Origin of the sequence: Paracoccus sp. N5 (genome assembly GCF_000371965.1) — a bacterium.
Lineage (GTDB): Bacteria > Pseudomonadota > Alphaproteobacteria > Rhodobacterales > Rhodobacteraceae > Paracoccus.
In genome coordinates this window covers 874,889-931,830 of record NZ_AQUO01000002.1, presented here as the reverse complement: position 1 = coordinate 931,830, position 56,942 = coordinate 874,889, and the positions used below count along the sequence as shown (strand labels likewise).

The window sequence follows — 56,942 nt, the reverse complement described above, 5'->3', positions numbered from 1 at the left end:
CTTCTGTCCTTCGCCCTGCTGGCGCTGGCCTTCCTGATGCGGCCGCTGGGCTCGGCGCTGTTCATGGCGCTGGACCGCCGCCATGGCCGCGTCACCAAGCTGACCGTGGCGCTGTTCCTGATGGGCACCGCCACCGTGGCCATGGGTCTGATCCCCAGCTACGAGACCGCGGGCGCCTGGGCCGTCGTCATCCTGGCGGTGCTGCGGATCGGGCAGGGGCTGGCGCTTGGCGGCGCCTGGGACGGCATGCCGTCGCTTCTGGCGCTGACCTCGCCGAAAAGCCGGCGCGGCTTCTACGCCATGATCCCGCAACTGGGCGCGCCGATCGGGCTGATCGTCGCCAGCCTGCTTTTCGCCTATCTCGCCTCGAACCTGTCCGAGGCGGATTTCCTGGACTGGGGCTGGCGCTATCCGTTCTTCGTCGCCTTCTCGGTCAATGTCGTGGCGCTGTTCGCCCGGCTGCGCATCGTCGCGACCGACGAGTTCACCCAGCTGTTCGAATCGCGCGAATTGCAGCCGACCCGGCTGGGCTCGACGCTGGCCGAGGACGGGCCGACGGTGCTTCTGGGCATCTTCGTGCCGCTGGCGAGCTTTGCCATGTTCCACATGGTCACGGTCTATCCGCTGTCCTGGATCTTTCTCTACACCAACGAAACCCTGGTCAGCTTCCTGGTGATCGAGGCCCTGGCCGCCTGCGCCGGCATCGCCGCGATCTTCCTGTCGGGCTTCCTGGCCGACCGCATCGGGCGCCAGCAACTCTTGCTGGTCGGCGCGCTGGCCATCGGCGTCTTTGCGATCATGGCGCCGCTGCTTCTGTCGGCCGGACAGACCGGCGAGACGGTCTACATGATCGTCGGTTTCTTCATCCTGGGGCTCAGCTTCGGGCAGAGCTCGGGCGCGGTCGGCTCGCTGTTCGAGGCGCGCAACCGCTATACCGGCTCGGCCATCGTCTCGGACCTGGCCTGGCTCTTCGGCGCCGGCTTCGCGCCGCTGACCGCGCTGCTGCTCTCGACCTGGCTCGGGCTGCCGGCGGCGGGGCTCTACCTGCTCTCGGGCGCGGTCTGCTCGACCGTGGCGGTGCTGCTGGCCGGCCGCATGGACTTCAAGGGCGACGCCTGATCGACCGGGCGCCCGGGCTCAGTCGCGGGCGCCTTCGTTTTCGGCAATGCGCTCCAGCCAATCGGCGAAGGCCGCCAGGGCCGCGCTGTCCTGGCCCTGCGGGCGGATCAGGCCATAGGGCCAGCGCCCGGGCAGCACCAGCGGGCTGACCTGGCGCAGGCTGCCGGTCCGCAGCGCGGCAGCGGCGAAGATGTCGGGCAGCAGCGCGATGCCCAAGCCCGCCTGCGCCGCCGCGATCACCATGTCGAAATGCTGCAGACGCGGCCCGCGGAGCCGGTCGAAGGCATCGACTCCGGCCAGCGCGAACCAGTCGCTCCACAGCTCCGGCCGCGTCGCCTGCTGGATCAGCGGCCAGCGCATCAGCGCCGCCGGCTCGGGGTCGGCCGGCCCGACCAGCCCGGGCGCCGCCACCACCACCAGGTTTTCCCGCACCAGCGGCATGACCCGCGCGCCGGGGCGGGCGAATTCGGTGCGTTGCAGGGCGGCATCAAAGGGGCTGTCCTCGAAATCCACCGGACCCAGCGCGGCGGTCAGGTCGATCGAGACCTGCGGATGGGCCCGCGCGAAATCCGGCAGGCGCGGGATCAGCCACATGGCGGCGAATGTCGGCAGCGCCGCCAGCCGCAGCACCTCGCCGCCGTCGCCGAAGGACATCACCATCCGGGCCGAGCGTTCCAGCCGGTCGAGGATCTCGCGCGAATCGCGCACCAGCGCCCGGCCGGCGTCCGACAGGATCAGCCGCTGGCGCACGCGGCGGAACAGCCGCACGCCCAGCCGCTCCTCCAGCGTCCGGATGGCGCGGCTGACGGCGCTTTGCGTCAGGTTGAGCGCCTCGGCCGCGCGCGAGGCCGAGCCGGTCTCGGCACAGAAGACCAGCGCGCGCAACTCCTGGACGCTGGGCGTATGGCCGGGGCGGGCGGGTCTGTTCATGCGCGAAACTCATGATGTGCGGACAAGACATCATTAGCACCCCGGCGCGATCCGCGGTAGCAATGTCGCAACATGAGGAGTGTGCCATGGCCGGAAAATCCGCCCCCTTCACCTGGAACGATCCCTTCCTGCTGGAGGACCAGCTCAGCGAGGAAGAGCGCATGATCCGGGACAGCGCCGCCGCCTTTGCGCGGGCGTCGCTGGCCCCGCGCGTCAAGGACGCCTATCTGAACGAGACCACCGACCCCGAGATCTTTCGCGAGATGGGCGCGGCCGGCCTGCTGGGCGTCACCGTGGACGAGGCCTATGGCGGCGTCGGCGCCTCTTACGTCGCCTATGGTCTGGTGGCGCGCGAGATCGAGCGCGTCGATTCGGGCTATCGCAGCATGGCCTCGGTGCAAAGCTCGCTGGTGATGTATCCGATCGAGGCTTACGGCAGCGAGGCGCAGAAGCGCAGATACCTGCCGAAACTGGCCTCGGGCGAATTCATCGGCTGCTTCGGCCTGACCGAGCCCGATGCCGGCTCGGACCCCGCCGGGATGAAGACCCGCGCGAAAAAGGTCGATGGCGGCTATGCGCTGTCGGGCGCCAAGATGTGGATCACCAACGCGCCCATCGCCGATGTCTTCGTGGTCTGGGCCAAGTCCGAGGCGCATGGCGGCAAGGTGCGCGGCTTCGTGCTGGAAAAGGGCATGAAGGGCCTCAGCGCACCCAAGATCGAGGGCAAGCTGTCCTTGCGCGCCTCGGTCACCGGCGAGATCGTCATGGAGGATGTCGAGGTCGGTGAGGACGCGCTGCTGCCCGGCACCGAGGGCATGGGCGGCCCCTTCGGCTGCCTGAACCGCGCCCGCTACGGCATCAGCTGGGGCGCCATGGGCGCGGCCGAGGATTGCTGGTTCCGCGCCCGCCAATACGGGCTCGACCGGCACCAGTTCAACCGGCCGCTGGCCGCGACGCAGCTTTACCAGAAGAAGCTTGCCGACATGCAGACCGAGATCGCGCTGGGATTGCAGGCGTCCTTGCGCGTCGGGCGGCTGTTCGACCAGGGCAGGATGGCGCCCGAGATGGTCTCCATCGTCAAGCGCAACAATTGCGGCAAGGCGCTGGACATCGCCCGCATGGCCCGCGACATGCATGGCGGCAACGGCATTTCCATCGAATATCACGTCATGCGCCATGCCCAGAACCTGGAAACCGTGAACACCTATGAGGGCGCGCATGACGTGCATGCGCTGATCCTCGGCCGCGCCCAGACCGGGATCCAGGCCTTTGGCTGAGGCGCCGCTGAAGGGGCTGCGGGTCGTCGAGCTGGCCCGCATCCTGGCCGGCCCCTGGATCGGCCAGACGCTGGCCGACCTGGGCGCCGAGGTCATCAAGGTCGAGGCGCCCGAGGGAGACGACACCCGCCGCTGGGGCCCGCCCTTCATCGAACGGCCGCGCGCCGACGGCAGTGTGGAAACCGTCGCCGCCTATTTCCACGCCGCGAACCGGGGCAAGACCTCGGTCACCTGCGATTTCAACGACCCGGCCGATCTCGACCGGCTGCGCGGGCTGATCGATCAGGCCGATGTCGTGGTCGAGAACTTCAAGCTGGGCGGCCTGCGCAAGTTCGGCCTCGACTATGCCAGCGTCTCGGCGCGCAATCCGCGGCTGGTCTATGCCTCGATCACCGGCTTCGGCCAGGACGGGCCGCGCGCAGCGCAGCCGGGCTATGACTTCCTGATTCAGGGCCTGTCGGGCATCATGGACCTGACCGGAGAGCCGGGCGGCGAGCCGCAGAAGGTCGGCGTGGCCTGGATCGACATCTTTACCGGGCTTTACGGCGTGATCGCCGTGCAGGCGGCGCTGGCGGAACGCGAACGTTCGGGGCAGGGGCAGCACCTGGACCTGTCGCTTCTGGATTGTGGCGTGGCGGTGCTGGCGAACCAGGCGACGAATTACCTGCTGGGCGGGGCGGTGCCGCATCGCCTGGGCAATGCGCATCCGAACATCGTGCCCTATCAGCTGTTTCCGGCCTCGGACGGGCATCTGATCGTGGCCTGCGGCAATGATCGGCAATTCGCGGCGCTGTGCCGGGTGCTGGATCTGCCCGCGCTGGCGGCGGAGCCGGATTTCGCCACCAACCCGGCCCGGGTCGCGCATCGCGACCGGCTGGTGCCCCTGCTTGCGGCGGCCACGCGCCGCTTTACCCGCGCGACCCTGATCGCGGCGCTGGAGGATGCGGGCGTGCCGGGCGGGCCGGTCAATGACGTGGCCGAGGCGCTGGCCGACCCCCAAGTCGCTGCGCGCGGCCTGCGCATCGCGCCCGAGGGCATCCCGGGGCTGCGCAGCCCGATGCGGTTTTCCCGCAGCCCGCTGGTCGCCGACCGCGCCGCCCCGGCCCTGGGCGAGGGCGAATGGCGCTTCGGCGCGGGCTAGGCTCAGCCCGCGATCCGTCGCGCCACGGCCGCGCCCGCCGCGCCCCAGCGCGCGACCAGCCCGGCCGACCCCTGCGCCTGCCAAAGCCGAAAGGCCTCGGCCGCCGGGATGGTGCCGAACCAGCCGATGCCCTGCGGCGCGGCGGCGGTGCGCAGCACCTCGCGCCGGGCCAGAACCCCGTTCTCGACCACCACTGCGGCGGCGATCTCGGGGCGGGGCGGGGCGTCGGAGGCCGGCAGGTCGTCCGGAAAGCCCAGGCGGGCGCGCCAGAACGGCTGGTCGCGGAAACGCGGCTCGGCGCGCAGGAAATCGCGGCCGATGCGGGCCTGGTGCAGGCTCGTTTCATGCGCGCGCTGCATCAGGAAGCGCCGGCACAACTCGCCATCGTCCGGCCGCGCCGCCAGCGTGCGGCGCACGGCGGCGACCGCCAGCGCGCTGGACACCGCCCAGAACTGGCCGTGGCCCGAGAGCGGATCCATCGCCGCCAGCGCATCCCCGACCGGCAGCAGGGACAGGTCGTCCGGCGGCCGGGGCAGGCGCGGCGCCGCCTCGCGCGCCAGCACCGGGCCGATCAGCGGGGCGCCGGCCAGCGCCGGCTCGGCGGCGGCCATGGCGTCCGACAGGCGTCGACCCGGCCCGCCCGCACCTGCCGCATCCATCAGCGTCTGCATCCAGACCCGGCCGTCGGGCAGCGCCACCCGCCACAGCCAGCCGCCGGCATGGGCGGCCAGCCGGATGCCGGGCGGCAGATCGGCCCGAACCCAACCGGACAGCGCCAGCGTCGCCGGTGCCTTGCCCGGTCCTGCCGGCGCCGCGCGGCCCCGGGCGTCGATGACCAGCGGCGCCCGCAGCCGCCCGTCGCTCAGCGCGACGCCGCCCGGCTCGGGGCGGCCGTTGCCCGCGACCAGCCGGGCGCCCGCCGCCTGGGCGCAGGCCCGCAGATGCGCATCGAGTCCCGCGCGCTCGACCAGCCGCTCGCTGTTGCTTTCGCTGATGCCCGCCCAGTCCACCTGTCGGCGCAGCGGTCCCAGGATGCCGTCGAACCCCGCGAGCAGCCCCCGGCCGTCCAGCCAGCGATGCAGGCGCGGGCTTAGCCCCTCGAGGCGGGGCCGGCTGCGGCCCGGATCGACCAGCAGCACGCTGAGCCCGTCGCGCGCGGCAAGCCAGGCCGAGATCGCCCCGGCCGGGCCGCCGCCCAGCACGATCAGATCGGCGTCATGCGCCATCCGCGCCCCCTTGCTGCCGGTGTTTTCGGCAGTCTGGCCCGCGGGAGCGGCGGCGAACCTGACATTTCCGGCCAAAGCCGGCCGGCGCGACGATCTGTCGCGATTCTGGCCGGGAATGACAAGAATCCGATCCGCCCCGGCGCTTTTCTGGACGCTATCGCAATCGGGGCCCGCGCCCTGACGAGCCAGAGGAGCCGACATGAAGCCACTCACCCGAATCGCGCTGGTCTCGGCCACAGCCCTTGCCGCCGCCGTGCCGGCGCTGGCGGCGACCGGCGAGGAGGTGTTGCAGAACGCCTGCGCCGCCTGCCACGTCAAGCACGAGGACGGAAGCTGGGAACGCATCGACGCCGCGCGCAAGACGCCCGAGGGCTGGGACATGACCGTGACCCGGATGATGCGCAACCACGGCGTCGCGCTGGAGCCCGAGGAGCGCAGTGCCATCGTGCGCTACCTCTCGGACACCCGCGGCCTGTCGCTGGCCGAGACCGAGGGCCGCCGCTATATCCTGGAACGCGAGCCGGTGGCCTTCGACGAGGGTCCGGACGTGCTGATGACCCAGACCTGCGGCCGCTGCCATTCCTATGCCCGCGTGGCGCTGCAACGCCGCACGGCCGAGGACTGGACGCATCTGGTGAACTTCCACCTGGGCCAGTTCCCGACCCTGGAATACCAGGCGCTGGCGCGGGACCGCGACTGGTGGGGCATCGCCCAGGCCGAGATCATGCCCTTCCTGGCCAAGACCTATCCCCTGGGCGAGCCGGTCGCGCCCTTCGCGGGCGACGCCTCGGGCCGCTATGTGCTGGCCGGGCGCCAGCCGGGGCGCGGCGATTATACCGGCGCGCTGGTGGTGACCAAGGCCGGCGAGGATTACGCGGTGACCATGCAGCTGGACTTCGCCGACGGCAGCGAAAGCTACAGCGGCAACGGCCGGATCCTGGGCGAGGGCGAATGGCGCGCGACGCTGAGCGACGGCAAGACCCAGATCCGCCAAGTGTTTTCCTTCCAGAACGGCCGCTTCGACGGGCGCTGGTATCATGCCGACAGCGATGTGATCGGCGGCCGGCTGGCGGCGGTTCGTCCGGATGCCGCGCCGCAGGTGCTGGCCGCCCAGCCCGCCCGGCTGAAGATCGGCGTCCCGACCGAGGTCCGGGTCGCGGGCGCGGGCCTGTCGGAGGCGCTGACCCTGCCCGAAGGCGTGACCGGCCGCGTGCAATCGCTCGAGGACGGCGTCGCGGTGCTGGAACTGACGGCGGCAGGCGCGGCCGGGCCGGTCTCGGTCCAGCTGGGCGGGCAGGCGGTCGCGCTGGTCGCCTATGACCGCCCCGACCGCATCAGCATCTCGCCCGAGATGGCGATGGCGCGCATCGGCGGCAATGGCGGGCCGATCCCCAAGGCGCCGGCGCAGTTCGAGGCCTTGGGCTGGCTTGACGGCGCCGATGGCAAGCCGGCGACCGAGGACGACGTTCCGCTGGGCGCCTTCCCGGCCGCCTGGGCGGTGGACAATTTCGACGAGGAGGCCATTGCGATGCAGGACGCGAAATATTCGGGCTCGATCGACGACACCGGGCTCTTCATGCCGGCCGATGCCGGCCCGAACCCCGAGCGCCCGCGCCAGACCAACAACGCGGGCAACCTCAAGGTGGTCGCCACCGTCACCGAGGGCGACCAGCCGCTGACTGCCGAGGCGCATCTCTACGCCACGGTCCAGCGCTTCGTCGACGCGCCGATCCGGTGACGCCATGGCAGCCCTGACCCTGATCCGCCACAATGCCCACCGTGTCGATGTCGACGGCCATGCCATGCTGATGCATGTGCCGACGACCAGCCTGTTCGAGCTCGACGGCGTGGCGCGCGACGTCTACGACCTGTTCCGCCGTGCGCCTGCCGTCGATCCCGATGTGATGCGCGCCGCACTGGGCGCGCATCACGCCCCGGGCACCCTGGCCGACTGCCTGCAAAGCTTCCTGGCGCTCGACATCCTGCGCGATGCCGATGCGGCGGACACCCCGCGCCCCATCGCGAAGGTCGAGGAGATCCCGCTGTCCACGATCATCCTGAACGTGAACACCGGCTGCAACCTGGCCTGCACCTATTGCTACAAGGAGGACTTGGCCACCCCGGCCAAGGGCCAGAAGATGGGCTTTCAGACGGCGCGCGCCAGTTTCGAGCTGCTGCTGAAACAGGCCCATGCCCGCGACCGGGTGAACGTGGTGTTCTTCGGCGGCGAGCCGCTCTCGAACATGGCGCTGATCCGCGAGGTGGTGGCCTATGCCCTGCCGCGCGCGGCCGAGCTGGGCAAGACGGTCGATTTCTCGCTAACCACCAATGCGACGCTGCTAACGCCGGAACTGGTCGACTGGTTCGACGCGCATCGCTTTGCGCTGACGGTCAGCATGGACGGGCCCAAGGCGCTGCATGACGCGAACCGCAAGACGGTGGGCGGCAAGGGCACCTATGACCTGGTGGCGCGCAATGTGCGCATGCTGCTCGCGCGCTATCGCTCGCGCCCGGTCGGCGTGCGGGTGACGCTGACGCGCGGCGTGACCGACGTCATCGGCATCCACGACCACCTGAAGACCGAGCTGGGCTTTCACGAGGTCGGCTTCGGCCCGGCGACCTCGGGGCCGATCGCGGTGTTCAACCTGGACCAGGAGGCGCTGAAGCGCGCCTTCGAGGACATGAAGACCCTCGGCCGGCGCTATGTCGAGGCCGCCTGCCGGGGCGAGAACATCGGCTTTTCCAACATGCACCAGCTCTTGACCGACATCGCCCAGGGCACAAAGAAGGCGGTGCCCTGCGGCGCGGGGCTGGGCATGCTTGCCGTGGACAAGGAGGGCGAGCTGCACCTCTGCCACCGCTTCGTCGGCTCGAACCAGCCGACCTATGGCAATGTCGAAACCGGCATCGACATCCCCAAGCTCGCCGGCTTCATCGAGACCGCGCAGGACCGCAGCGCCTTCGGCTGCAAGACCTGCCGCATCCGCAGTATCTGCGCCGGCGGCTGCTATCACGAAAGCTATGCCCGGCAAGGCGATCCCTTCGCGCCGGTCTGGCATTACTGCGACCTGATGCGGGACTGGGTGGATTTCGGCATCGAATCCTATGTCCGCATCATGCAGGCCAACCCGTCCTTCTTCCGCAGCCAGTTAGAGCCCCGGATCACCCGGTCCGGCCCAGCAAGGGAGCACCTCCAATGAAACATCTGATCCCCGCCAATGCCAAGGCAAAGGCCTTCGTCGAAGCCGAGGCCCTGGGCCGCGAGGAGGAGGTCGTGGCGATGAATTCGCTGGTCGGCTGCACCACCTCGTTCGATCCGGGCTGGGAGGTGGACGCTTTCGGCGCCGTCTCGAACCTGTGCCAGCCGATGGAGGCCGACCTTTACGGCTGCGCCGATCCCTGCTGGTGGCCGGCGCAGGTGGCCGACACGCTGAACACCTATCCGAACTGGAGCGCCGGCGCCGACGACGTCATGCAGGACTGGCGCAAGCTGCAATCGGTGTTCCCGGAAACGAAAGGCTCGTCCTGATGCGCAAATCCCTGATGCTTGCGGCCGCGCTGGCGCTGGCCGGCCCGGCCGCCGCGCATGACTATATCCTTGCCCCGGCGCGGCCCAACAAGCTGGTCGTGGTCGATACCCAGAAGATGGCGGTCGAGAAGGTGATCGAGATCGACGATGCCGGCCCCACGCCCATGGTGCCGGTGGTCGCGCCGGGCGGCAGGATCGCCTATGCCACGGTGAACAAGACCGAAAGCCTGGTCAAGGTCGACCTCGTGACCGGCGAAACGCTGGGCCGCATCGACCTGTCCACCGCCGAGGAGCGGGTGAAAAGCCTGTTCGGCGCCACGCTTTCCCCCGACGGCAAGACGCTGGCGATCTATGAAAGCCCGGTCAAGCTGGCGCCGACGCATTTCGAGGTCCAGCCCACCCGCATCGCGCTTTACGATGCCGAGACGCTGGCGCTGAAGACCCGCTTCGAGGCGCCGCGCCAGGTCACGCTGCTGGCCTATTCGCTGGACGGCACCAGGCTTTACGGCCTGGGACGCGCCATGCATGTCATCGACGCCGCCACCGGCAAGCCGATCGAGGACAAGCCGATCCAGAGCTGGCAGCCCGAGACCCATGCCCAGCCCGACGTGCTGGCGGTCTGGAGCCAGCACGAAAGCTCGGGCGTGATGGCGGTGCCGTTCTATACCGCGAGGAAGGACATGGATGCGGCCGATCCGCAGGCCTATCGCACCGGCATGCTGACCATGGACCTGGGCAGCGGCGACATGAACATGCGCGAGGTCCGGGTCATGGACGTGTTCTATTTCTCGACCGCGGTGAACCCGGCCAAGGACCGCGCCTTCGGCGCCTATAACGTGCTCGAAAGCTTCGACCTGGTGAACGACACATCGCTCAAGCGCGTGGACCTGCCGCACAGCTATTACTCGGTCAACGTCAGCTCGGACGGCAAGACGGTCTGGCTGGGCGGCGCGCTGGGCGATCTGGCGGCCTATGACGCCGAGACGCTGGAAAAGAAGGGCCAGGTCGATCTGCCGGCGAATGCCTCGATGTCGCTCGCCTCGGTGCGGCTGTTCCAGCGGGACGAATGACATGCTGCGGGTCGGCGTGATCGACAGCGGCCCCGGCCCCGACGATCCGCTGGAGCCGGCCCGCGCCTTCCTGGCAGATGGCTCGGTCGCGCCGGCGCGGCGCGACGGGCTGGGTCATGGCACCGCCGTCGCCGCGATCATCCGCCGCGCCTGCCCGGGCGCGGCGATCCTGCATGCGCAGGTCTTCGACGAACGGCCCGTGACCAGCGCGCTGCGCATCGCCGCCGCGCTGCGCTGGTTTCATGCCATGGGGGCCGAACGGCCCGATGTGATCTGCATGAGCCTGGGCCTGGCCGCCGACCGCGCGCCGCTGCGCGCGGCCTGCGCGGCGCTGCTGGGGCAGGGCGCCGTGCTGGTCGCGGCCCATCCGGCGCGTGGCGCGCCCTGTTTTCCCGCCGCCTATCCGGGCGTGATCGCCGCCACCGGCGACGCGCGCTGCGGCTGGCAGGAACTTTCGCAGCTTGGCCCGGCGCTGTTCGGCGCCTGGTGCAATTCGCCCGAGCATGGCGCCATCGGCATGGGCGGCGCCAGCATCGGCGCGGCCCGCATCGCCGGGCACCTGGCGGCGATCATGGCCGGGGCGGGGCCGCTGGACGGCCCTGCCGCGATGGCGGCGCTTGCGGCCCGCGCCTGCCATCGCGGCCCGGAAAGGAAGCGCGCCGATGGCTAGGCTTGCCGCCAAGGCCGCGCCCCGGCTGGCGCGTCTGATCTTTGGCCCCGAGGCCGGGCCTTGGATCGCGCCGGTCATGGCGCGGGCGCTGCCCTCGGCGGCCTTGGTGCTGGCGGCCTCGCTGGCGGCGGCGGCGCTGGGGCTGGCGATGCCGATGCTGACCCGGCAGGTGATCGACGCCGGCATCATGGCACGCGACATGGGCGCGCTGATCTTCTGGGCCGGGCTGTCCTTTGCGCTGGGGCTGGGCGCGGTGGGCTTCGGGATGATGAACGCCATGCTGCACCTGCGCGCCTCGGCCGGGATGCTGGCCGACCTGCGCGGCCGGCTGTTCGCCGCCGCGCTGGCCCGTGATCCCGAGCGCCCCGACCTGCCGCTGGGCGAGGCGATGGCGCGGCTCGACGGCGATTGCGCCGAAATCCAGAGCTTTGCCTTCGACACGGTGCTGGTCGCGGCCGGCGCGCTGTTCCGGCTGGCCGGCGGCTTTGCGCTGATGCTGGCGCTGGACTGGCGCATGGCGGCGCTGCCGCTGATCGCCGCGCCCTTCGAGCTGTGGTTTTTATCCCGCGCCCGGCCCAGGACGCGCGCCCTGGCCGAGACGGTGCGCGGCCAGCGCGGCGCGCTGTCCTCGCAGATGGCCGAGACGCTGGCGGCGCGGGCGACGCTGCGCGGGCTCGGCGCGCTCGACCAGCGCGAGGCCGGGTTCCGCACTGCCCAAGGACAGCAGATCGGCGGGCTGATGCGGCAGCGGCTGTGGTCCGAAACGGTGGGCGCGGTCAGCCAGACCATCACCGCCCTGATGCGCGGCACCATCCTGCTGGTCGGCGGCTGGCAGGTGGTGCGCGGCGAATGGCAGATCGGCACGCTGGTCGCCTTCCTGGCCTATGCCGGGATGATGTCGGGGCCGTTGCGGAACCTTCTGGGCCTCTATCACGCCCAGGCCCGCGCGCGCGTGGCGGCCGACCGGCTGGGCGCGGTCATCGCCGGCGCCCGCCCGGACGAAGGCGCCGCACCGCCCGACGGGCCGCTGGTCCTGGCCTTCGCGCAGGCCCGCGCCGCCCATGCCGACCACCACCCGGTCAGCGCCATGATCCTGCCCGGCGCGCGGGTGCTGGTCGACGGCCCCTCGGGGATCGGCAAGTCGCGGCTGGTCGCCACCCTGACCCGCGACGCGGCGCTGGCCGAGGGTCGGGCGCTGGTCGGCGGCTGCGACGCGGCCAGCCTGCGCCCGTCGGCGCTGGCCGGGCGCATCCTGCACCTGGCGCAACGCCCGGCGATCCTGCGCGGCACGCTGGCGCAGAACCTGCGGCTGGCCGCGCCCGAGGCTTCGGATGCGGCGCTGTGGCAGGCGCTGGCCGATGCCGACCTGGCGTCCTGGGCGCGGGCCGTGGCCGGGCTCGACACGCCGGTCAGCGAAACCGGCGCCAATCTGTCGGGCGGGTTGCGCCAGCGCATCGCCATCGCCCGCGCGCTGCTGCGCCCGGCCGAGGTGCTGGTCTTCGACGAGGCCTTCTCGGAAATCGACGATGCCGCCTGCCGGCGCATCCTGGCCGCCATCGACCGCCGACCGGTCACGCGCATCTTCATCGCCCACAGCGGCCCGGCGCGCGAGGGCTTCTTCGATCAGCGGATCACGCTGACCTCCTCGGCGCCCATCTTCCTGATCTCGCGCGGCGAAACCCCGTACCAGCGCGAGAATGCCCGCGAAAACGCGGTCTGATCGGAATAGCCCAGCAGCAGCGCGATCTCGCCGAACAGCCGGTCACCCCGCACCAGCAGCGCGAAGCCATGCGCGCGCCGGCATTCCTCGAGGATGGCATGGAAGGGCTGGCCCTCGGCGGCAAGCGCCCGGCGCAGGCCGCGTTCCGACATGCCGAGCAGGGCGGCCACGTCGGCCTGGTTCACCAGCCCGTGCTGCATCTGCGACAGGATCAGCGCGTGGACGCGCTGCGACACCGGGGTCTGGCGACGCAATTCGACCAGGGCCTCGTCCAGGCGTTTCGCGGGCTCCATCGCATCCCCCGGCGGTTCGGCGCGCAGCCGGTGCGACAGCGCGCTGGCGGAAAAGGTGATCCGGTTCTCGTCCTGGCCGAAACGCGGCATCCGGCCCAGGTGCCGGGCCAGCGCGCGCAGGTCGCGGTCGGGCTGGTGTTCGAAGCACAGGTCCTGGATCGCCTCGCGCGGGACGCCGTAGCGGTCGCAGATGCCGCGGATCAGGCCCAGCGTCAGCTCGGCATCGGCGCGGCGCGGCCAGATGCGCGGGTCGAGCACGCGATAGGAGACATGCGCCTCGTCCCCGGTGACCTCCAGCGTGACCGAGCTGTTCGATTGCAGCACCGGAAAGCCGCGCGCGAACAGCCGCAGCGCCTCGCCCAGGGTGCGGCGCGGGGCGATGGCCTCGCCCAGGATGCCGATGCTGGGCAGGCTGATCTGCTGGCCCGAGCGCCAGCAATGCGTCCCGTCGGTGGTGCCGGCGCGTTCCTGTTCCAGGCGGCTGACGAAGGTTTCCAGCGGCATGGGGATTTCGGCCGCCTGGGCGGGGTCGGCCTCGGGCCCCAGAAGCATCGATGCGACGGCTCCGCGAATCCATGACGCTTGCATGGCGTTTCCCGTGGCTGCGCCGGTTGGCCGCTGTTTCGCGCCTTGGCCCGGCTATCCCTGTTGGTTGGGCGAGCTTATCACAAAGCCGCCCCGATCCACAGAAAAGCCTTGCCGCGCCGGGCGAGGGCGGATCGTCGCGAAAAAACAGCAATTCCCAAGGGTTGCCGGGAAACGCGCGGCTCGGGCGGCAGGCAGCGGATTTGACATTTCCGGCCAGATTTTCCGGGCCGGCACGGCGGGACCACCGGGAATCGCCGCTTGCCGGCCGGGGCGGCGCGCCCCATATCTATAGTCGATACAGGTTTTAACGGGGCATTCCATGCTGAGCATCGGCAAGCTGAGCGGCGCGACCGGGGTCAAGGTGCCCACGATCCGCTATTACGAACAGATCGGGCTGCTGCCTCGGGCCGGGCGCAGCACCGGCAACCAGCGGCTCTATGACCGGCCGGCGGTCGAGCGGCTGGCCTTCATCCGCCACGCGCGCGAGCTGGGCTTCTCGCTTGAGGATATCCGCGAATTGCTGGCGCTGGCCGACGATCCCGAAAAGCCCTGCGCCGCCGCCGACCTGATCGCCGGGCGCCAGCTGGCTGCAGTCAATGCCCGGCTGCGCCGGCTCGAGGCGCTGCGCGACGAATTGCAGCGCATGCTGGCGCAATGCAGCAGCGGGCGCATCGCCGATTGCCGGGTGATCGAGGTGCTGGGCAACCATGCGCTCTGCGCCCACGACCATGCCGAGGAGGCCGGGGCCTAGGCGCAGGGCAGGGTGCAGAGCTGTTCCAGGCCGCGCGGCTGGCGGTTGCGGATGGCGATGCTGCCCTGGTGGCGCTCGATGATCTCGCGCGAGATCGCCATGCCCAGGCCCGCGCCGGGGAAGGATTTGCGCCGGGCCTGGTCGACGCGGAAGAAGGGCTCGAAGATCCGCTCGATCAGGTCGGGCGGCACGCCCGGGCCGTCGTCCTCGATGCGGATCACCGCGTTGCGGCCGTCGCGGGCCAGCGCCACGCGGGCGCCGCCGCCATGGGTCGCGGCATTGACGATCAGGTTCCGCAGCGCCCGCTTCAGCGCGATCGGGCCGGCGCTGACCCGAAGCGGGGGCAGGGCGGCGGTCTCGACCGCATGGCCCTGGGCGCGCAGCTCGGCGGCGATGTCCAGAAGCAGAAGGTCCAGGCGCAGGACCTGCACGCCGTCCACGCCGACCTCCTCGCGCACCAGGCGGATGGCGCTGTCGGCGATCATGTCCAGCTCCTCGAGGTCCGAGAGCCATTTCGCCCGCTCGGCCTCGTCCTCGATGAATTCGGCGCGCAGCCGCATGCGGGTCATCGGCGTGCGCAGGTCGTGGCCCGCCGCGGCGACCAGCCGCATGCGGCTTTCCATGGCGCCGCGCAGCTGGCGCGACAGCCGGTTCAGCGCCTTGGCCGCGGCCTGCACCTCGCCCGAGCCGGTCTCGGGGATGGTCTCCAGCGTGCCGTCCGGGCCGACGCGGTCGACGGCATCCTCGATCAGTTGCAGGGGCCGGGTCAGGCGCCGCGCGGCATGGATCGAGATCGCGGCGCTGCCGAGCACGATCAGGGTCAGCCACAGCACCAGCACCTTCCAGCGCCCGGGCGGCGGCGACAGGTCGGGGATCTGCAGGATCAGCCATTGCGCGCCGACCCGGACCGAGGCGGTCAGCGGCTGGCGCGGCCCTTCGCGCGTCACCAGCGCCTGCAGCGGCATGCCGGTGCGCCGCAGCGCGCCTTGCAGGAAGCGGGTCATGTGCGGATCGGCCGTGCCGCCGGCCGGCGCCGCCTGCAGCCGGCCGGGCCGGTCCTGCGCCGGGCCGTGGCCCATCAGCGCGATGGTCATGTGGATCTGGCGCGCCACCGGCTCCATCGTCGCCTGCGGCGCCGGCGGCTGCATGACCCAGGTGGCGGCAAAGCTCGCCAGCACCACCACCGAGACGATGGCGGCGATCAAGAGCGCCACGATCCGGGTCTGGAGCGAGTTCACGGCGCCGCCACCCCTTGGCTGGTGACGGGCACCGCCATCTGGTAGCCGCCGTTCCGGACGGTGCGGAAGATCGGCGCGTCGTGGCGCTCGGCCAGCTTGCGGCGCAGCCGGCTCATCAGCACGTCGATCGAACGGTCCAGCGGATCGCGGTCGCGGCCCTGGGTCAGGTCCAGCAGCTGGTCGCGCGACAAGAGCCGCCCGGGCCGTTCCAGGAAGACCCGCAGCAGGTCGAATTCGGCGCCGGTCAGCTCGATCTCGCTGCCGTCGGCGGCCAGGACGCGGCGCTGGCCGGGATCGACCTCGAAGCCGGCGAAGCGGTAGATGCGGGGTTCGGGCGCCGGCGCCTCGTCGCCGCCGCTGCGGCGCAGGACCGCCTTGATGCGGGCGACCAGCTCGCGCGGGTTGAAGGGCTTGCCCAGGTAGTCGTCGGCGCCGAGCTCCAGCCCGATGATGCGGTCCACGTCCTCCTTGAGCGCGGTCAGCAGGATGATGCGCAGCTCGGGCCGGCGCTCGTGCAGGCTGCGGCAGATGTCGAGGCCCGAGCCGTCGGGCAGCATCACGTCCAGCACGATCAGGTCGGGATTGCCGTCCGTCACCCGCGCCTCGCATTCCCGGCGGTCGGCGGCGGTCGAGACGCGGAAGCCCTGGCCCTCGAGATAGCGGCGCAGCAGGGTGCGGATCTCGGGGTCGTCGTCGACGATCAGGATATGCCTGGACGCGGACATGCGGTTGCCTCCTTCGGGCTGGCGGGTTGCGCGGTGGTTGCCATGGCCCGTCCCCCCGCTAGTCGCGCGACAGGGCCGCGACGGGATCGAGGCGCGAGGCGCTGACGGCGGGCAGATAGCCGAAGACCAGGCCGATGCCGCAGGAACTGGCCAGCGCCAGGACCATGGACATGGCCGAATAGACCAGGCTGAAGTCGCTGCTGAGCCGGTCGAAGACCAGGCCGAACCCCAGCGCGGCCAGGATCCCGGCCAGGCCGCCGATGATGCAGACCAGCACCGCCTCGATCAGGAATTGCGAGCGGATGTCGGCGCGCCGCGCCCCCACCGCCATGCGCAGCCCGATCTCGCCGATGCGCTCGGTGACCGAGACCAGCATGATGTTCATCACCCCGATGCCGCCCACCAGCAGCGAGATCACCGCGATGGCCGAGATCAGCAGCGTCAGCGTCTGCGTCGTCGCGGTGATGGTCTGGCGGATCTCGTCGTTGTTGATGGTGAAGAAATCCTTGGTGCCGTGGCGGCGGGTCAGAAGCTCGGTCACGGATTGCTCGGCCAGGGCCATGTCGACCGCGTCCTGCACGCGCAGGGTCAGGCCGCTGACGCTGGTCGTGCCCAGATAGCGCGCCTGCACCGTGGTATAGGGCGCATAGATCGTCAGATTGCGGCTGCCGCCCGGCCCCTGCTGGCGCACGCTGGCGACGCCGATCACCCGCAGCGGCACCTTGCCGGCCATGAAGACCTGGCCGAGTGCCGTGCCGCCCTCGCCGAACAGGCTGTTGCGGGTGTTCTCGTCGATGACGACATTCTGGCTCATCGCCGCCACGTCGCCGGCATCGAAGGCGCGGCCCTGGGTCAGGGTGATGCCGGCCACGTCGAAATATTGCTCGCCCACGCCGCTGATCTGGGCGGAAAGCTCGGTCGCGCCGTGGCGCAGGGTCTGGCTGGAGCTGACCGTCGGGCTGACCGAGGCCGCCCAAGCCTGCCGCGCCAGCGCCTCGGCATCGGCCATGACCAGCGTCGTCACCCGCCCCGAGCGCATGTCGCCGAAGTCGCGGCCGGGATAGATCTGCAAGGTATTGGTGCCCAGCCCCGAGATGTTCGACAGCACCCGCTGGCGCGAGCCCTCGCCCAGGGCCACGACCGAGACCACCGAGGCGATGCCGATGATGATGCCCAGCATGGTCAGGAAGCTGCGCAGCTTGTGGGCGCGCATCGCCAGAAGCGCCATGCGCAGCGCCTCGGCCAGCCGGCCCAGGATCGGCGCCGCCGCCCGGGCGGGTGCCGGCGCGGCCAGCGCGGCGCCGGCGGGGCGGTTGCCGCGGTCGGCCACGATGCGGCCGTCGGCGATCTCGATCACGCGACGGGCGCGGGCCGCGACCTTGGGGTCGTGGGTGACGATGATGACGGTGCGGCCCTCGGCATTCAGCTCGTCGAGGATCGCCAGCACCTCCTCGCCGCTGCGGCTGTCGAGCGCGCCGGTCGGCTCGTCGGCCAGGATGACGCGGGCGTCGTTGACCAGGGCCCGGGCGATCGACACCCGCTGCTGCTGGCCGCCCGAAAGCTGGCCGGGGCGGTGGTCCAGCCGCTGGCCCATGCCGAGCCGGTCCAGGAGCCCGCGCGCCTTGCGCCGCCGTGCCTCGGCGGACAGGCCGCGATAGATCGCCGGCACCTCGACATTGCCGAGCGCGGTCATTTCCGAAAGCAGGTGGTAGCGCTGGAAGATGAAGCCGAAGAACTCGCGCCTGAGCGAGGCGAGCGCGTTCGGGTCGAGCTGCGCCACCTCATGCCCGTCCAGCCGGTAGCTGCCCGTCGTGGGCCGGTCGAGGCAGCCCAGGATGTTCATCAGCGTCGACTTGCCCGAGCCCGAGGCGCCGGTGATGGCGACGAATTCACCCTGCGCGATCTCCAGGTCGATGTCGCGCAGCACCTGCAGCACGCCCTCGCCCGAGGGATAGTCGCGGCAGATGCCCGCAAGCCGGATCAGCGGCGCCGCCATGGCTCAGCCTCCCAAGGGCGGCGGGCCCATCATCCGGCCGCCGCGCGCCGAACCGCCGCCCGCAGCCGCACCGGCGGCCTGCTCGCTCAGGATGACCTGCTCGCCCTCGGCAAGGCCCGAGACGACCTCGGCCACGACCTTGTCGTTCAACCCGATGCGGACCTCGCGCGTCTGGGGCGCGCCGCCGGCCAGCACCCGCACGGTCTGGGTGCCGTCGCGGCTCGGCGGTCCCAGCGCGGTGGCCGGCACGGTCAGCACGCCCTTCGCCTGGCCCAGCAGGATGCTGACCTGCGCGGTCATGTAGGTGCGCAGCGCGCCGTCCGGGTTCTCGACCGGGATGATGCCGATGTAATAGACCGCGCTGCTGTCGCTGTCGGTGGTGCTGTCGGGATTGACCGCGCTGTCGTTGACGATGCTCTGCGGCGCCGGCGCGATGGAGTCCAGCCGGCCCTCGTAGCTGCGGCCGCTGTCGTCGAGCAGGGTGAAGCGCACGCGCTGGCCGGGCTGGACCTTGCCGATGTCGGCCTCGGAGATCTCGGCATGGACGTTCATGCGGTCGAGCCCGCCCAGGACCGCGATGGTGGGCGAGGATTGCACCGCGTTCACCGTCTGCCCGGCCTGGTTCACGATGGCCAGCACCGTGCCGGCGCTGGGGGCGGTGATGCGGGTATAGCCGAGATTCGCCTCGGCGGTCTCGATGGCGACCTCGGCCTCGGCGATCTGGGCCTCGAGCGCGGCAAGCTGGGCGCGGGCGGCCGCGACCGCCTGCTCGGCGCTGTCGAAATCGCTGCGCGACGCGGCGGCCGAGCGCACCAGGTTCTGCTGCCGTGCCAGCGTCTTTTCGGCCAGCGCCAGCACGGATTGCTTCTCGCTGTGCTGCGCGCGCAGGTTCGCCAGCGCGGCCTCGGCGGTGCGCAGCTGGTTCTGCTGCGTGACCGAGTCGATCTCGGCGATCAGGTCGCCTTTCGCGACCCGGTCGCCCAGTTTCACCGCCAGCCGGGTGATCCGCCCCGAGGCCTGCGCCCCGACCGCGACCAGGTTCGACGGCTTCAGCTTGCCCTCGGCCAGCACCGTGACCTCGACATCGCCGCGCGTGACGGCCGCGGTCAGGTAGCTTTGGCTCTGCGCCTGGCCCTCGCCCCGCCAAACCGCCGCAGCCAGTGCCGCCAGGACAGCGACAAGGATCAGGACGGTCAGGACGGGCTTGCGCATGGCTTCTCCTTGGCGGCGGTCAAGAGGCCGAATCGGGGCAGAGGTCCGGGCGCCGTCGCAACCCGATCTAGGAAGGGCTTGTATCGCAGCGTTGTCTTGCCGATGAACCGGTGTTTCTCCAAGGGCCGAATTTGTAACCGAATGTTGCGGTCCGGAACAGGGAAACACTTCGTTACAAAACTTTCTGCACGACGCCGCGCGATCCGGCCATCATCGGGACAAGGGCGGCCAACCGCCATGCTTGCCAGTGGAAGGGACGATGAATGCAACCCCGACGGCGGCGCCATGACGCTGCTGCGACCCAGCGAATGGCTGCTGCGCCTTGCCTGCGGGGTGATCTGGTATGCACTGTCGCTGGCGCTTTGCGTCGAGATCGGTGCGCTGGTCGGCTGGATCTTCGGTGCCGCGGCCCTTGGCGCCAAGCTGGCGGTGCTGCCGCATGGGCTGTTCTGGCTGTGGCTGCTGGCCGGCGACGGGCCGCGCGGCGGTTGACAAGCGGCTGGACGAATTATATTCGAACGGTCGTATTGAAATTATCGGTGCTGCCCGTGGGACGCAAACGCTCGATCGACCGTGACGAATTGATGCTGGCCATCGAAAGGGTGGCGCGGCGCTGCGGTATCGCGGGGCTCAGCATCGACGCCGTGGCGCGCGAGGCCGGCATCAGCAAGTCGAGCGTGGTCTATGACTTCGACAGCAAGGCCGAACTGCTTGCCGCCTTCACCCGCCACCGCATCTCGCAGCACCGCGCCGATTTCCAGGAGATGCTGGCCCGCCACCAGGACCAGCCCAACGCCCGGCTGCGCGCGGTGATCGAGAAATTCCGCACCGCGCCGACCGAGGAAGAGATCGCCATGGCCATGCTGATTTCCGCCAGCATGGGCGAGAATGCCGAATGCCGCGAGATCATGCGCGAATGCTTGGCCGAGGATGCCGAGCAGATCGCCGCCGAGGCCGGCAACAAGGCCAAGATGCTGCGCGCCCTGCTGACGCTGCACGGCATGGCCTTCCTGGAATTCTTCGGCTTCTACCGCTTCGACGACAAGACCCGCAACGAGATCCTCGATGAACTGATGGCGGTCGCGGAAAGCGACCCCGGCGCCGACGGAGACCCGGACCCCTAAGACCTCCCCCCAGGAAAGACCCCTCTCATGACGAACAGATCTTTTCCCGGCCTCGGCGCCGGGCTGGTGCTTTTTTGCCTGTCGACCGTGCCCGCGCTGGCGCAGCAATTGCCGCCGCCGCAGGTCAGCGTGCAGGTGATGACCCCCGAGGCGCTGCCGGTGGTGAACGAATTGCCCGGCCGCGTCGCCGCCACCCGCACCGCCGAGGTGCGCCCCCGCGTCGGCGGCATCGTGCTGGAGCGGGTCTTTGAACAGGGCGGCAAGGTCGCGGCGGGCGACGTGCTCTATCGCATCGACCCGGCGCCCTTCGACGTGCGCGTCGCCAGCGCCAAGGGGACGCTGGCCCGCGCCGAGGCGACCGAGCTGAACGCCGCCGACCAGGAAAAGCGCGCCCGCGCCCTGCGCGAGCGCAAGGTGACGGCCGGGGTGGACCTGGACAATGCCGCGACCGCGCTGGCCCAGGCCCGGGCCGATGTCACCATCGCCCGCGCCGCCTTGCAGGAGGCCGAGCTGAACCGCAGCTATACCGAGGTCACGGCGCCGATCTCGGGCGTGGTCGGCCGCGCGCTGGTGACCGAGGGCGCGCTGGTCAATGCCCAGACCGACATCATGGCGACGATCCAGCAGCTGGACCCGGTCTATGTCGATTTCACCCAGTCGTCCTCGGAGCTCTTCGCGCTGCGCCGGGCGCTGGCCGCCGGCCAGCTGGCGATGATGTCCGCGGGCGAGGCCCGCGTGCAGCTGATCTTCGACGACGGCAGCGAATACGAACACCCCGGCAAGCTGCTGTTCTCGGAAGCCAGCGTGGACAGCACCACCGGCCAGATCACCCTGCGGGCGGAGTTCCCGAACCCGGACGGCAACCTGCTGCCCGGCCTCTATGTCCGCGTCCGCATCGAACAGGCGGTGCGCGACAACGCCCTGACCGTGCCGCAGATGGCGGTGCAGCGTGACCAGTCGGGCCAGGCCTATGTCTATGCGCTGAAGGGCGACGACACGGTCGAGCGGCGCGACGTGACCCTGGGCCAGACCAGCGACAACCGCTGGCTGGTCGAGGAGGGGCTTGCCCCCGGCGACCGCGTGGTCGTGGCGGGCGCGCAGAAGCTTTATCCCGACGCCAAGGTGGTGCCGCAGCCGGTCGCGGCGGCCAAGCCCGTGCCCGCCGGCGCCGCCGCCGCGGCCGAGGCGCCTGCCGGAATGCCTGCCGCATCGGCCAAGGAATAACCGCATGGCACAATTCTTCATCCGCCGGCCGGTGCTGGCCTGGGTGCTGTCGATCTTCATCGTCATCGCCGGCCTTCTGGCGCTGCCGCAGATCCCTGTCGCGCAATATCCGCAGGTGGCCTGGCCGCAGATCACCGTCTCGACCAGCTATACCGGCTCGTCTCCGGCCGAGATCAACCAGGCCGTCGCCCAGCCCATCGAGGACGAGCTGAACGGCGTCGAGGGCCTGGCCTATTACGAATCCGTCTCGGACAGCTCGGGCTCGATGCAGATCACCGCGACCTTCGAGCCGGGCACCGACGTCGCCCGCGCCCAGGTGGACGTGCAGAACGCCGTCTCGCGCGTCGAGCCGCTGTTGCCGCAAAGCGTGGTCGACCAGGGCGTGCTGATCGAAGAGGCCGGCTCGGGCTTTCTGATGATGGTGGCGCTGACCTCGGACGACGGCTCGATGGACGACATCGCGCTTGGCGACTACATCAACCGCAACGTGGTGGGCGAGATCCGCCGCATCGAGGGCGTCGGCAGCGCCACTGTCTTTGCCCCGGAACGCGCGCTGCGCATCTGGGTCGATCCGGCCAAGATGACCGGCTTGAACCTCAGCTCGGCCGAGATCGTCGCAGCGGTGCGCGCCCAGAACGCCCAGGTCGCGGCCGGCAAGGTCGGCGCCGATCCGAACCCCATCGGCCAGCAGCTGACCGCGACCGTGCTGATCAAGGGCCAGCTCGACAGCGTCGAGGAATTCGGCAAGATCGTGCTGCGCGCCAATCCCGACGGCTCGACCGTGCTTTTGCGCGACGTGGCCCGGCTCGAGGTCGGGGCGGAAAACTACAGCTTCGCCTCCAAGCTGAACGGCAAGCCGGCGGCGGCGCTGGGGATCCAGCTTTCGACCACCGGCAACGCCATGAACACCTCGGAAGCGGTGCATGAGAAGATGCAGGAACTGGCGCGCTTCTTCCCGCAGGGCGTCAGCTACCAGATCCCCTATGACACCACCCCCTTCGTCGAGGCCTCGATCGAAAAGGTGCTGCACACGCTGGTCGAGGCGATGGTGCTGGTCTTCGTGGTGATGTTCCTGTTCCTGCAGAACTTCCGCTACACGATCATCCCGACCATCGTCGTGCCCATCGCGCTGGCGGGCACGGTGGCGGTGATGCTGGTCGCGGGATTTTCCATCAACGTGCTGACCATGTTCGCCATGGTGCTGGCCATCGGCATCCTGGTCGACGACGCCATCGTGGTGATCGAGAACGTCGAGCGCATCATGGCGACCGAGGGCCTGCCCCCGCGCGAGGCGACGCAGAAGGCCATGGGCCAGATCTCGGGCGCCATCGTCGGCATCACGCTGGTGCTGGCGGCGGTCTTCGTGCCGATGGCCTTCTTCCCCGGCTCCTCGGGCATCATCTACCGGCAGTTCGCGCTGACCATGGTGGTGTCGATCCTGTTCTCGGCCTTCCTGGCGCTGACGCTGACCCCGGCGCTTTGCGCGACCTTCCTGAAGCCGATCCACGGCCATCACGAGAAGAAGGGCTTCTTCGGCTGGTTCAACCGCCGCTTCGACGCCCTTACCGAACGCTATAGCCGCGGCGTCGGGCTGGTCACGCGCCGGCGCGCGGTGATGATGCTGTTCTATGTCGGGCTGGTCGCGGCCACCGCCATGGGCTTCCTGCGCCTGCCCTCCAGCTTCCTGCCGAACGAGGACCAGGGCTTCATCATCACCGACATCCAGACCCCGGCCACCGCCAGCTCGAACCGCACCGACGAGGTGCTGGCGACGGCGACCGGCATCTTCGGCGGCATGGAGCCGGTCGAGAACGTGGTCTCGATCCGCGGCTTCAGCTTCTCGGGACGCGGGCCGAACGCCGGGCTGATGTTCGTCACCTTCAAGGACTGGGCCGAACGCGACCAGTCGGCGCAGGACATCGCCAATGCCGCGAACATGCAGCTGTTCGGCCAGCAGGACGCGCAGGCCTTCGCGCTGTCGCCGCCGCCGATCCCCGGCTTCGGCACCACCGGCGGCTTCAGCTTCCGGCTGCAGGACCGCGGCGGGCAGGGGCAAGAGGCGCTGCTGGCCGCCGCCCAGCAGATCATGGCCAAGGCGCAGGAGGGCGGCGTCGTCACCGGGCTGCGCATCGAGGGCCTGCCCTCGGCCGCGCAGGTCTTCGTCACCATCGACCGCGAAAAGGCCAATGCCTTCGGCGTGACCTTCGCCGATATCTCGGCCACGATCTCGCAATACCTCGGCTCGGCCTATATCAACGACTTCCCCAATGCCGGGAAGATGCAGCGCGTGGTCATGCAGGCCGAGGATGACAGCCGCATGCAGGCCGAGGACATCCTGAAGCTGACCGTGCGCAACGCCAACGGCGGTATGGTGCCGTTTTCCTCCTTCGCCAGCGTCAACTGGGAGCAGGGGCCGTCGCAGGTCGTGGGCTATAATGGCTATCCCTCGATCCGCATCGCCGGGCAGGCGGCGCCGGGCTACAGCTCGGGCGCGGCCATGGACGAGATGGCGCGGCTGGCGGGCGAGCTGCCGCAGGGCTTCGGCTATGAATGGACCGGGCAATCGCTCGAGGAAATCCAGGCCGGCAGCCAGGCGACGCTGCTTTACGCGATGAGCATCCTGTTCGTGTTCCTGCTGCTGTCGGGGCTTTACGAAAGCTGGTCGATCCCCTTGTCGGTGATGCTGGTGGTGCCGCTGGGCGTGCTGGGCTGCGTCGCCGCGGTCATGCTGCGCGACATGCCGAACGACATCTACTTCAAGGTGGGCCTGATCGCCATCATCGGGCTTTCGGCCAAGAACGCCATCCTGATCGTCGAATTCGCCAAGGATCTGCGCGAGCAGGGCCAAAGCCTGATCGAGGCGGCGGTGACGGCGGCGAAGCTGCGCTTCCGGCCGATCCTGATGACCTCGCTGGCGTTCACGCTGGGCGTGGTGCCGCTGGCCATCGCCACCGGCCCCTCGGCCGCCAGCCAGAACGCCATCGGCACCGGGGTGATCGGCGGCATGGTCGCGGCAACGGTGCTGGCGATCTTCTTCGTGCCGGTGTTCTTCGTCTTCGTGCTGGGCCTGTTCAGCCGCCTTGCCGGCGGACGGGCGCAGGACCACGAAACCCATACGGCAACCCGCAAGGCGGGCTGAGCTCCGGCCCCGCCGCGCTGCGGGCGACCTTCGGGCCGCCCGCAGCCGTTTCCCATTGGCGGCGCCTCTCGGGCCGCGACAGACAGAGAGAACCGATGACCCAGACCCTTTCGCTTTCCCGCCGCGGCATCCTGGCCGGGCTGGCCTCGACCCTGGCGCTGGCCGCCTGCGCGCAGGTCAGCTACACCGCGCCCAAAGCCGAGCTGGCCAATGCCTTCGCCGGCAATTCGCCCGCCCGCCGCGCCGGCGCCAATGCCTGGTGGGCCGCCTTCCGCGACAAGCAGCTGGACGCGCTGATCGCGGCGGGGCTGAAGCGCAACCTCGACGTGCTGACCGCCGTCGCCACCATCCGCGAGGCGCAGGCCAACGCCCGGCTGGTCGGCGCGGGCGACCTGCCGCAGGTCGATGCCTCGGGCGCGGCCGGCCGCAGCCGCAGCGAAACCGCCGGCGTCGGCGAAAGCAGCTCGGCCACGCTGGGCGTATCCTGGCTGGTCGATCTCTTCGGCCAGAACCGCGCGGCGCGGGCCGGCGCCTCGGCGCAGCTCGACGCCGCCTATCTCTCGGCCGAGGTTTCGCGCCTGACGGTGGCCAGCGCCATTGCCCAGGCCTATGTCGATGCGCGCTATTACCAGCAGGCGCTGGCGCTGACCCGGCAGAGCCTCGACAGCCGCAAGCGTTCGCTGTCCATGACCCGCACCCAGGACGAATTCGGCAGCGCCACCCGGCTGGAGGTCCTGCAGGCCGAGCAGCTGGTGACGCAGGCCGAGGCCGCCTTGCCGGCGCTCGAGGTCGGCTTCGACCAATCGGTGAACCGGCTCGCCACCCTGACCGCCGGGCGCAGCGCCGACATTGCCGCGCAGCTGCGCCGGGGCGGCGGCCAGCCGCGCGCCGCCTACAAGGCCAGCGTCGGCGTGCCGGCCGAGGTGATCCGCGTCCGCCCCGACGTGCGCGTGGCCGAGCGCAACCTGGCCGCCGCCGTCGCCGGCGTGGGCGAGGCGCAGGCGGCCTTCTATCCCAAGCTGACGCTCTCGGGCTCGGTCACGCCGGCGAACATCAGCGGCGGCGGCAGTTCCAAGACCTGGAGCTTCGGCCCGCAGATCACCCTGCCGCTGTTCAACGCCGCGAACCAGGCCAACCTGTCGGCGGCGCAGGCTCGGGCCGAGCAGTCGCGGCTGGCCTGGCAGGCCTCGGTCCTGAATGCGGTCGAGGAGGTCGAGAACGCGCTGGCCGGCTACAACCGCGACGCCCGCGCCGTCGCCGCGCAATCGCGGCTGGTCGAGAACGCACGCGAGACGGTGAACCTTACCCGCAGCTCCTGGGACCTGGGCGAATCCGATTTCTTCCCGGTGCTCGACGCCGAGCGCAGCCTGCTGTCGGCCCGCCAGGAACTGGCCGCGGCGCTGCGCGACCAGGCGGTGAACTACATCAAGCTCAGCGCCGCCGCGGCGGGCGGCGTCGGCATCCCGGCGGTCTGAAGCGGGCTGGCGAAGGCGGGCATCGGCGCGCCCGCCGCCGGCGCCTTTTCCGCCAGCGGTCCGAACCCCCGAGGCTGCCGCCGTGCAGGACCTGCTGGCCCGCGCCGATGGCGTGGTCGATCCGCTGGAACGGCTGCAAACGCTCGGCCCCGTTGACGAAACCCGTGGCGGGGCCGCATGGTTTGTGGCAAAGGCCATGGCTCGGGACAGGCATCCGCAGGGGGCAAGGGTGGAGCAATCGACAGCCGGCGACAGCGAACGCTACATCGCCAAGGGCATCGCGCATCTGAAACTGGCCGCGCCGGTCGAGGCACCGGTAAGCGTCGCCTTCGTGCTGATGCCGCGCTTCACCATGCTGGCCTTTACCTCGGCCATCGAGCCTCTGCGGGTCGCGAACCAGCTCACGGAAAAGCTGCTGTTCAAATGGCATGTGCTCAGCGACACCGGCCAGCCCATCGCCTGCTCGAACGGCGTGCCGCTGGTGCCCGATGCCGCCTTGGCCCAGGCGCCGGCCAGCGATTATGTCCTGGTCTGCGGCGGGGTCGAGCCCGACGCCGGCTGCAGCCCGGAACTGACCGACTGGCTGCGCAAGCAATGGCGCCACGGCCGTACCGTCGGCGGGCTTTGCACCGGCGCCTATGCCCTGGCCCGCGCCGGCATCCTGAACGGGCGCCGCTTCACCCTGCATTGGGAAAACATCCCGAACTTCAGCGAAAAGCACCCCGACCTTTCGCCCGAGCGGCGGATCTTCTGCATCGACGAGCGCATCGTGACCAGCGCCGGCGGCGTCGCCTCGACCGAACTGGCGCTGAAGCTGATCGAGGATTACTATGGCAGCGAGCTGATGCAGGCCGTCATGGATATGTGCCTGCTGGGCCAGATCCGGCGCGGCGAGGAAGAGCAGCTGAGCTCGCTTTCCGTGCGCCTGGGCACCCGCAACGACCACCTGATCCGCGCCGTCGCCTATATCGAGGCCCATGTCGAGGATGAGGTGGATCTGGCCGAATGCGCCGCCTATCTCGGCATCTCGCGCCGGCAGCTCGAACGGCTGTTCCAGCGCTATCTCGACACCACGCCGCTGCAATATCTCAACAAGGTGCGGCTGCAGCACGCGCGTTCGCTGCTGACGGAAACCAACCTTGGCGTGATGGAGGTGGCGGTGGCCTGCGGCTTCGGCTCGGCTTCGTATTTCTCCAAGGTGTTCCGCGGGCATTACGGCGTCTCGCCGCACAAGTTCTCGCTGACGCGCAAGCGGCTGGCGGGCTGAACCGGACCGCGCCTTGCGCGTTGTGCCTGGCCCAAGGCATCAGGAGGCAGGCATGGCGGGACGCATTCGCATCGGCATCGGCGGCTGGACCTATGAGCCCTGGCGCGGCAGCTTCTACCCGCCCGGCCTGGCGCAGCGGCGCGAGCTGGAACATGCCAGCCGCCATCTGAGCTCGATCGAGGTCAACGGCACCTATTACGGCAGCCAGAAGCCCGACAGCTTTCGCAAGTGGCATGACGAGACGCCGGAGGATTTCGTCTTTGCCCTGAAGGGGCCGCGCTTTGCCACCAACCGCCGGGTGCTGGCCGAGGCGGGCGACAGCGTCGCGCGCTTCATGGACAGCGGCGTCCTGTTGCTGGGCGACAAGCTGGGGCCGATCAACTGGCAGTTCATGCCGACGAAGAAATTCGACCCCGAGGATTTCGCCGCCTTCCTGGACCTGCTGCCGCCCGAGGCCGAGGGCCGGCGCCTGCGCCATGTCGTCGAACTGCGCCACGCCAGTTTCCGCGATCCCGCGCTGCTGGAGCTGGCACGCAGCCGAGGCATTGGCGTGGTGGTCGCGGCCGACAGCCCGCATCCGCAAATCGCCGACCCGACCGCCGATTTCGTCTATGCCCGGATCATGGGCACGCGCGAGGACGAGCCGCTGGGCTATGCCGGGGCCGAGCTGGATCTGTGGGCCGAGCGCGCGCGGACCTGGGCCGGCGGCGGGCTGCCCAAGGGGCTGGATTATGTCGGCAAACCGGCCAAGGCCAAGGCGCGCGACGTGTTCCTCTATGTCATCAGCGGATACAAGGAACGCAATCCGCAGGCCGCCATGGCGCTGACCGAGCGTCTTTCCCATCCTTGAAACGACCAGAGATTTCTCTCGTAAGGTCACGAAAAACATCAATATGGTTGTGGGTCAGACTTTGCGCTGAACCCCGTTAAGCGCCTGCGCAAAACGCCGCAGCGGGCTCATAGCTTTTTGCTTGACTCTCGCCGCCGTGATGTGTGAGCATTTGCTCATCGTATTAGCAAATGCTGATCCGCAGGGAGGATAGACGAATGAGCATGATGCTGCGCGGCCTGATGGGGGCCTGCGCCATGACGGCGCTGGCCGTTCCGGCCATGGCCGAGACGCTGACCATCGCCACCGTGAACAACGGCGACATGATCCGCATGCAGAAGATGACCAAGCCCTTCACGGATGCGAACCCGGACATCCAGCTGGAATGGGTCACGCTGGAAGAAAACGTGCTGCGCCAGCGCGTCACCACCGACATCGCGACCAAGGGCGGGCAATACGACATCGTGACGGTCGGCAACTACGAGGTGCCGATCTGGGCCAAGCAGGGCTGGCTGACCCCGCTCGAGGACATGGGCGCCGATTACGATCCCGACGACATCCTGCCGCCGATCCGCGAGGGGCTGTCGCTGGACGGCAAGCTTTACGCCGCGCCCTTCTACGGCGAATCGGCGATGATCATGTATCGCAAGGACCTGATGGAGAAGGCCGGGCTGGAAATGCCCGAGCGCCCGACCTGGGACTTCGTCTATGACGCCGCCCGCAAGATGACCGACAAATCGGCCGAGGTCTATGGCATCTGCCTGCGCGGCAAGGCCGGCTGGGGCGAGAACATGGCCTTCCTGACCTCGATGGCGGCGAGCTATGGCGCGCCCTGGTTCGACATGGAATGGAAGCCGCAGTTCTCGGGCGAGGCTTGGAAGAAGGCGCTGACCGATTACGTCGCCATCATGACCGAGGCCGGCCCGCCCGGCGCCTCGTCGAACGGCTTCAACGAGAACCTGGCGCTGTTCCAGACCGGCAAATGCGGCATGTGGATCGACGCCACCGTGGCCGCCAGCTTCGTCTCGAACCCCAAGGAATCGACCGTGGCCGACAAGGTCGGCTATGCGCTGGCGCCCGAGGGCGAGAAGCCGCAGATGTGGCTCTGGGCCTGGACCCTGGCCGTGCCGTCCTCGACCGACGCGCCGGACGCGGCGAAGAAATTCGTCGCCTGGGCAACCTCGAAAGCCTATACCGAGCAGGTGGCGGCGGCCGAGGGCTGGGCCAACGTGCCGCCCGGCACCCGCACCTCGCTTTACGAGAACGCGGAATACCAGAAGGCCGCGCCCTTCGCCAAGCCGACGCTGGACAGCATCATGTCGGCCGACCTGAAGAACCCGACCACGGTCGAGGTGCCCTATATCGGCACGCAATGGGTCGGCATCCCCGAGTTCCAGGCGCTCGGCACCGCCGTGGGCCAGCAGTTCTCGGCCGCGCTGGCGGGCCAGGCGAGCGTCGACCAGGCGCTGCAGATGGCCCAGCAGATCGCCGAGCGCGAGATGGCCAAGGCCGGCTATCCGAAATAAGCGCACCCCGGCCGGGGGCGGTGCGCCGCCCCCGGGCCCAAGCCTTCCCGTTTTCATGACCCGATCTTCATCGCCCGCGTAGGGAGGCGCGCCGATGGCTACCCAACATCAAAGAACACTCGCGCGCTTCATGGTCGCGCCCTCAGTCCTGCTGCTCTTGGGCTGGATGATCGTGCCCCTGGCGATGACGCTGTGGTTCAGCTTCCAAAGCTACAACCTGCTGTCGCCCGGGATGGAGCAGTTCATCGGCTTCACTAACTACAAGTATTTCCTGTCCGACCCGGCCTTCTGGCAGGCGATGGCGAACACGCTGCTGATCGTCGGCGGCGTGCTGGTCATCACCGTCGGCGGCGGCATCCTGCTTGCCTTGCTGCTGGACCAGCCGATCCGAGGCCAAGGCGTGGTGCGCATCCTGATGATCGCGCCCTTCTTCATCATGCCGACCGTTTCGGCGCTGGTGTGGAAGAATATGTTCATGAACCCGGTCAACGGGCTTTTCGCCTGGATGGCCAAGGCGATAGGCGCGCAACCGATAGATTTTCTGGCGCAGTATCCGCTGATGTCGATCATCCTGATCGTCGCCTGGCAATGGCTGCCCTTTGCCACGCTGATCCTGCTGACCGCGATGCAGTCGCTCGACAGCGAGCAGATGGAGGCGGCCGAGATGGACGGCGCCGGCGCCTGGGCCAAGTTCACCCATCTGGTGCTGCCGCACCTGTCGCGCGCCATCACCGTGGTGATCCTGATCGAGACCATCTTCCTGCTTTCGGTCTTTGCCGAGATCCTCGTCACCACCAATGGCGGGCCGGGCTATGCCTCGACCAACCTGACCTACCTCGTCTATTCGCAGGCGCTGCTGCAATACGACGTGGGGGGCGCCTCCGCCGGCGGCATCATCGCCGTCATCATGGCCAATATCGTTGCGATCTTCCTGATGCGGATGATCGGCAAGACGCTGGAGTGATCCCATGGCCCGTCGCGTTTCCGAATCCCGCCGCTGGACCTTTACCATCCTGGCATGGCTTGTCGCGCTGGCGATCTTCTTCCCGATCCTCTGGACCATCCTGACCAGCTTCAAGTCCGAGGCCGATGCCATCGCCAGCCCGCCGAAGTTCCTGTTCTTCGACTGGACGACCGAGAACTATGCCGAGGTGCAGTCCCGCTCGCCCTATTTCCGGCATTTCCTGAACTCGGTCATCATCTCGGTCGGCTCGACGCTGCTCGGCCTTCTGATCGCCATTCCGGCCGCCTGGTCGATGGCCTTCCAGCCGGCCAAGCGGACCAAGGATCTGCTGATGTGGATGCTGTCCACCAAGATGATGCCGGCCGCGGGCGTGCTGATCCCGATGTATCTGCTGTTTCGCAGCTGGGGGCTTCTGGACACCCGCATCGGCATCACGGTCGTGCTGATGCTGATCAACCTGCCGATCATCACCTGGATGCTCTATACCTATTTCCGCGAGATCCCGGGCGAGATCCTGGAGGCCGCGCGCATGGATGGCGCCAGCCTGTCCAAGGAGATCATCCACGTCCTGACCCCCATGGCCGTGCCCGGCATCGCCTCGACCCTGCTGCTGAACGTCATCCTGGCCTGGAACGAGGCGTTCTGGACCCTGAACCTGACCACCAGCAAGGCGGCGCCGCTGACGACCTTCATCGCCAGCTATTCCAGCCCCGAGGGGCTGTTCTACGCGAAACTCTCGGCGGCGAGCACCATGGCCATCGCCCCGATCCTGATCCTGGGCTGGTTCAGCCAGAAACAACTCGTGCGCGGCCTGACCTTCGGCGCGGTGAAGTGAGGTAACACGATGGGAAGCATTACGCTCAAGCAGGTCCGCAAGGCTTTCGGCGATGTCGAGGTCATTCCGGGCGTCGACCTGCAAATCAACGACGGCGAATTCGTGGTCTTCGTCGGCCCCTCGGGCTGCGGCAAGTCCACGCTGCTGCGGCTGATCGCCGGGCTCGAGGACGTGAGTTCGGGGCAGATCCTGATCGACGGTCAGGAGATGACCCAGGCGCCGCCCTCGCGGCGCAAGCTGGCGATGGTGTTCCAGAGCTATGCGCTTTACCCGCATATGTCGGTCAGGAAGAACATCGCCTTTCCGCTGAAGATGGCCGGCATGGACGCGGCCCAGCAAGAGGCGCGGGTGAAGCATGCCGCCGGCATCCTGAACCTGACCGACTACCTGGACCGTCGCCCCGGCCAGCTTTCGGGCGGGCAGCGCCAGCGCGTCGCCATCGGCCGCGCCATCGTGCGCGAGCCATCGGCCTTTCTTTTCGACGAGCCGCTGTCGAACCTCGACGCCGCGCTGCGCGTGAACATGCGGGTGGAAATCTCGGAACTGCACAAGAAACTTGCGACGACCATGGTCTATGTCACCCATGACCAGGTCGAGGCGATGACCATGGCCGACAAGATCGTCGTGCTGCGCGCCGGCCGGGTGGAACAGGTAGGCTCGCCGCTGGAACTGTACCGCACGCCCGCGAACCGCTTCGTGGCGGGCTTCATCGGCAGCCCGAACATGAACTTCATCGAGGGCGAGCCGGCGGCGCGCCTGGGCGCCCATGCCATCGGCGTCCGCCCCGAGCATTTCGCCATGTCCACGACCGAGGGGCTGCTGGCCGGCACCGTGGGCGTGGCCGAGCATCTGGGCTCGGACACCTTCCTGCACATCGACCTGGACAACGGGCCGCATATCGTCGCCCGGGCGGCGGGGGAGTTTCCCGTCCACCACGGCGACCGCATCTTCCTGACCCCGCAAGAGGGGCGGGTCTATCGCTTCGACCAGAACGGCCTGGCGCTGTGAGGGACAAGATGGACAGGCTTTGCAACCAGACGCTTGCGCAACTCGCCCAGCCCGGCCCCGGCTATGACCGCGCCGGCCTGCGCCCCGGCATCCTGCATTTCGGCGTCGGCAACTTCTTCCGCGCGCATCAGGCGTTCTATCTCGACCGGCTGATGAACATGGGGCTGGCGCAGGATTTCGCCATCATCGGCGCCGGGGTCATGCCGGGCGACGCCAGGATGCGCGACACGCTGGCGGCGCAGGATCACCTTTACACGCTGGTCGAGCAATCGGCCGAGCGCTCTGACGCCCGCGTGCTGGGGCCGATCGTCGATTACATCGCGCCGGGCGATCATGCGCGCGTCATCGCCGCCCTGGCCGATCCGGCGATCCGCATCGTCGGGCTGACCATTACCGAGGGCGGCTATTTCATCGACGCCGCCACCGGCCATTTCGACCCCGCGCATCCCGCCATTGCCGCCGATGCGGCAGCACCCGAGGCGCCGAAGACCGTCTTCGGCCTGATCGTCGCGGGGCTGAAGGCCCGCCGCGCGGCCGGGCATCCGGCCTTTACCGTGATGTGCTGCGACAACATCCCGCATAATGGCGACGTCACCCGCGAGGCGGTGGTGGAGACCGCGCGGCTCTCGGACCCCGAACTGGCCGAGTGGACCCTGGCCCATGTCGCCTTTCCCAACGCCATGGTGGACCGCATCACCCCCGCGACCAGCGACCGCGAACGCCGCATGGTGCGCGAGGATTTCGGCATTCCCGACGCGGCGCCGGTCTTCTGCGAGGATTTCATCCAATGGGTGCTGGAGGACAATTTCCCCGCCGGCCGCCCGCCGCTGGAGCAGGCCGGCGTCGAGTTCGTCGCCGATGTGACGCCCTGGGAGCTGATGAAGATCCGCATCCTGAACGGCGGCCATGCGGTGATCGCCTATCCGGCCGGGCTTCTCGACATCCATTTCGTGCATGAGGCGATGCAGGACGCCCAGGTCCGCGCCTTCCTGGAAAAGATCGAGGCCGACGAGATCATCCCCGCCGTGCCGCCGGTCCCAGGCACCGACCTGCAAGCCTATTTCGCCAAGGTGGCCGAGCGCTGCGCCAATCCCAAGATCGGCGACACGGTGCGCCGGCTCTGCCTCGACGGCTCGAACCGGCAGCCGAAGTTCATCGTGCCGACCATCGCCCACCGGCTGGAGCGCGGCCTGCCGGTCGAGGGGCTGGCGCTGGAATCGGCGCTGTGGTGTCGCTATTGCGCCGGCACGACCGACAGCGGCGCGGTGATCGAACCGAACGACCCGAACTGGGACAGCCTTTTGCCCAAGGCGCAGGCGGCGCGGACCGACCCAGCGGCCTGGCTCGGCATGGCCGAGATCTATGGCGCCACCGGGCAGGACCCGCGCTTTGCCGAACCCTTCGGGCGCTGGCTGGCGATGCTGTGGGACAAGGGCACGCGGGCCACGCTCGACGCCTATCTCGGGGCGTGAGCGGTGGCGCGGGGGCTGATCTTCGACTGCGACGGCGTGCTCGTGGACAGCGAGCCGCTGGCCGTGGCCGAGCTCGAGACCCTGCTGCACGGCCTGGGCGTGCCGATCGACAGCGCGCGGATCTATGACGAATTCCTCGGCCGCTCGATCCTGACCATCGTCGAGGCGGCCCGGGATCACGGCGTCGACATGGCGCCGGCGCTGCCGGGCTTTTCGCAGGCGCTGTTTCGCCGCTTTCGCCGCGACCTGCGCCCGGTCGAGGGGATGCCTCAGGTGCTGGCCGGGATCGCCGGGCCGCGTGCCGTGGCCTCGTCCAGCGCACCCGACCGGCTGGCGCTGTCGCTGGCGCTGACTGGGCTCGCGCCGGCCTTCGGCCCGCATGTCTATTCCTCGACCATGGTCGCGCGGGGCAAGCCGGCGCCCGACCTGTTCCTGCTGGCTGCCGAGCGGCTGGGCCTGGCGCCCGGCGATTGCGTGGTGATCGAGGACAGCCCGGCCGGGCTGCGGGCCGCCCGCGCCGCCGGCATGCGCGCCATCGGCTTTCTGGGCGGCAGCCATGCCGGCGCCGCGCGTCTGCGCGACAAGCTGGCGGCCGAGGCGCCAGATGCGCTGATTGACCATGCCCGCGATTTGCCCAACACTCTGGCCGAACTGCGCTAGGGGAGGACGGCCTTGCTGATCGCGGCGGTGGATGTGGGCTCGGCCCGCGCGCGGGCGGGGCTGTTCTCGGCCGAGGGGCGGCTTCTGGCCCGCGCCAGCCGGGGCTTCGCCGCCATCGCCGGCCCGGACCGGCAGGCCGGCCACGATTTCGCCGAGATCTGGCGCGCCGTGGCCGAAGCCCTGGCCGAGGCGCGCCGCCAGGCCGGCGCCAGCCCGGGCCAGATCCGCGCGCTGGCCTTCGACGCCACCTGCTCGCTGGTGGTCGAGGCGCCGGGTTTCGCCCCCGATGTCATCGCCTGGCACGACCACCGCGCCATTGCCGAGGCGCGCGCGCTGGACGCGACGGGCCATGAGATCGTGCGCCGCGCCGGCGGCGCCGTCTCGCCCGAGATGCAGACGCCGAAGCTGATGTGGCTTGCCCGGCACCGGCCCGAGGCCTGGGCCCGGCTGACCGGCATCCGCGACCTGTGCGACCAGTTGGCCTTTCGCGCCACCGGCATCGAGGCGCGCTCGCATTGCGCGGCGGTGGCGAAATGGCCCTGGCTGCCCGACCGGGGCGGCTGGCAGACCGACCTGATGGCCCGCGCCGGCATCGCGGGCTTTCCGCGCCCCGGCGCGGTGCTGCCGGCCGGCACGCCGATCGGGCCCCTGTCGGCGGCGGGCGCGGCGGAACTGGGGCTCGACCGCGACACCATGGTCGCGGCCGGGCTGATCGACGCCTTTGCCGGTGCGCTCGGCGCGGCGCCCGACATGCCGGCGCTGATCGCCGGCACCTCGAATTGCGTGATGGCGACCGGGCTCGGGCCGGCGCCCGCGCTCTGGGGGCCCTATCCCGGCGCCATCCTGCCCGACGAGACGGTCAGCGAGGGCGGCCAGTCCGCGACCGGCGCGGCGCTGGAGCAGATCCGCCGGCTTTACCCGCAGCCGCAGAGCCATGACGAGATTCTGGCCCGTATCGCGCGGGCGCCGGACGAGCCGGGGCAGGGGGTGCATGTGCTGCCGGACTTCAAGGGCAGCCGCACGCCCTTTGCCGATCCGCTGATGCGCGGCACCATCCACGGGCTTGCGCTCGACGGCAGCATCGCGGCGCTGGACGGGCTCTATTGGCGCGCGGCGGTGGGGATCGCGCTGGGAACGCGGCAGGTCATCGCCCATATGGGCCTTGCGCCGCAGCGGCTGGCCATGGCCGGTGGCCAGGCGCGGGCGTCCGCCATGCGCCAGCTCTATGCCGATGCCACCGGGGCCGAGATCCACTGGCAGCCCGAGGACGCCGTGCTGCGCGGCACCGCCATCGCCGCCGCGGCGCCGCTGGCCGGGGGCCTGCGCGCCGCCCGCGCCCGCTTTGCCCGCCCGGTCGAGGTCACCCGCCCCGACCCTGCCGCCCGGGCTCGGCGCGAGGCCGACTGGCGCATCTTCCAGCGCCTGCAAGAACAGCGCGCCGAGATCGCGGCGCTGCTGCCGGCTCAGTCCTGAAGCAGCCCGGCCGCGGTCGCGGCATCGGTGATCAGCCCGCTGATCAGCCCGCCCTGCAAGGCGCCCCGGATCGCCGGCAGCTTGTCGAGCCCATGCGCCGCGCCGATGACCAGCGTATTGTCCCGGGGCGGGATCGGGGCCGAGGCGACGCGGTCGTTGCTGAGCCCCTCGATCAGCCGGCCCTGGGCGTCATAGGCCCAGCCGGTGATCTCGCCCACCGCGCCGGCCGCGACCAGGGCGTCGAGGTCCGGTTGCGACAGGAACCCGTCCAGCATCAGGGGCGCGGCCGCCCCCACGGTGCCGATGCCCAGGAAAGCCACGGCGGCATCCGAGGACATGCGGATCAGCCGCTGGATGCTGGGCTGGCCGTTCACCGCCTGCCGCTCGTGCACGGTGGGCGCGATCACCGGCAGCGGCATCGGGAAGCTGCGCGCCGTCACCAGGTCCGACAGGGTGAACAGCACGTTGTAATAGGCGGTCGAGCCGTCCGGGGCGATATTGCCGGTCAGCGACACGATGCGGTGCTGCGGGCAGTCGATATGCGGCAGCTGCGCGATAGCGGCCCGCAGGGTGCGGCCGGTGCCGATCGCCATGGTCATCGGCTCGGGCCGGCGCAGCCATTGCTCGATGGTGTCGGCCAGCATCAGCGCCACCCCGGCCTCGGGCGCGTCCGCGGGCGCCACCTCGCAAAAGGCCAGTCGCCAGCGCCGGCGCAGCGCCTCGGCCAGGTCCATGCAATGGGCAAAGGGGTGGTCGATGCGGATCTTGACGATGCCTTCGGCCATGGCCTGCGCCACCAGCCGCTGCGCGGTCTGGCGCGACACGCCCATGACGGCGGCGATCTCGTCCTGGGTCTTGCCGGCGACATGGGAAAGCCACGCCGCCTTGGCGGCCTGCTCCAGTTTCCGGCCCTGGTTCGACATCGCTTCGCCTTCCGCCCTGCGGGTGCTTCCCCTCGCCGGCCATGTCTAGCTTGGCCGGGCGCCGCCTGTCCAGCCGCCCCTCTGCTCGCATTTCTGTGAAAATTTTACATAAAGGCGTCCGCTGCCGTCAAATAATTTACAAAATTCCCTTTAATAAAAAATGGTTTACTAAAATTGCAATCTCGGATTAACATTCGGCATGTTCGGAGTGTCGAGGCCCGGCACAGGCGCCAGAGGAGGGTGCCGCCGCGCCGCCGCCAGCCGCATCGCCAGGAGAGGAGCCCGTCATGTCTGTTGAAAATGTTGCGAAACACCCCATCCCCGCCGGTTTCGAGGATGCCCATCTTCTGCCCGACGGCTACGCGCGGCTGTATGCCGAATCGATTTCCGACCCGGATGGGTTCTGGCGCCGTGAGGGCCAGCGGCTGGACTGGATCCAGCCCTATACCAAGGTGAAGAACACCGATTTCACCATGGGCAACGTCTCGATCAAGTGGTTCGAGGACGGGGTGCTGAACGCCTCGGTCAACTGCATCGACCGCCACCTGCCGACCCGCGCCAACCAGACCGCGATCATCTTCGAGCCCGACGATCCGGGCGCGCCGGCGCGCCACATCACCTATGCCGAACTGTCGGAAAAGGTGAACCGCTTCGCCAATGTGCTGCTGAGCCAGGGCGTGATGCGCGGCGACCGGGTGGTGATCTATCTGCCGATGATCCCCGAGGCCGCCTATGCCATGCTGGCCTGCGCCCGCATCGGCGCCATCCATTCCATCGTCTTCGCCGGCTTCTCGCCCGACGCGCTGGCCAACCGCATCAACGATTCGGGCGCCAAGCTGGTCATCACCGCCGACACCGCGCCGCGCGGCGGCCGGCGCACGGCGCTGAAGTCGAACACCGACGCGGCGCTTCTGCATTGCTCGGACCGGGTGCGCTGCCTGGTCGTCAAGCATACCGGCGACCAGACCACCTGGATCGACGGCCGCGACGTGGACGTGCTGCGCCTGATGCAGGAGGTCAGCCCCGACTGCCCGCCGCGCCCGATGAATGCCGAGGATCCGCTGTTCATCCTTTACACCTCGGGCTCGACCGGCAAGCCCAAGGGCGTGGTGCATACCACCGGCGGCTACCTGGTCTTTGCCGCGATGACGCATCAATATGTCTTCGACTACAAGGACGGCGACGTGTTCTGGTGCACGGCGGACGTGGGCTGGGTCACCGGCCACAGCTATATCGTCTATGGCCCGCTGGCGAACGGCGCCACCACCGTCATGTTCGAGGGCGTGCCGAACTATCCCGACGCCGGCCGCTTCTGGGCGGTCTGCGAAAAGCACAAGGTGAATCAGTTCTACACCGCGCCGACCGCCATCCGCTCGCTAATGGGCCAGGGCCCGGAATGGGTCGAGAAATACGACCTGTCCAGCCTGCGCGTCCTGGGCTCGGTCGGCGAGCCGATCAACCCCGAGGCCTGGAACTGGTATGACAAGCATGTCGGCAAGGGCCGCTGCCCGATCGTCGACACCTGGTGGCAGACCGAGACCGGCGGCCACATGATCACCTCGATCCCCGGCGCCATCGAGACCAAGGCCGGCGCGGCGACGCTGCCCTTCTTCGGCGTCAAGCCCGAGGTGCTGGACGCCGCGACCGGCGCGGTGCAGGAGGGCGACCCGGCCGAGGGCGTGCTTTGCATCGCCGACAGCTGGCCCGGGCAGATGCGCACGCTGTGGGGCGACCACCAGCGCTTCGAGGAGGCCTATTTCCAGCAATATCCGGGCTATTACTTCACCGGCGACGGCTGCCGGCGCGATGAGGACGGCTATTACTGGATCACCGGCCGCGTCGATGACGTCATCAACGTCTCGGGGCACCGCATGGGCACGGCCGAGGTGGAATCGGCGCTGGTCGCCCATGCCAAGGTCGCCGAGGCCGCGGTGGTCGGCTATCCGCACAGCCTGAAGGGGCAGGGCATCTATGCCTATGTCACGCTGATGAACGGCATCGAGCCCAGCGACGAGCTGCGCAAGGAGCTGGAGACCTGGGTCCGCACCGAGATCGGCCCCATCGCCAAGCCCGACCTGATCCAATGGGCGCCGGGCCTGCCCAAGACCCGCTCGGGCAAGATCATGCGCCGCATCCTGCGCAAGATCGCCGAGGACGATTTCGGCGCCTTGGGCGACATCTCGACGCTGGCCGATCCGGGCGTGGTGGACGAGCTGATCGAGAACCGGATGAACCGCAGCTGACGCGGGGCCCGGCGCGCGCCAGCGCCGGACCTTCGCCTTTCCGACCCCGCGGGCGGCACGCTGCCCGCGGACCGGTCGCGGCTTGGCTGCCGATGGCAGGCCCGCGCCGCGATCCCATGCAATGAGGGACCAGCTCATCCGGCCGAGGAGGACCGCCCGGACGACCTGACCGCAGCCCGTGCAGGAGGAACACGACGGACATGGAACAGAACCTCGCAGACCGGATCGCCGCCGATCCGAACTATCAGCAGCTGAAATCAAGCAGATCCCGCTTCGGCTGGATCCTGACCCTGGCCATGCTGGTGGTCTATTACGGCTACATCACGCTGATCGCCTTCGACAAGGAGGCGCTGGCCGCGCGCATCGGCGACGGCGTGATGACCTGGGGCATCCCCATCGGCTTCGGCGTCATCATCTTCACCATCGTCGTGACCGGCATCTATGTGCGCCGCGCCAACAGCGAATTCGACGACCTCAACGAAAAGATCAAGCGGGAGGCGCTGAAATGAGCCGCATCACCCAAGGCTTCGCGGCCGCGGCCGCGCTGGCGCTGACCCCGGGCCTTGCGCTGGCCGACGCCATCCAGGGCGGCGGCGAGAAGCAGGCGACCAACTGGACCGCGATCATCATGTTCGCGGGCTTCGTGGTGCTGACGCTGTTCATCACCAAATGGGCCGCGGCGAAAACCAAGTCGGCGGCGGATTTCTATACCGCCGGCGGCGGCATCTCGGGCTTCCAGAACGGGCTCGCCATCGCGGGCGACTATATGTCCGCCGCCTCGTTCCTGGGGATTTCGGCCGCGGTGATGACCTCGGGCTATGACGGGCTGATCTATTCCATCGGCTTCCTGGTCGGCTGGCCGATCCTGACCTTCCTGATGGCGGAACGCCTGCGCAACCTCGGCAAGTTCACATTCGCCGACGTGGCGGCCTTCCGCTTCGCCCAGACGCCGGTGCGGATCTTTGCCGCCTCGGGTACGCTGGTCGTGGTCGCCTTCTACCTGATCGCGCAGATGGTCGGCGCCGGCTCGCTGATCGAGCTGCTCTTCGGTCTGGACTACTGGATCGCGGTGGTGATCGTCGGCGCGCTGATGATGATCTATGTGCTGTTCGGCGGCATGACCGCGACGACCTGGGTGCAGATCATCAAGGCCTGCCTGCTCTTGGGCGGCGCGTCCTTCATGGCCTTCATGGTGATGTGGAAATACGGCTTCTCGCCCGAGGCCATGTTCGCCGATGCCGTGCGCGTCAAAGCCGATCTCGCCACCGCCGCCGGCAAGACCCCCGAGGAAGCCGCCACCGCCGGCCAGTCGATCATGGGTCCGGGCACCTTCATCAAGGACCCGATCTCGGCCATCAGCTTCGGCATGGCGCTGATGTTCGGCACCGCCGGCCTGCCGCATATCCTGATGCGCTTCTTCACCGTTCCCAGCGCCAAGGAAGCGCGCAAGTCGGTGATGTGGGCGACCGGCTGGATCGGCTACTTCTATCTGCTGACCTTCATCATCGGCTTCGGCGCCATCACCTTCGTGCTGACCAACCCGGGCTTCCTGGGCGCGGACGGCAAGCTGCTGGGTGGCAACAACATGGCGGCCGTGCATCTGGCCCATGCGGTCGGCGGCAACGTCTTCCTGGGCTTCATCTCGGCCGTGGCCTTTGCCACCATCCTGGCGGTGGTCGCCGGCCTGACGCTCTCGGGCGCCTCGGCGGTCAGCCATGACCTCTATGCGACCGTGATCAAGAAGGGCAACCCCGAGCCGGGCAGCGAGCTGCGCGTGTCGCGCATGACCACCATCGCGCTTGGCATCGTCGCGGTGGTGCTGGGCATCGCCTTCAAGAACCAGAACATCGCCTTCATGGTGTCGCTGGCCTTCGCCGTCGCCGCCTCGGCCAACTTCCCGGTGCTGTTCATGTCAGTGCTGTGGAAGGATTGCACCACGCGCGGCGCGGTGATCGGCGGCTTCCTGGGGCTGGTGTCCTCGGTGGTGCTGACGGTGCTGTCGCCCTCGGTCTGGGAAGCGACGCTGGGCAATCCCGAAGGCTCGGCGCCCTTCCCCTATACCTCGCCGGCGCTGTTCTCGATGACGCTGGCCTTCGTGGGGATCTGGCTGTTCTCGAAGCTGGACAACAGCCGTCGGGCGCAGATCGACCGCGCGGGCTTCCTGGCCCAGCAGGTGCGCTCGGAAACCGGGATCGGCGCGTCCGAAGCCTCGTCGCACTAAGCAAGACCGGCCGGGGCGCGCGCCCCGGCCTTCTGCCTTGCCGCAGCATCGCGAGGACGGGATGACGGCTGACCCGCACAGGCCTTCGGTTCTGATCGTCGAGGACGAGGACAGCATCGCGCTGGCCATCGAATTCGTGCTGGCCCGCCAGGGCTATGCCCATCGCCGGGTCGCCCGGGGCCGCGATGCCCTGGCCAGCATCCGCGAGGCCCGTCCCGACCTGGTGCTGCTGGACATCATGCTGCCCGACATCTCGGGCTACGAAATCATCGAGACCCTGCGCGCCGATCCCGCCCTGCGCGGCATGCGCGTGCTGATGATGACCGCGCGCGGTTCGGTGGTCGAACGCCGCAAGGGCCTGGAACTGGGCGCCGACGGCTTCATCGCCAAACCCTTCGAGCTGAACGAATTGCGCGCCGAGATCGCGCGGCTGCTGGACGCGGGCTAATGCGGGTGATGGTCGCGCGTGCTCAGATGCGCGATGCCGGCGGCGGCCAGGGCCAAGAGCGCCAGCGCGAACAGCGGAATGCCCACGGCGCTGGCCGCCCAGATCGTCAGCCCGGCGGCGAGGATCACGGCAAGCATCAGGATCAGGAAATGCGGCAGCGGCATGACATCCTCCGTTCCCTTTCAATATGGGCCGCCGGCGCGGCGGCGAAAAGCCCCGGGGCGGAAAATCGGCGATAATCCGGCGCCGGGCCATGCGGCGCTGGCCAATGTTCGCTGAATGTTCTAGAGTGGGGGCATGACCCTGCCGCCCCGCAACCCCGACGAGATCCTGCGCGCCCGCGGTGCCGACTCGCGCCCCGCCGGCCGGTTCGAGCCCTATCAGTCCGAGCGCGAGCATGACGGCTGGGACATCCCCGAGGACCAGGACCTGCTGCGGACCGAGATCGCGATGGAGCGGGCGCGCTCGGTCATCACCCGCAATGTCTCGCCCGACGTGTCCTTCGACCGCTCGGTCAATCCCTATCGCGGCTGCGAGCATGGCTGCATCTATTGCTTCGCCCGGCCTAGCCACGCCTATCTGGGCCTGTCGCCGGGCCTGGATTTCGAAACCCGCATCACCGCCAAGCCCAATGCCGCCGAGGTGCTGGCGGCGCAGATCGCGAAGCCCGGCTACCGGGTGGCGCCGCTGGCTTTCGGCACCAACACCGATCCCTATCAGCCGGCCGAGGCGGGCCTTGGCATCATGCGTGCCTGCCTGCAGGTGCTGCATGACTGGAACCACCCGCTGAGCCTGGTCACGCGCGGCGCCACGGTGATGCGCGACGTGGACCTGCTGGGGGCGATGGCCGCCCGGGGGCAGGCGACGGCCGGGGTCTCGATCACCACGCTCGATGCCGCGTTGGCGCGGCAGATGGAGCCGCGCGCGCCGGCGCCGGCGACCCGGCTGCGCATGATCCGGGTGCTGGCCGATGCTGGCGTGCCGGTGCGGGTGATGGTGGCGCCGATGATCCCGGTGCTGACCGCGCATGAGCTGGAATCGATCATGCAGGCGGCGCGGGATGCCGGCGCGACGGCCGCCAGCATGATCCCGGTGCGCCTGCCGCTGGAGGTGGCGCCGCTGTTCCGCGACTGGCTGGAACGCCACCACCCGGGCAAGGCGGCGCATGTCATGGCCCGCATCCAGGCCATGCGCGGCGGGCGCGACAACGATCCGCGCTTCGGCTCGCGCATGCGCGGCGAGGGGGTCGAGGCGGAACTCCTGCACCAGCGCTTCCGCCTGGCCCGCAAGCGGCTGGGCCTGACGCGCGAAGCCGAGGCGCTGGATTGCAGCCGCTTCGGCCCGCCGCCGCGGGCGGGCGACCAGCTGTCGCTGTTCTGACTACTCTCCCGGCCCCATGACCTGCGCGATCCGGGCCGAGATCGCGTCCGGCGTCGGTCGCGGCCCGCGCGGCGCGCCGACCAGCGCATCGCGCATCGCCGCCAGATGCGCCGGCGTGGTGCCGCAGCAGCCGCCGATGATGCGGATGCCGAGATCGCGGGCCAGCACGGCGAATTCCGCCATCACCTCGGGCGTGGCGTCATAGACCAGCCCGCCGTCCTGATAGCGCGGCACGCCGGCATTCGGCTTGGCGATCAGCGGTCGTTCGTTCCCCGAGGCCGCGAAGCCGGCGATGGCGTGCAGCAGCTCGGCCGGGCCGGTGCCGCAATTGGCGCCGAAGGCCAGCGGCGGATGCGGCAATCGCTCGATCAGCGCGGCAAGCTGCGGCGGGCTGACGCCCATGATGCTGCGCCCGCCCGGCTCGAAGCTCATCATGCCGCACCAGGGCATGCCCACGGCCTGGGCGGCGCGGGCGGCGGCGCGCATCTCCTCGGCGGCGCTGATGGTCTCGATCCACAGCACGTCGGCGCCGCCGTCCTTCAGCCCCTGGGCCTGGTCGGTGAACATGGCGGTGGCCTCGGCCTCGGTCAGCCGGCCCATCGGCGCCATGATCTCGCCGATCGGACCCATCGAGCCGGCGACGACCACGGCGCGGCGCGCCTCGGCCGCGGCCTCGCGCGCCAGCCGCGCGGCGGCGCGGTTCAGGGTCGCGACGCGGTCGGCGGCGCCGGCCAGCCGCAACCGGCTGGCATTGGCGCCGAAGCTGTTGGTCAGGATGATGTCGGCGCCCGAGGCGATCATCCGGCGGTGCAGCTCGCGCACCTTGTCGGGCTGGCTCTCGCACCACAGGTCCGGCGCCAGTCCCGGCGCCAGCCCCATGTTGTAGAGATTGGTCCCGGTGGCGCCGTCGGCCAGAAGCCAGGGGCGTTCGCCAAGCGCGCGCGAAAGCTGGTCAGGCATGGTCTTTCCCGTCTGGAGAGGGCCCGGCTTGCCGGCAGGATCGGGGAATCATAGCCGATCCTGCGCGGAAGTCATTGAAACATTGGGCACCCGCTCAGCGCGAGCGGATCATGCCCATGATCTCCTTGGTGCGCTCGACGATGGGCTCGGCGATGGCCTGCGCCTGGCCGGCGCCGCGGCCCAGGATGCGGTCGATCTCGGCCGGGTCGGCCATGAAATCGGTCATGCGCCGGGTGATCGGCGCCAAGGCCTCGACCGCCACCTCGGCCAGCGCCGGCTTGAAGACGCCGAAGCCCTGGCCCTCGAATCGGGACAGCACCTGGTCGCCGGTCTCGCCGGAAAGCGCGGCATAGATATTGACGAGGTTCTTCGCCTCGGGCCGGTCCTTCAGGCCCTCCATCGTGCCGGGCAGCGGGTCGGCGTCGGTGCGGGCCTTGCGGATCTTCTGCGCGATGGCGTCGGCATCGTCGGTCAGGTTGATGCGCGTCGCGTCCGAGGGGTCGGATTTGGACATTTTCTTCGATCCGTCGCGCAGGGACATGACCCGGGTCGCCGTGCCCTCGATCAGCGGCTCGGTGATCGGGAAGAACTCCTGGCCGTAGTCGTGGTTGAACTTCGCCGCGATGTCGCGGGTCAGCTCCAGGTGCTGCTTCTGGTCCTCGCCCACCGGCACGGCGGTGGCGTGATAGGCCAGGATGTCGGCCGCCATCAGCGAGGGATAGGCCAGCAGGCCCAGCGACGAATTCTCGCTGTTCTTGCCGGCCTTGTCCTTGAACTGGGTCATGCGATACATCCAGCCCACGCGCGCCACGGTATTGAAAAGCCAGGCCAATTCGGCATGCTGCGGCACCTGGCTCTGGTTGAACAGGATGGACACCTCGGGATCCACGCCCGAGGCCAGGAAGGCCGCCGCGACCTCGCGGGTGTTGTGCTTGAGCTTCTCGGGGTCTTGCCAGACGGTGATCGCGTGCAGGTCCACGACGCAATAGATCGTCTCGGCCCCCTTGCCCTGATACTCCGCAAAGCGTTTCAGCGCGCCGAGATAGTTCCCCAGCGTCAGCCCGCCCGAGGGCTGGATGCCGGAGAAGATGCGCTTGGTGAAGCTCGTGGTCATGGCACTACCTGCTTGGAAAATCCCGGTGGCTGGCTTACCCCTTGGCCCGGTCGGGCGCAACTGCCCGCAGGAAACGGGGCGCGCAACTGCCCTGCCAGAGAAGGAAGCAAGATGCGCCCCGGTTACGATGAATCGCCGCTGAACCCCGTGCCCGCCGTGGTCTGGATGATCGCCCTGCCGATGATCGCCTGCGAGGCGGTGTTCGGGCTGGGCCGGATGGGCTTTCTGGGCGGCGGGCAGGGCGGCGGCATGGCCATGCGCCAGATCGCGGTCGAGCGCACCGCCTATATCCCCGATTTCGTGCTGCGGCTGTGGCAGATGAAGGTCTTCCTGCTGGACCAGAGCTGGCGCGTGCTGACCTATCCCTTCGTCCACCTGTCGATCACCCATGCGCTGTTCGTGATCGTCTTCACGCTGGCCCTGGGCAACCTGATCGCGCATCAGTTCCGGCCCTGGGCGGTGATCGCGCTGTTCTTCGGCTCGGCCATCGGCGGGGCGCTGGTCTATACGCTGTGCGCGGGGCTCTTGCCGCAGTTCCGGTTCCAGCCGCTGATCGGCGGCTATCCGGCGGTCTATGGCTTCGTCGGCGCCTTCACCTTCCTGCTCTGGACCCGGCTCGGCCAGGAAAATGCCAACCGGCTGCGCGCCTTCACGCTGATCGGCATGCTGCTGGCCTTCCAGCTGGTGTTCGGCATCCTGTTCCAGGACGGCAGCCTGACCTGGATCGCCGAGGTGGCGGGTTTCGCCACCGGCTTCATCCTGTCCTTCGTGCTGGTGCCCGGCGGGATCGCCCGGGTGGTCCGCCAGATCCGTCAGCGCTGACGCCGGAAGCCCGCGCTGAGATCCGACAGGCGCACGGCGCCGCAGACCACCGCCGCGAGGCCGTAGGCTGCCATGCCGCCAAGGACCAGCGCGGCCAGCGCCAGGTAGCGGGTGCCGGGCGTGATCAGCGCCTGGTCCAGCGCCGCCATCAGCCCCCACAGCACCACGCCCATCACCGCCGAGGCCAGCGCGATGCGCGGCAGGCGGTGGCGCAGGCGGTCGTCAAGCTCGGCCGCCTCGCCAAAGGCGCGGGTGCCGTGCCAAAGCTGCGCCGCCATGGTCCAGCCGGCGATGGTCGTGCCCCAGGCGGCGGCCGAAAAGCCGATCAGCGGCGCCAGCCCCAGCGCCAGCACGGCATTGACCACCATCGACCAGACGGCAAAGCGGAACGGCTTCCTGGTGTCCTCGCGCGCGAAATACAGCGGCTGCAGCACCTTTTGCAGCACGAAGGCCGGCAGGCCCAGGCCATAGATCGCCAGCGCCTGCGCCGTCGGGCCGACGTCCGAGGCCAGGAACTTGCCCCGCCCGAACAGGACCGAGATCAGCGGTCCGGCCGCCACCACCAGCGCCACCGCCGCCGGCACGGTCAGGAACAGCGCGAATTCGGCGGCGCGGTTATAGGCGTGCCGGCCGCCGCCGGTATCGCCCGCCTTCAGCCGGCGCGAGATGTCGGGCAGCAGCACGATGCCGATGGCGATGCCGACGACACCCAAGGGCAGCTGATACAGCCGGTCGGCATAGGTCAGCCAGGCCACCGCGCCGTCGAAGAACGAGCCGACCTGCTGGCCGACCATCAGGTTGATCTGCACCACGCCGCCGGCCAGCACCGCAGGCCCCGCCACGGCGATCAGCCGCTTCATGTCGGGCGAGAGCCGGGGCAGGCGCAGCCGCAGCGGAAAGCCCATGCGCTTGGCCGCCCACCAGACGGTCAGGAATTGCGCGACGCCCGAGACCGGCGTGGACCAGGCCATCGCACCGCCCATGTCCCAGCCATAGCGATGTGCCAGCAGCATGGCGGCGATCAGGATGAAGTTCATCAGCACCGGCGCCGCCGCCGCCGCGACGAAGCGCCCGCCCGCGTTCAGCAGCCCCGAGAGCAGCGCCGTCAGCGAGATGAACAGGATATAGGGAAAGCAGATCCGGCCATACATCACCGCAAGGTCGAAGCGCGGGTCGCCGTAGAACCCGGCCGCCATGGCGAAGACCAGCCAGGGCATGGCGAAATGCGCGATGACCGAGACGACCAGCACCACGGTGAACAGGCCCGAGAACGCCTCTTCGGCAAAGGCGCGGGCGTCCTCTTCCCCCTCCAGGCGCTTGGCGAACATCGGCACGAAAGCGGTGTTGAAGGCGCCCTCGCCGAAGAAGCGGCGGAACATATTGGGCAGGCGGAAGGCGACGTTATAGGCCTCGGCCACCGGGCCGGCGCCCAGATAGGCCGCCATCATCACGTCGCGGACAAAGCCCACGACGCGGCTGGCCAGCGTCCATGCCCCCACCGACAGGAAGCCCCGGATCAGTCTTATCGGTTGCATCGATGTCCCTTCAGAACGTCCCGCCAAGCGGGCGCTCGGCCTTTTCCGCGCGCTCGGTCCCGTCCTTGAGGGCCTGGCGCAGCTTCTTTTCCAGCGTGTCGCGGCGACCCTGCTGGTGCAGCTTCAGCCCGAACATATCCTTGACATAGAAGGTGTCGACGACCTGGGCGCCGAAAGTGGCGATGACCGCGCTGGCGATCTGGATGTGGTTCTCGGCCAGCGTCCGGGTCAGGTCGTAAAGCAGGCCGGGGCGGTCGCGGGTGTCGACCTCGATCACGGTGTAGACGTCCGAGGCCTCGTTGTCGAAGGTGATATGGGTCGGGAAGCGGAAGGCCGCCTCGCGCTTTTTCGGCTTGTCGCGGCCGGCCAGCGCCTCGCGCGCGACGATCTCGCCCTTCAGCGTGCGCTCGATCATCTTGCGCAGGCGCGGCAGGCGGTCGGCGGCATAGGGATGGCCGTCGGCGTCCTGCAGCCAGAAGACCGCGGTCGCGAACCCGTCCTTGGTGGTATAGGTGCGCGCATCGACGATATTGGCGCCGACCAGCGCCAGGGCCCCCGCCATGCGGGAAAAGATGCCGGGATGGTCGGCCAGCACGAAGGCCGCGCGGGTCGCGTCGCGGTCGGTGTCGGGGTGAAGGTCGATGCGGATCTCGTCATCGCCGACGCCCGCCAGCAGATGGGCAAAGACCGATTGCGTCTCGGTCGGCAGGCCGGGCCAATAGGCGTCGTAATGGCGCGCGAGTTCGGCCTTGATCGCCTTCGGCTCCCAGGATTTCGCGGCCAGCAGGTGGCGCAGCGAGCGTTTCGCCTCGCCGGTGCGCTTGTCTCGGTTCAGCTCCTCGAGCCCGTTTTGCAGCGCGAGCGCCGTCTCGCCGTGCAGCTTGCGCAGCAGCATGGCTTTCCAGTTGTTCCAGGTGCCGGGCCCGACCCCGCGAATGTCGCAGACCGTCAGCACCAGCAGCATGTCCAGCCGCTTGACCGTCTTCACCGCCTTGGCAAAGTCGCGCAGCGTGCGCGGATCGGCGATGTCGCGCTTTTGCGCCACGTCCGACATCAGCAGGTGGTTGCGGATCAGCCATTCGATGGTCTCGATCTCGTCCGCCGGCAGGCCGAACCGGGTGCAGATCCGCCGCGCCAGCCGCGCGCCCAGGATCGAGTGATCCTCGGTCCGGCCCTTGCCGATGTCGTGCAGCAGCACGGCCAGGTAGATCACCCGGCGGTTGACCTTGCCCTTCATGATCTTGCTGACCACGGGCAGATCCTCGACATCGTCGCCGCGCTCGATGGCGGCCAGCGCCGCGACGCATTGGATCAGGTGCTCGTCGACCGTGTAATGGTGATAGACGTTGAACTGCATCATCGCCACGACCGGGGCGAATTCCGGGATGAAGGCAGCCAGAACGCCAAGCTCGTTCATCCGCCGCAGCGACCGTTCCGGGTTGCCGTGCTTCAGCAGCAGATCCAGGAAGATCCGCACCGCCTCGGGGTCCGAGCGCACGCGGTCGTCGATCAGATCGAGGTTCGCCGCCACCGCACGCATCGCCTCGGGGTGGATCAGGATGCCGGTGCGCAGGGCCTCCTCGAACAGGCGCAGGATGTTCAGCGGATCGGACAGGAACTGCTTTTCATCGACGAAGTTCAGCCGGCCGCGGTCCAGCCGGAACCCGGGCCGGATGCGGCGGCGGCGCTGGAACAGCAGGTTCATGATCGGCGCGCGGTAGAGGTGGCGCGCCTCGAGCGCGACCAGGAACACCCGCGTCAGCTCGCCCACCTTGGTCGCATGCAGGAAATAGTCCTGCATGAAGATCTCGACCGCGCGGCGGCCGCCGAGGTCGCGATAGCCCATGCGCGTCGCCACCTCGACCTGCATGTCGAAGGTCAGCTGGTCCTGCGGCCGGCCGGCGATCAGGTGCAGGTGGCAGCGCACCGCCCAGAGGAAATCCTCGGCCTGCCAGAAGGTCAGGTGCTCTTCCTTGGTGAAGAAGCCAAGCGCGATCAGCTCGACGGCGCGATCGACGCGGTGGATGTATTTCGCGATCCAGTAGAGGGTCTGCAGGTCGCGCAACCCGCCCTTGCCCTCCTTGACGTTCGGTTCCAGCACATAGCGCTGGCCGCCCTGGCGGCGGTGGCGCTCGGCGCGCTCGGCGAGCTTGGCCTCGATGAACTGCGGCACGCTCTTGTCGAAGAGCTCGCTCCACAGCCGGTCGCGCAGCGTCTCGGCGGTGGCGGCATGGCCGCAGATCAGCCGGTGCTCCAGAAGGCTGGTGCGGATCGTCATGTCGCCGGCGCCAAGCCGGATGCAATCATCGACCGAGCGGGTGGCTTGCCCGACCTTCAGCTTCAGGTCCCACAGCATGTAGAGCATGGATTCGACCACGCTCTCGACCCAGCCCGAGATCTTCCAGGGGGTCAGGAACAGCAGGTCGACGTCGGATTGCGGCGCCATCTCGGCGCGGCCGTAGCCGCCGATGGCCAGCACCGACAGCCGCTCGGCATCGGTCGGGTCGGCCAGCGGGTGCAGGATGGTGGTGGCGACGTGGTGGATGGCGATGACGGTCGCGTCGGTCAGGCTGGCGATGGCGCGCACCGTCTCGCGCGCGGCGCGCGGATGCGACATGAAGCCGGCGGCGATGTCGGCCATGGCGGCGGTGCGGGCCTGGGTCAGCAGGGCGACGGCGCGGGCGCGGATCTCGCGCGGGTCGCCCGCGCCTTGCAGGGCGGCGGTCAGCGCCGGCAGGAAGGTCTCGGGCGCGAAGAGGGAATGCGCCCCGGGCAGGGCCGGGGCGCTTTGCGGCAGGGTCTCGGTCTTGCCTGCGCTCAAGGTCAGAACCCGAAGCCGCCGAAGCTGCGCGGGGCCGGGTCCAGCACCACCAGCTGGTTGCCGCGCACCGTGGCCACGGCCAGCGCGCGCTCGTTGGTGCCGTCGCGGCGCAGGCGGAAGGCGCCCTGGACCCCGGCGAAGCCCGAGTTCTGGGTCAGACCGGCGGTGGTCAGCGCATTGCGCTTGCCGGCGCGGACCAGGGCGGCGATGGCCGCGACCCCGTCATAGCCCAGCGAGCCCAGCTCATGCGGCGTCTCGCCATGGGCGGCGCGATAGCGCTGGTCGAACTGCGCCTTCATCGTCGTGTCGGGAATGGCGAACCAGCCGCCCTGCACGCCGCGCAATTGCAGCCGGGACGAGGGCTGGTCCCAGCGCGTCAGCCCCATCATCTGCACCGCGGCCGAGGTCACGCCGGCATCGGCCAGCCTGTCGGTCAGATAGGGCAGCACCGCGCCCTGGTTGGCGGTCAGGAAGACCGCATCGACATTGCCCGACAGCGCCGCCGCGGTGACGTTCGGAATGATGCCGTCGATGCCCTGTTTCGACACCGGATGCACGGCGCTGCCAGCAAGGCTGGCGCCATTGCGCTGGATGGCGCGCTCGATGGCGCGGGCGCCGACCTGGCCTGCCGCGTCGTCCTCGGCCACCATCAGGATGCGGCGCTTGCCGTTCCGGACGCCGTATTTCACCAGCCGGTCGGCGACGTTGTCGAAGGTATTGCCCAGCACGAAGACATTGCCGCCGGCGATGTCGGTGTTGTTCGAGAAGGACAGCACGTTGATGCCCCGGGGCGCCATGGCATTGCCGACCGCATTGGCGCTGTCGGCGAAAAGCGGGCCGAGGATGATCTTGGCGCCTTCGCTCACCGCCTGGTTGGCCGAGGCGACGGCGGCGCCCGGCTCGGAGCCGGCATTGTAGACGCGCAGGTCGATGGTGGCGCCGCGCGCATCGGCCGCGGCCATCCTGGCGGAATTCGTCAGCGAGCGCGCCAGCCAGTCCAGGTCGGCATTGCCGCCCGGCACCAGCAGCGCCACCGGCACCGGCTGCGACGGGTCGATGGCCTGGCCGGTCTGCGGACCCGAGGCCCCCGTCCCGACGGGCTCGCAGGCGGCAAGCGTCATGGCGGCAAGCACGGCTGCGATGCGCGCGGCCGGGCGGCGCAGATCGAAGGCGCCGCGGATCGTTTTCAGGACGGTCATGGCGTGATTCCCTGTTGGATCGAGGCTGGGGGTTTGATGGGGGCAGGTTATTGGCATATTCCGGACAAGGCAACTTGCCCCATGCGGGCGGCCCGTTTGTCGGGCAGAGAGAAAGGATCCGCGATGGAGAATGGCGCCAGCACAACCGGGACGGGCGCGCGGGCAGTCTCGCTCTCGATTTCGGCCAGCGCGCCCGAGCCCGGGCTCTACCTGGTGGCGACGCCGATCGGCGCGGCGCGCGACATCACGCTGCGGGCGCTCGACGTGCTGAACACGGCCGAGGTGCTGGCGGCCGAGGACACCCGCAACCTGCGCCACCTGATGGACATCCATGGCATCGCGCTGCGCGGCCGGCGGCTGATCGCCTATCACGACCATAACGCCGACCGGGCGCGGCCCGCGGTGTTGGCGGCGCTGGAGCAGGGCAAGTCGGTGGCCTATGCCTCGGACGCCGGCACGCCGCTGGTTGCCGACCCGGGCTATCGGCTGGCACGCGACGCGGCCGAGGCCGGCCATGCGGTGCGGGCGCTGCCCGGCCCCTCGGCGGCGCTGGCGGCGCTCTCGGTCTCGGGCCTGCCCAGCGACCGGTTCCTTTTCGTCGGGTTTCCGCCGGCAGCGGCCGGGGCACGGCGCAAATGGATCGAGAGCTGGCGCGCGGTCGAGGCCACGGTCATCGCCTTCGAAAGCCCGAGGCGCGTTAAGCAATTGTTGGAGAATGTCTGCGATGCTGAGGCGAATCGGGCTACGGTGATCTGCAGGGAACTGACCAAGAAATTCGAAGAGGTGATGCGCGGGACGGCGGCGGAACTGGCGGAACGGATACCGGAGGAAGGCTTGCGCGGCGAAATCGTCGTGCTGTTCGGCCATCCGCAGCCCCTCGCGCCCAGCGAGGATAATCTGCGCGATGCGCTTGCCAGCCTGCCCGAGGACATGCCGGTCAAGGCCGCCGCGACCGAGATCGCCACGAGATTCGGCCTGCCGCGCCGCGATGTCTATGCGCTGGCCGTCCAGATGAGGAAGGAACGGGAATGAAGCATGAAAGGGACTTCACGCCGGCATCTGCCCTGGATGCCCGGGCCTGGCGCGGCATGGCCGCCTGTTCGGGCGGCCGGATGGCCGAGGGTTCGGTCGCGCGGGAATACGTCATGCGCGGCTATGAACTTGTTGCCGAGCGCTGGCGCGGCCAGGGCGGCGAGATCGACCTGATCCTGTGCAAGGCCGGCGAATATGTCTTCGTCGAGGTCAAGAAGGCGAGCTTTCACCATTGGGCGGCCGAACGGATCGGGCGCCGGCAGATCATGCGCATCTGCAATGCCGCATTGGAATTCTGCGGCCGCCTCTCGACCGGCCTGCTGACCCCGATGCGCTTCGACGCCGCGCTGGTCGACCAGTTCGGACGGGTGCAGATTCACGAGAATGCCTTCGGCGGGAACTGACTCCACCGCTTGCAATGGCCGGGTGGCCGGGTCAGAACTCCGCAGGAACAGGCGGGAGATGATCGCATGAGTCTTTACGTGGCGCTGCAGATGGACCCGATCGAGCATGTCTCGATCAACGGGGACAGCACCTTCCGGCTGGGGCTCGAGGCCGAGGCGCGCGGCCATCGGTTGTTCCAGTATACCGCCGACCGGCTGAGCTATGTCGAAGGTCGCATCGTCGCCCGGGGCAGGCCTGTCACCCTGCGCCGCGAACAGGGCAATCACGTCGATTTCGGCGACTGGGCGGATGTCGACCTGGGCGATTTCGACGTCGTCTGGCTGCGTCAGGATCCGCCTTTCGACATGGGCTACATCACCACCACCCATCTGCTGGATCGCGTGCATCCGGACACCTTCGTGGTGAACGATCCGTTCTGGGTCCGCAACAGCCCCGAGAAGCTGCTGGTTCTGGATTTTCCCGAACTGACGCCGCCGACCCTGATTACCCGTGACCTGGCGCAGATCCGGGACTTCCGGCGGCGGCATGGCGATTTCATCCTGAAGCCGCTTTACGGCAATGGCGGCGTCGGCATCTTCCACATGCGGCCGGACGATCCAAACCTGTCCTCCCTGGTCGAGACCTTTCTTGCCAGCAGCCGCGAGCCGATCATCGCGCAGAAATATCTGCCCGCCGTGGTCAAGGGCGACAAGCGCATCATCCTTGTCGACGGCGATCCGGTCGGTGCCATCAACCGGGTGCCCGCCGCCGGCGAGGTCCGCTCGAACATGCATGTCGGCGGCAACCCGGAGAAGATCGGCCTGACCGCACGCGAACACGAGATCTGCGCGGTCATCGGCCCGGTCCTGCGCGAAAAGGGGCTGCTTTTCACGGGTATCGACGTCATCGACGGCTGGCTTACCGAAATCAACGTGACCTCGCCCACCGGCATTCAGGAACTGGAGCGGTTCGACGGCATCAATGCCGCCGCGCTGATCTGGGAAGCCATCGAGCGCAGGTTGGCTGCCCGAGGACAGGTGCCTGAAGGGGGACGGCCGGAATGATTCGGATGCCGTTTTCGTAACCCAAGCAACGCGAATTGCTTCAGCGCGGATGCATATTTCCAAGCGGAGGTTTGAAGCAATCCGCTCGGAGGGCCAAACTCGTCGCTGGGGTTCGACTTGTTGATTTCAAGGGTATAACATGACAGTTGTATCCAGGGCGACGGCGGAGAGGAAGGGGTGCACCTCTCATGGCGCCCGGCGAAGCGGCGCCGGTCCTCGAAGCGGCTGAACATGATTTCGATCCGGTTGCGGTGTTTGTCGCGCCGTTGTCGTATCAAGCGGCTTCCGCGAGACTTCAGGCCGGAGTGCATGGACGTGTCTCTTTGCCTTTCGACGTTCCCGGAACCAGTCTGCGTCGTATCCGCGTTTGCGATCATCCATTCGGCTGCGGGCAGGGTGCTCGGCACGGCCGCGGCTCAATATCGTCGCTGTCTGGCCCGCCGTCATGAAGGACTTCGGCGGACGGCCCTTGCCGTCCGTGCTGGCGTGCAAGCTGGTGTTCAAGCCAATCGGCCTCCGGAAACACCTCGAACGGCGCCCGATCAGATGCCGGCGCTTGTCGCTGCCGCCGCTTTTGTGCTCGCAGCCGCGCGATGCGTTTTCAGGGACTTGCGCAGGCTTGCTCGGATGCATGGCGTTCGCCTGCTCACATCGATCATCAATGGATTTTCCCGGCTCTGGTAGAGAGCATTCAGCATGCTTCCGGGCTGTTCCTTCGAAGGGGCGGGATGCTGGAGGCCGCGCGATGAATGCTCGGGGTTATGAGAAGCCACCGATGGATCTGGCGTTTTCGGCCGAGCAAAAACTGGGCCCTCTCCGTTTCGATGAAGCCGAAGGTCATCGCGTTTCCCTCGAGAGGAAGGCCATGGCTTTCTTAGCATATCGCGCCCCTGCCTCAGCTCCGCATTTTCCCGACGCGATCGCATGCAGATCGCTCGATGCCTCTCCTTGCTCGTCAGCGTCCCGCTCGCGCCCGGACCACCGCGTCAGCGTCGAGAGCCTGACCCAAGATCCCGGCAATCTGGCGCAGAAACTCTGGCGCCGGTCGCTCGCTCGTTCCATGGAACACTTCGAGTTTCCCAGTTGGTGCTCTCTACTTTCCCAGGGCAAGCCCCTCAAGCAGATCGATAACCGGAAACCAGCGAATCAGCGGCCGGCGAGGCAACGGCATTGCGGCCGGGTGGAATGACCGCGTCAGGCTTACGCATCCGGATCCGCTTGTGACCGGCGGATGCAAAGCATGGCAAGCCTGAACCTAGAGCCGCGAGGCAGGGCCCCGCTACTGGGGCTGTGATTCGAAGCGCCCTGCCAGCCATCCCGTAACGCTCAGTCGGGGCGGCCGAAGGGCAGGCGATAGGACAGCGCTTCGGCCAGGTGCGGCTGGCGGATCGCCGGCGAATCGTCGAGGTCGGCAATGGTGCGGGCGCTGCGCAGGATGCGGTGGTAGCCGCGCGGGGTCAGCCCCAGCTTTTCGGCCGCGAGCGCGAGCAGCGACCGGCACTCGCCATCGAGCGGTGCGATCTCCTCGAGCAGCCGGCCCGAGGCGTCGGCATTGACCCGCGCCCGCGGATGCTCGGCAAAGCGCCGGGCCTGGATGCCGCGAGCCGCCGCCACCCGCTCGGCGACCGTGGCCGAGCTTTCGCCGGTCGCGGGCAGGCCCAGGTCGGCGATCGAGACCTGCGGCACCTCGAATCGCAGATCGAAGCGGTCCATCATCGGCCCCGAGATCCGCCCCAGGTAATCCGCCCCGCAGCGCGGTGCCTTGCTGCAGGTCTGGCCGGCATCGGCGATCTCGCCGCAGCGGCAGGGGTTGGCGGCCGCGACCAGCAGGAAGCGCGCCGGGTAGCGGATATGGGCATTGGCGCGCGAGACATGGATCTCTCCGGTTTCGATCGGCTCGCGCAGGGCGTCGATGACCCGGCGCTCGAATTCCGGCAATTCGTCCAGGAACAGCACGCCGTTATGGGCGATGCTGGCCTGGCCGGGCCGGGCGCCGCGGCCGCCGCCCACCATGGCCGCCATCGATGCGGTGTGATGCGGCTGGCAGAAGGGCGCGCTGCGCGAGATGCCGCCCTGGGCCAGCTGGCCGGCGACGGAATGGATGACCGAGGTCTCCAGTGCCTCCTGCGGGGTCAGCGGCGGCAGGATGCCGGGCAGCCGGGTCGCCAGCATCGACTTGCTGGCGCCAGGGGGACCGACCATCAGCAGATGGTGGCGGCCGGCGGCGGCGATCTCGATGGCGCGGCGGGCGCGTTCCTGGCCGATCACCTCGGACAGGTCGGCGGCGCGCGCGGGCTCGGCCAGTTCGCCCGGCT

The 56,942-nt window shown here is 69.1% G+C and carries 48 protein-coding genes (2 of these 48 running past the window's edge); 33 read left to right on the top strand and 15 right to left on the bottom strand.

Annotation, left to right across the window (positions count from 1 at the left end; genetic code table 11):
• Positions 1-1,119, top strand: the 3' portion of a protein-coding gene (locus tag PARN5_RS0118810) for an MFS transporter (protein ID WP_018001320.1). The gene continues 210 nt to the left of window position 1, outside the view; 1,119 of the gene's 1,329 nt are visible here — the last part of the coding sequence; the start codon falls outside the window, past its left edge; it ends in the stop codon at positions 1,117-1,119.
• 18 nt (positions 1,120-1,137) lie between these two features.
• On the opposite strand, the gene PARN5_RS0118805 is transcribed toward PARN5_RS0118810, so the two are convergent.
• Positions 1,138-2,049, bottom strand: a complete 912-nt coding sequence (locus tag PARN5_RS0118805) for a LysR substrate-binding domain-containing protein (protein WP_018001319.1) — start codon at positions 2,047-2,049, stop codon at positions 1,138-1,140.
• A gap of 86 nt (positions 2,050-2,135) precedes the next feature.
• On the opposite strand from PARN5_RS0118805, the gene PARN5_RS0118800 reads away from it, so the two are divergent.
• Positions 2,136-3,326, top strand: a complete 1,191-nt coding sequence (locus PARN5_RS0118800) for an acyl-CoA dehydrogenase (protein ID WP_018001318.1) — start codon at positions 2,136-2,138, stop codon at positions 3,324-3,326.
• The gene (locus tag PARN5_RS0118795) at positions 3,319-4,467 is read left to right on the top strand and encodes a CaiB/BaiF CoA-transferase family protein (protein WP_018001317.1); all 1,149 of its coding nucleotides are present in this window, start codon (positions 3,319-3,321) and stop codon (positions 4,465-4,467) included. Before PARN5_RS0118800 ends, PARN5_RS0118795 begins: the two co-directional genes overlap by 8 nt.
• Positions 4,468-4,469: 2 nt before the next feature.
• Here the strand turns inward: PARN5_RS0118795 and PARN5_RS0118790 are convergent, their stop codons facing one another.
• Positions 4,470-5,693 carry a hypothetical protein gene (locus PARN5_RS0118790; RefSeq protein ID WP_018001316.1) on the bottom strand — a complete coding sequence of 408 codons (1,224 nt, stop codon included), beginning with the start codon at positions 5,691-5,693 and terminating at the stop codon, positions 4,470-4,472.
• A 199-nt stretch (positions 5,694-5,892) separates the two neighbouring features.
• Here PARN5_RS0118790 and peaA point away from each other — a divergent pair, with 199 nt between their 5' ends.
• Genes peaA through PARN5_RS0118760 form a run of 6 tightly spaced genes read left to right on the top strand, consistent with a single transcriptional unit; the run spans position 5,893 to position 12,682 of the window.
• On the top strand, positions 5,893-7,431 hold the full coding sequence (gene peaA, locus PARN5_RS0118785) for a quinohemoprotein amine dehydrogenase subunit alpha (RefSeq protein ID WP_018001315.1): 1,539 nt from the start codon (positions 5,893-5,895) through the stop codon (positions 7,429-7,431).
• Positions 7,432-7,435: 4 nt separating this feature from the next.
• Entirely contained in the window at positions 7,436-8,893 is a 1,458-nt protein-coding gene (gene peaB, locus PARN5_RS0118780; RefSeq protein ID WP_018001314.1) for a quinohemoprotein amine dehydrogenase maturation protein, read from the top strand.
• Positions 8,890-9,222: a quinohemoprotein amine dehydrogenase subunit gamma gene (qhpC, locus tag PARN5_RS0118775; protein ID WP_018001313.1), complete on the top strand. Its 333-nt coding sequence runs from the start codon at positions 8,890-8,892 to the stop codon at positions 9,220-9,222. The genes peaB and qhpC overlap by 4 nt, the downstream gene beginning before the upstream one ends.
• Positions 9,222-10,292 (top strand): quinohemoprotein amine dehydrogenase subunit beta, encoded by a 1,071-nt coding sequence (gene peaD / locus PARN5_RS0118770; RefSeq protein ID WP_018001312.1) that lies wholly within the window; start codon positions 9,222-9,224, stop codon positions 10,290-10,292. Before qhpC ends, peaD begins: the two co-directional genes overlap by 1 nt.
• Position 10,293: 1 nt before the next feature.
• Entirely contained in the window at positions 10,294-10,962 is a 669-nt protein-coding gene (locus PARN5_RS0118765) for a S8 family serine peptidase (protein ID WP_018001311.1), read from the top strand.
• Positions 10,955-12,682 carry an ABC transporter ATP-binding protein gene (locus tag PARN5_RS0118760; RefSeq protein ID WP_018001310.1) on the top strand — a complete coding sequence of 576 codons (1,728 nt, stop codon included), beginning with the start codon at positions 10,955-10,957 and terminating at the stop codon, positions 12,680-12,682. The genes PARN5_RS0118765 and PARN5_RS0118760 overlap by 8 nt, the downstream gene beginning before the upstream one ends.
• On the opposite strand, the gene PARN5_RS0118755 is transcribed toward PARN5_RS0118760, so the two are convergent.
• The gene (locus PARN5_RS0118755; protein ID WP_018001309.1) at positions 12,586-13,527 is read right to left on the bottom strand and encodes an AraC family transcriptional regulator; all 942 of its coding nucleotides are present in this window, start codon (positions 13,525-13,527) and stop codon (positions 12,586-12,588) included. The genes PARN5_RS0118760 and PARN5_RS0118755 overlap by 97 nt on opposite strands.
• Positions 13,528-13,882: 355 nt before the next feature.
• On the opposite strand from PARN5_RS0118755, the gene PARN5_RS0118750 reads away from it, so the two are divergent.
• Positions 13,883-14,314, top strand: coding sequence for a helix-turn-helix domain-containing protein (locus PARN5_RS0118750; protein WP_018001308.1), 432 nt, complete (start codon positions 13,883-13,885; stop codon positions 14,312-14,314).
• Here PARN5_RS0118750 and PARN5_RS0118745 read toward each other — a convergent pair.
• The 4 genes from PARN5_RS0118745 to PARN5_RS0118730 are packed head-to-tail and all read right to left on the bottom strand — an operon-like array spanning position 14,311 to position 19,485.
• Positions 14,311-15,552, bottom strand: a complete 1,242-nt coding sequence (locus tag PARN5_RS0118745; RefSeq protein WP_018001307.1) for an ATP-binding protein — start codon at positions 15,550-15,552, stop codon at positions 14,311-14,313. The two genes, PARN5_RS0118750 and PARN5_RS0118745, sit on opposite strands and share 4 nt — an antisense overlap.
• A complete protein-coding gene (locus tag PARN5_RS0118740; RefSeq protein WP_018001306.1) occupies positions 15,549-16,277 on the bottom strand; it encodes a response regulator in 729 nt (242 codons plus the stop codon). Before PARN5_RS0118740 ends, PARN5_RS0118745 begins: the two co-directional genes overlap by 4 nt.
• 58 nt (positions 16,278-16,335) lie before the next feature.
• Entirely contained in the window at positions 16,336-18,273 is a 1,938-nt protein-coding gene (locus PARN5_RS0118735) for a MacB family efflux pump subunit (protein WP_018001305.1), read from the bottom strand.
• Positions 18,274-18,276: 3 nt separating this feature from the next.
• The gene (locus PARN5_RS0118730; RefSeq protein ID WP_018001304.1) at positions 18,277-19,485 is read right to left on the bottom strand and encodes an efflux RND transporter periplasmic adaptor subunit; all 1,209 of its coding nucleotides are present in this window, start codon (positions 19,483-19,485) and stop codon (positions 18,277-18,279) included.
• A gap of 285 nt (positions 19,486-19,770) precedes the next feature.
• On the opposite strand from PARN5_RS0118730, the gene PARN5_RS0118725 reads away from it, so the two are divergent.
• From PARN5_RS0118725 to PARN5_RS0118660, 14 genes are all read left to right on the top strand, one after another.
• On the top strand, positions 19,771-19,977 hold the full coding sequence (locus tag PARN5_RS0118725; RefSeq protein ID WP_018001303.1) for a hypothetical protein: 207 nt from the start codon (positions 19,771-19,773) through the stop codon (positions 19,975-19,977).
• A gap of 56 nt (positions 19,978-20,033) precedes the next feature.
• Positions 20,034-20,609: a TetR family transcriptional regulator gene (locus PARN5_RS0118720; protein WP_157404082.1), complete on the top strand. Its 576-nt coding sequence runs from the start codon at positions 20,034-20,036 to the stop codon at positions 20,607-20,609.
• Positions 20,610-20,636: 27 nt separating this feature from the next.
• Entirely contained in the window at positions 20,637-21,833 is a 1,197-nt protein-coding gene (locus PARN5_RS0118715; protein ID WP_018001301.1) for an efflux RND transporter periplasmic adaptor subunit, read from the top strand.
• A gap of 4 nt (positions 21,834-21,837) precedes the next feature.
• Entirely contained in the window at positions 21,838-24,972 is a 3,135-nt protein-coding gene (locus tag PARN5_RS0118710) for an efflux RND transporter permease subunit (protein WP_018001300.1), read from the top strand.
• A gap of 95 nt (positions 24,973-25,067) precedes the next feature.
• The gene (locus tag PARN5_RS0118705; protein WP_018001299.1) at positions 25,068-26,447 is read left to right on the top strand and encodes an efflux transporter outer membrane subunit; all 1,380 of its coding nucleotides are present in this window, start codon (positions 25,068-25,070) and stop codon (positions 26,445-26,447) included.
• An 82-nt stretch (positions 26,448-26,529) separates the two neighbouring features.
• Positions 26,530-27,714 (top strand): GlxA family transcriptional regulator, encoded by a 1,185-nt coding sequence (locus tag PARN5_RS0118700; RefSeq protein WP_018001298.1) that lies wholly within the window; start codon positions 26,530-26,532, stop codon positions 27,712-27,714.
• A gap of 52 nt (positions 27,715-27,766) precedes the next feature.
• A complete protein-coding gene (locus tag PARN5_RS0118695) occupies positions 27,767-28,564 on the top strand; it encodes a DUF72 domain-containing protein (RefSeq protein ID WP_018001297.1) in 798 nt (265 codons plus the stop codon).
• Positions 28,565-28,761: 197 nt separating this feature from the next.
• Positions 28,762-30,069 carry a sugar ABC transporter substrate-binding protein gene (locus PARN5_RS0118690; RefSeq protein WP_018001296.1) on the top strand — a complete coding sequence of 436 codons (1,308 nt, stop codon included), beginning with the start codon at positions 28,762-28,764 and terminating at the stop codon, positions 30,067-30,069.
• 94 nt (positions 30,070-30,163) lie between these two features.
• Entirely contained in the window at positions 30,164-31,033 is an 870-nt protein-coding gene (locus tag PARN5_RS0118685; protein WP_026155560.1) for a sugar ABC transporter permease, read from the top strand.
• A gap of 4 nt (positions 31,034-31,037) precedes the next feature.
• Complete coding sequence (locus tag PARN5_RS0118680; RefSeq protein WP_018001294.1) at positions 31,038-31,868, top strand: carbohydrate ABC transporter permease; 831 nt, start codon at positions 31,038-31,040, stop codon at positions 31,866-31,868.
• 9 nt (positions 31,869-31,877) lie between these two features.
• A complete protein-coding gene (locus PARN5_RS0118675; protein WP_018001293.1) occupies positions 31,878-32,876 on the top strand; it encodes an ABC transporter ATP-binding protein in 999 nt (332 codons plus the stop codon).
• 8 nt (positions 32,877-32,884) lie between these two features.
• Positions 32,885-34,348 carry a mannitol dehydrogenase family protein gene (locus PARN5_RS0118670; protein WP_018001292.1) on the top strand — a complete coding sequence of 488 codons (1,464 nt, stop codon included), beginning with the start codon at positions 32,885-32,887 and terminating at the stop codon, positions 34,346-34,348.
• 3 nt (positions 34,349-34,351) lie between these two features.
• Positions 34,352-35,008, top strand: a complete 657-nt coding sequence (locus tag PARN5_RS0118665; protein ID WP_018001291.1) for an HAD-IA family hydrolase — start codon at positions 34,352-34,354, stop codon at positions 35,006-35,008.
• A gap of 12 nt (positions 35,009-35,020) precedes the next feature.
• Positions 35,021-36,481, top strand: a complete 1,461-nt coding sequence (locus PARN5_RS0118660) for an FGGY-family carbohydrate kinase (protein WP_018001290.1) — start codon at positions 35,021-35,023, stop codon at positions 36,479-36,481.
• Here the strand turns inward: PARN5_RS0118660 and PARN5_RS0118655 are convergent.
• On the bottom strand, positions 36,472-37,404 hold the full coding sequence (locus PARN5_RS0118655; protein WP_018001289.1) for a sugar-binding transcriptional regulator: 933 nt from the start codon (positions 37,402-37,404) through the stop codon (positions 36,472-36,474). The two genes, PARN5_RS0118660 and PARN5_RS0118655, sit on opposite strands and share 10 nt — an antisense overlap.
• A 287-nt stretch (positions 37,405-37,691) precedes the next feature.
• Here PARN5_RS0118655 and acs point away from each other — a divergent pair, with 287 nt between their 5' ends.
• The 4 genes from acs to PARN5_RS0118635 all read left to right on the top strand — a co-directional run bounded on the left by acs (position 37,692) and on the right by PARN5_RS0118635 (position 42,316).
• Complete coding sequence (gene acs / locus PARN5_RS0118650; RefSeq protein WP_018001288.1) at positions 37,692-39,647, top strand: acetate--CoA ligase; 1,956 nt, start codon at positions 37,692-37,694, stop codon at positions 39,645-39,647.
• Between the two features lie 200 nt (positions 39,648-39,847).
• Positions 39,848-40,156, top strand: a complete 309-nt coding sequence (locus PARN5_RS0118645) for a DUF485 domain-containing protein (protein ID WP_018001287.1) — start codon at positions 39,848-39,850, stop codon at positions 40,154-40,156.
• On the top strand, positions 40,153-41,868 hold the full coding sequence (locus PARN5_RS0118640; RefSeq protein ID WP_018001286.1) for a cation acetate symporter: 1,716 nt from the start codon (positions 40,153-40,155) through the stop codon (positions 41,866-41,868). The genes PARN5_RS0118645 and PARN5_RS0118640 overlap by 4 nt, the downstream gene beginning before the upstream one ends.
• A gap of 61 nt (positions 41,869-41,929) precedes the next feature.
• The gene (locus tag PARN5_RS0118635; protein WP_026155558.1) at positions 41,930-42,316 is read left to right on the top strand and encodes a response regulator; all 387 of its coding nucleotides are present in this window, start codon (positions 41,930-41,932) and stop codon (positions 42,314-42,316) included.
• Here the strand turns inward: PARN5_RS0118635 and PARN5_RS24390 are convergent.
• Positions 42,313-42,480: a hypothetical protein gene (locus PARN5_RS24390; RefSeq protein WP_018001284.1), complete on the bottom strand. Its 168-nt coding sequence runs from the start codon at positions 42,478-42,480 to the stop codon at positions 42,313-42,315. The two genes, PARN5_RS0118635 and PARN5_RS24390, sit on opposite strands and share 4 nt — an antisense overlap.
• Positions 42,481-42,613: 133 nt before the next feature.
• Here PARN5_RS24390 and PARN5_RS0118625 point away from each other — a divergent pair, with 133 nt between their 5' ends.
• Positions 42,614-43,696 carry a PA0069 family radical SAM protein gene (locus tag PARN5_RS0118625; RefSeq protein WP_018001283.1) on the top strand — a complete coding sequence of 361 codons (1,083 nt, stop codon included), beginning with the start codon at positions 42,614-42,616 and terminating at the stop codon, positions 43,694-43,696.
• On the opposite strand, the gene bmt is transcribed toward PARN5_RS0118625, so the two are convergent.
• Positions 43,697-44,656: a betaine--homocysteine S-methyltransferase gene (bmt, locus tag PARN5_RS0118620; RefSeq protein WP_018001282.1), complete on the bottom strand. Its 960-nt coding sequence runs from the start codon at positions 44,654-44,656 to the stop codon at positions 43,697-43,699.
• A 94-nt stretch (positions 44,657-44,750) separates the two neighbouring features.
• Positions 44,751-45,770, bottom strand: a complete 1,020-nt coding sequence (gene trpS / locus PARN5_RS0118615; RefSeq protein ID WP_018001281.1) for a tryptophan--tRNA ligase — start codon at positions 45,768-45,770, stop codon at positions 44,751-44,753.
• 111 nt (positions 45,771-45,881) lie between these two features.
• Between trpS and PARN5_RS0118610 the strand changes: the two genes are divergently transcribed.
• Positions 45,882-46,592, top strand: a complete 711-nt coding sequence (locus PARN5_RS0118610; RefSeq protein WP_018001280.1) for a rhomboid family intramembrane serine protease — start codon at positions 45,882-45,884, stop codon at positions 46,590-46,592.
• On the opposite strand, the gene murJ is transcribed toward PARN5_RS0118610, so the two are convergent.
• From murJ to PARN5_RS0118595, 3 genes are read right to left on the bottom strand one after another with little or no spacing between them, the layout of a single operon-like run.
• Positions 46,583-48,127 carry a murein biosynthesis integral membrane protein MurJ gene (murJ, locus tag PARN5_RS0118605; RefSeq protein WP_018001279.1) on the bottom strand — a complete coding sequence of 515 codons (1,545 nt, stop codon included), beginning with the start codon at positions 48,125-48,127 and terminating at the stop codon, positions 46,583-46,585. The two genes, PARN5_RS0118610 and murJ, sit on opposite strands and share 10 nt — an antisense overlap.
• A gap of 10 nt (positions 48,128-48,137) precedes the next feature.
• Positions 48,138-50,948 carry a [protein-PII] uridylyltransferase gene (locus PARN5_RS0118600; protein WP_018001278.1) on the bottom strand — a complete coding sequence of 937 codons (2,811 nt, stop codon included), beginning with the start codon at positions 50,946-50,948 and terminating at the stop codon, positions 48,138-48,140.
• 2 nt (positions 50,949-50,950) lie between these two features.
• A complete protein-coding gene (locus tag PARN5_RS0118595) occupies positions 50,951-52,147 on the bottom strand; it encodes a penicillin-binding protein activator (RefSeq protein WP_018001277.1) in 1,197 nt (398 codons plus the stop codon).
• Between the two features lie 123 nt (positions 52,148-52,270).
• Here PARN5_RS0118595 and rsmI point away from each other — a divergent pair, with 123 nt between their 5' ends.
• From rsmI to gshB, 3 genes are all read left to right on the top strand, one after another.
• Positions 52,271-53,179 carry a 16S rRNA (cytidine(1402)-2'-O)-methyltransferase gene (gene rsmI / locus PARN5_RS0118590; protein ID WP_018001276.1) on the top strand — a complete coding sequence of 303 codons (909 nt, stop codon included), beginning with the start codon at positions 52,271-52,273 and terminating at the stop codon, positions 53,177-53,179.
• Positions 53,176-53,583 carry a YraN family protein gene (locus PARN5_RS0118585; RefSeq protein WP_018001275.1) on the top strand — a complete coding sequence of 136 codons (408 nt, stop codon included), beginning with the start codon at positions 53,176-53,178 and terminating at the stop codon, positions 53,581-53,583. Before rsmI ends, PARN5_RS0118585 begins: the two co-directional genes overlap by 4 nt.
• Positions 53,584-53,649: 66 nt before the next feature.
• Positions 53,650-54,627, top strand: coding sequence for a glutathione synthase (gshB, locus tag PARN5_RS0118580; RefSeq protein ID WP_018001274.1), 978 nt, complete (start codon positions 53,650-53,652; stop codon positions 54,625-54,627).
• Positions 54,628-55,953: 1,326 nt separating this feature from the next.
• Here the strand turns inward: gshB and PARN5_RS0118575 are convergent.
• Positions 55,954-56,942, bottom strand: partial view of a YifB family Mg chelatase-like AAA ATPase gene (locus PARN5_RS0118575; RefSeq protein WP_018001273.1) — the 3' portion only. The gene runs 526 nt beyond the window's last position; the window shows 989 of its 1,515 coding nt (coding positions 527-1,515); its start codon lies off the right edge, out of view; it ends in the stop codon at positions 55,954-55,956.

What these genes read in the sequence shown, in the direction of transcription:
- PARN5_RS0118685 (WP_026155560.1), top strand. Translation starts at nt 30,164, where the DNA reads ATGGCTACCCAACATCAAAGAACACTCGCGCGCTTCATGGTCGCGCCC.
- PARN5_RS0118735 (WP_018001305.1), bottom strand. Translation starts at nt 18,273, where the DNA reads ATGGCGGCGCCGCTGATCCGGCTTGCGGGCATCTGCCGCGACTATCCC.
- PARN5_RS0118725 (WP_018001303.1), top strand. Translation starts at nt 19,771, where the DNA reads ATGACGCTGCTGCGACCCAGCGAATGGCTGCTGCGCCTTGCCTGCGGG.
- peaA (WP_018001315.1), top strand. Translation starts at nt 5,893, where the DNA reads ATGAAGCCACTCACCCGAATCGCGCTGGTCTCGGCCACAGCCCTTGCC.
- PARN5_RS0118670 (WP_018001292.1), top strand. Translation starts at nt 32,885, where the DNA reads ATGGACAGGCTTTGCAACCAGACGCTTGCGCAACTCGCCCAGCCCGGC.
- gshB (WP_018001274.1), top strand. Translation starts at nt 53,650, where the DNA reads ATGAGTCTTTACGTGGCGCTGCAGATGGACCCGATCGAGCATGTCTCG.
- PARN5_RS0118805 (WP_018001319.1), bottom strand. Translation starts at nt 2,049, where the DNA reads ATGAACAGACCCGCCCGCCCCGGCCATACGCCCAGCGTCCAGGAGTTG.
- PARN5_RS0118680 (WP_018001294.1), top strand. Translation starts at nt 31,038, where the DNA reads ATGGCCCGTCGCGTTTCCGAATCCCGCCGCTGGACCTTTACCATCCTG.
- PARN5_RS0118610 (WP_018001280.1), top strand. Translation starts at nt 45,882, where the DNA reads ATGCGCCCCGGTTACGATGAATCGCCGCTGAACCCCGTGCCCGCCGTG.
- PARN5_RS0118690 (WP_018001296.1), top strand. Translation starts at nt 28,762, where the DNA reads ATGAGCATGATGCTGCGCGGCCTGATGGGGGCCTGCGCCATGACGGCG.
- PARN5_RS0118625 (WP_018001283.1), top strand. Translation starts at nt 42,614, where the DNA reads ATGACCCTGCCGCCCCGCAACCCCGACGAGATCCTGCGCGCCCGCGGT.
- PARN5_RS0118710 (WP_018001300.1), top strand. Translation starts at nt 21,838, where the DNA reads ATGGCACAATTCTTCATCCGCCGGCCGGTGCTGGCCTGGGTGCTGTCG.
- PARN5_RS0118645 (WP_018001287.1), top strand. Translation starts at nt 39,848, where the DNA reads ATGGAACAGAACCTCGCAGACCGGATCGCCGCCGATCCGAACTATCAG.
- acs (WP_018001288.1), top strand. Translation starts at nt 37,692, where the DNA reads ATGTCTGTTGAAAATGTTGCGAAACACCCCATCCCCGCCGGTTTCGAG.
- PARN5_RS0118675 (WP_018001293.1), top strand. Translation starts at nt 31,878, where the DNA reads ATGGGAAGCATTACGCTCAAGCAGGTCCGCAAGGCTTTCGGCGATGTC.
- PARN5_RS0118755 (WP_018001309.1), bottom strand. Translation starts at nt 13,527, where the DNA reads ATGCTTCTGGGGCCCGAGGCCGACCCCGCCCAGGCGGCCGAAATCCCC.
- PARN5_RS0118705 (WP_018001299.1), top strand. Translation starts at nt 25,068, where the DNA reads ATGACCCAGACCCTTTCGCTTTCCCGCCGCGGCATCCTGGCCGGGCTG.
- PARN5_RS0118640 (WP_018001286.1), top strand. Translation starts at nt 40,153, where the DNA reads ATGAGCCGCATCACCCAAGGCTTCGCGGCCGCGGCCGCGCTGGCGCTG.
- PARN5_RS0118790 (WP_018001316.1), bottom strand. Translation starts at nt 5,693, where the DNA reads ATGGCGCATGACGCCGATCTGATCGTGCTGGGCGGCGGCCCGGCCGGG.
- peaB (WP_018001314.1), top strand. Translation starts at nt 7,436, where the DNA reads ATGGCAGCCCTGACCCTGATCCGCCACAATGCCCACCGTGTCGATGTC.
- peaD (WP_018001312.1), top strand. Translation starts at nt 9,222, where the DNA reads ATGCGCAAATCCCTGATGCTTGCGGCCGCGCTGGCGCTGGCCGGCCCG.
- rsmI (WP_018001276.1), top strand. Translation starts at nt 52,271, where the DNA reads ATGGAGAATGGCGCCAGCACAACCGGGACGGGCGCGCGGGCAGTCTCG.
- PARN5_RS0118800 (WP_018001318.1), top strand. Translation starts at nt 2,136, where the DNA reads ATGGCCGGAAAATCCGCCCCCTTCACCTGGAACGATCCCTTCCTGCTG.
- PARN5_RS0118765 (WP_018001311.1), top strand. Translation starts at nt 10,294, where the DNA reads ATGCTGCGGGTCGGCGTGATCGACAGCGGCCCCGGCCCCGACGATCCG.
- PARN5_RS0118730 (WP_018001304.1), bottom strand. Translation starts at nt 19,485, where the DNA reads ATGCGCAAGCCCGTCCTGACCGTCCTGATCCTTGTCGCTGTCCTGGCG.
- PARN5_RS0118715 (WP_018001301.1), top strand. Translation starts at nt 20,637, where the DNA reads ATGACGAACAGATCTTTTCCCGGCCTCGGCGCCGGGCTGGTGCTTTTT.
- PARN5_RS0118635 (WP_026155558.1), top strand. Translation starts at nt 41,930, where the DNA reads ATGACGGCTGACCCGCACAGGCCTTCGGTTCTGATCGTCGAGGACGAG.
- PARN5_RS0118585 (WP_018001275.1), top strand. Translation starts at nt 53,176, where the DNA reads ATGAAGCATGAAAGGGACTTCACGCCGGCATCTGCCCTGGATGCCCGG.
- PARN5_RS0118760 (WP_018001310.1), top strand. Translation starts at nt 10,955, where the DNA reads ATGGCTAGGCTTGCCGCCAAGGCCGCGCCCCGGCTGGCGCGTCTGATC.
- PARN5_RS0118595 (WP_018001277.1), bottom strand. Translation starts at nt 52,147, where the DNA reads ATGACCGTCCTGAAAACGATCCGCGGCGCCTTCGATCTGCGCCGCCCG.
- trpS (WP_018001281.1), bottom strand. Translation starts at nt 45,770, where the DNA reads ATGACCACGAGCTTCACCAAGCGCATCTTCTCCGGCATCCAGCCCTCG.
- PARN5_RS0118655 (WP_018001289.1), bottom strand. Translation starts at nt 37,404, where the DNA reads ATGTCGAACCAGGGCCGGAAACTGGAGCAGGCCGCCAAGGCGGCGTGG.
- PARN5_RS0118740 (WP_018001306.1), bottom strand. Translation starts at nt 16,277, where the DNA reads ATGTCCGCGTCCAGGCATATCCTGATCGTCGACGACGACCCCGAGATC.
- PARN5_RS0118695 (WP_018001297.1), top strand. Translation starts at nt 27,767, where the DNA reads ATGGCGGGACGCATTCGCATCGGCATCGGCGGCTGGACCTATGAGCCC.
- PARN5_RS0118750 (WP_018001308.1), top strand. Translation starts at nt 13,883, where the DNA reads ATGCTGAGCATCGGCAAGCTGAGCGGCGCGACCGGGGTCAAGGTGCCC.
- PARN5_RS24390 (WP_018001284.1), bottom strand. Translation starts at nt 42,480, where the DNA reads ATGCCGCTGCCGCATTTCCTGATCCTGATGCTTGCCGTGATCCTCGCC.
- bmt (WP_018001282.1), bottom strand. Translation starts at nt 44,656, where the DNA reads ATGCCTGACCAGCTTTCGCGCGCGCTTGGCGAACGCCCCTGGCTTCTG.
- murJ (WP_018001279.1), bottom strand. Translation starts at nt 48,127, where the DNA reads ATGCAACCGATAAGACTGATCCGGGGCTTCCTGTCGGTGGGGGCATGG.
- qhpC (WP_018001313.1), top strand. Translation starts at nt 8,890, where the DNA reads ATGAAACATCTGATCCCCGCCAATGCCAAGGCAAAGGCCTTCGTCGAA.